The sequence below is a fragment of the Aliirhizobium sp. YIM B11859 genome (assembly GCF_057163345.1).
Genome location: NZ_JBXHAY010000017.1, coordinates 1 through 53,259 on the forward strand (window position 1 = coordinate 1; position 53,259 = coordinate 53,259).

Consider the following 53,259-nt stretch of genomic DNA (forward strand, 5'->3'; position numbering starts at 1 on the left):
TGAAGACGGCGCAGGAATTGAAGTCTCAGGGCAAGGCATTCCGGGTTTTTGCCGATAACGATGCCTCGGATGCGGAGCGCCAGGCGTTCTTTGATCTTGGGGCGGTGGAGTAGCGAAATTCGCGCACCACGGTTGACGGACGCTGGTTAAGCCCGCTCCTGTGAAACCGATAATAGAAATGTCTGCTCGTTTCGCATCGACGATATTATGTCCTCGATATCTTCGTCGTCGGATAAGGTTACGGCTGTTGTTCCCGAAGTCAGATCTCGACGACGCCATGACAACCCGGGAACAAAGCTCCCTTTCCAGCGTTTCGGCCCGAAGATGGAGAGTTCTCTTGGCCAGCAAGCATGCCCACCGACAGATCAACCAAATCGTTGCTGGATTGAAGGAGGGCGTCATTCTTCTGGATCTGAACGGTAAGTTCCTCGGCGCAAATACTGCGGCCTTGGAAATGCACGGCGTCAAGCGGGAGTCTCAACTCGGCATGACGCTCGCAGAATACCGCGAGCGATACGTCCTCAAATATCGTAACAACCATCTCGTCGCCGAAGGCGAACATCCGGTCGAAAGGGTGATCGCCACCGGTCAAATGGTCGAGACGACTCTAGAGGCACGCCCGACTGGCGACGACAACAATTCCAGGATGCTCGCTTCGCGTTGTTTCATCGTGACCGACGCTGAAGATCAACCGGACTATGTCGCTTGGGTCATCCAGGACGAGACCCGGCGCTACGAGGCCGAGGACCGGTTCGAGGCAGCCTTCAACGCCAATCCCGCTCCAGCGATCATTTGTCGCTTGGCTGACTTTCGTTATGTCCGAGTTAACCCGGGCTTTCTTGAGATGACCGGTTATAGCCGTAGCGAGCTGATGGGAAGGACTGCCTACGAAATCGACGTCATGGCCTTTGCGGAAAAGCGCGAGGACGCGCAAGAACAACTTAAGGCTGGCCGAACGATCCCGCAAATGGAAGCGATCATTCCGTTGCCGGACAAGGGCGCGAAGCCGGTGATCGTCGCGGGTGAACCGATAGAGGTGGCCGGTGGGCCCTGCATGCTTTTCACATTCGCAGATCTCGAGCCGTTAAAGAAAGCGCAGCAGGTCCTGAAACAGAGCGAGGAGCGCTTCTCCAAAGCCTTTGGCCTCTCACCGCTTCCGACCGTCATCGTCAGAATTTCGAACTTTGAGGTGATCGAGGCCAATACTGCTTTCTTCCGCCTGACAGGGTCAGCGGAAGAGCAAGTGATTGGACGTAATCAGAACGAACTCGATCTTTGGCTGGACAAGGACGTTCAGCGGGTCGTCGAAGCCGCGATGCAGAAAGACGGCCGACTCCGCAACATAGATTTCCGACTGAAATCCAAGGATGGCGCATTGGTGGATTGCCTGCTGTCATCGGAAGAAATCAAGATCGACGACGTCGCCTGCATCATGATGGTAATACAGGATATCACCGACAGGAAACGTTCCGAAGAGGAATTGATGTCGGCGATCGAAGCTGTGATGACCGACACGTCGTGGTTCAGCCGCAGCGTCGTCGAGAAGCTGGCTGCGTTGCGACAGACCTCCAACCTCTCAGGCGTGATCGCGTCTGCAGGTGTTTCCGACCTGACCGAGCGCGAGCAGGATATTCTGTCTCTGATCTGTCAGGGGCAAAACGACGCGCAAATGAGCGAGCGGCTGAAACTCTCACGTCATACGATTCGCAACCACGTGTCGGCGCTCTATCGAAAAATCGGCGTCAACCGACGCGGAGCGGCCATTCTGTGGGCCCGGGAACGCGGTATCGGGCCGAAACTGTCTAAACTGACGCGATAACGGGCATAATATAAGTACAGAAATACTAAATAGGCTGGTATTTTGCGCTCTTGTGAGCGCGTGTTTCCAACAGTAAATCCTTGGTACTTTCGCCTTCGCCGCTACGGCGCGACCTCCTCGCGTTACCACGGCTCATCGCAAACGGCTTGTACTAGGGGACACTATGTCAGATCTTTCGACTGAGAAAGCCCGGACCGGTGTCGAAGGCTTGGATGACATCCTTTCGGGTGGTCTATCGCGTCGACACGTATTTTTGCTTGAGGGGTCACCTGGAGCGGGCAAGACAACGATTGCCATGCAGTTCCTAATCGAAGGCGCCCGGCTGGGCGAGCGCTGCCTTCACATCAGTCTTTCAGAAACCGAGGAGGAACTGCGGGATAGCGCGCGCTCGCACGGCCTGGAATTCGGCGAAAACGTCGAGATTTTCGAGCTGGTACCGCCGGAAAGCCTTCTTGATGCGGACCAGCAGCAGAGCTTGCTTTACTCATCCGATCTTGAGCTTGGCGAAACCACCAAGCTGATCTTTGAGGCTTTCGAACGCTTGAAGCCGCAGAGGGTCGTCATTGACAGTCTGTCGGAGATCAGGCTGCTAGCGCAAAGCTCGCTTCGATATCGCCGACAGATCCTTGCCCTAAAACATTTCTTCGCGCGGTCGGGTGCGACCGTTCTCCTCCTGGACGACATGACATCCGACATTCTAGACAAGACTGTTCACAGCGTTGTGCATGGCGTGATCCATCTTGAGCAACTTGCACCAAACTACGGTTCAGAACGTCGTAGGCTGAGGGTCGTCAAATACCGGGGCCAGGCTTTCCGTGGTGGTTTCCATGACTTTGTCATCAGGACTGGTGGAGTAGCGGTGTTTCCACGGCTGCGCGCCGGAGAGCACCGGATCGACTTCGAGCGCTCGACGCTCAAAAGCGGCATCAACGAGTTTGACAGACTCTTGGGTGGCGGCATTCAGCGTGGATCTAGTACGCTCCTCATCGGCCCGGCAGGTACGGGCAAGAGTTTATTCGCGCTCCAATTTGTTGATGCGGCTGTCAAACGTGGTGAGAAAGCTGCGATCTTCGTCTTCGACGAAGAACTGGGCTTGTTGTTCTCGCGAACGAAGGCGATGGGACTTGATCTTGAGACAATGCAGGAAGAAGGTCTGATCCACATCGAGCAACTCGACGCTGCAGAGCTATCACCTGGGGAGTTTGCTCAGCGTGTCCGGGATCGGGTGGCAAGCTATGACGCAAAGACCGTCGTGATCGATAGCATTAACGGCTATCAGGCGGCAATGCCGGACGAAAACGCCCTCATTCTTCACATGCACGAATTGCTGCAGTACCTGAACCGGCAGGGTGCCAACACCTTCCTGACCGTTGCGCAACATGGTCTGGTCGGCGATATGAAATCGCCCGTCGACGTCACTTATCTTGCTGATACAGTCGTTCTGCTTCGATACTTCGAGGCCCTTGGCAAAGTTCGCCGTGCGGTCTCGGTTATCAAGAAGCGTACCGGGCGTCACGAAGACACCATTCGGGAGTACAGGATAAGCGAAGATGGTCTCACATTGGGTGAACCCTTGACCGGTTTCCAGGGAGTCCTTCGTGGGGTGCCGACCCTGGTTGGTGAAAGGCATTCGCTGCTTTCAGAGCTGGACGAGGGTGATAGCCATATCTGACAAGGATTCCACCGGCCTGATCCTGGCCCCCGTCGGTCGGGATGCCCAGATTGCTGCATCCTTGCTGAAGGAAGCTGGCATAGCGTCAATGGCCGCGCCCGATCTGGCCTCCTTCGTTTCTGACCTAGGAGATAACATTACCTGTGCTGTGATCGCGGAGGAGGCGCTGCGTTCTGCCGATCTGCGGGCGCTCTCCGCCTGGGTCGAGGAGCAACCCAGCTGGTCCGACCTTCCGTTTATCATCATGACCAACCGGGGTGGCGGTCCCGAACGCAATCCCGCAGCGGCAAGATTATCAGAAGTCCTTGGTAATGTCAGTTTCATTGAGCGCCCGTTTCATGCGACGACCTTCATCAGCGTTGTGCGCTCGGCGTTGCGAGGCAGACGCCGACAATATGACGCGCGTCTGCGGATCGAGGCATTGGACGAAGGGGAGAGACGCCTGCAAACGGCGCTCCAGGCGGGCCGTCTTGGTTCCTGGGAGCTCGATCTCGCAACGCTCGCGCTGACGACATCAGCCACATGCAAGGCGATTTTCGGACGGTGCTCTAGCGACAATTTTTCTTATGAAGACTTGGTCGCTTCAATCCACCCTGAAGACCGCGAGAGGATGCAGGCTGCCGTGCAGGCCACCGTCGAAAACGGTGCGGACTACGCGATCGAGTATCGGACTGTCTGGCCCGACGGATCTTCCCATTGGGCAGAGATCCGCGCGCAACTCTACAAAGATCGTGCCGGGAAAGGGACCAAGCTCGTAGGCGTTTCAGCGGACATTACCGAACGTGTGAATAACGAGATCCGTCAGAGACATCTCAATGAAGAGTTGGAAGGGCGCGTGATTGAGCGGACACTCGAGCTGGAACAGGCGCATGCAATCGTGATGGCCGAAGTTGGCCAGCGCGAAAAGGCAGAGGAGCAATTGCGCCAAGCCCAAAAGATGGAGGCGATAGGCCAGCTGACCGGCGGTGTAGCCCATGACTTCAACAATTTGCTGATGGCTGTGCTCGGCAATCTCGAACTTCTTCGCAAGCATGTCGGAAGCGACAGCAAAGCGAGCCGTCTCATAGACGGCGCCTTGCAAGGTGCCAAACGCGGTGCATCTTTGACGCAGCGTCTGCTTGCGTTTTCTCGTCGCCAGGATTTGCGTGTCGAGCCCGTCGACATGCGCCAACTCGTGGTCGGCATGGAAGATCTGCTGAGGCGCTCTGTGGGCTCCACCATCGTCGTCGAGACGGAAATTCCTGACCATCTACCACCAGTCTCGGCCGACGCCAATCAAGTCGAACTGGCATTGCTCAACCTCGCTGTCAATGCCCGTGATGCGATGGCGGGCGGTGGTCGACTTCACATCGCCCTCAAGGAAGCGAAGCAGGATTTATCCACCGAGACGCTGGCCGCCGGACGTTATGTTGTCCTCTCCGTGATCGATCAGGGCCACGGCATGGATGAGGCCACGCTTCAGAAAGCGATCGAGCCGTTCTTCTCGACAAAGGAGCTCGGTAAAGGAACCGGTCTTGGACTGTCGATGATCCATGGCTTGGCATCGCAGCTCAGGGGCGAATTGCGGTTGTCGAGCACGATCGGCGTCGGTACAACGGCCGAGCTTTGGATACCCGTCTCGATATCTGCGGCTCTCGATGTGGAGCCCCTCGCACCTGAATCTGACTTGCCGGAGACCCGAATAACGCCGATGCGTATCCTCCTGGTCGATGACGACGTCCTGATTGCCATGAGCTCTGCCGACATGCTGGCTGATCTCGGGCACGAAGTCGTCGAAGCGCATTCGGGTCAAGAAGCGCTCGGGTTGCTAAACGAGAGTACCCGGTTCGACCTGATGATCACCGACTACTCGATGCCAGGGATGACGGGAGGCGAACTCGCAAGGGCTGCCAGGGACTTGATACCTGATTTTCCAATCCTGATCGCGTCCGGTTATGCCGAATTGCCGCCGGGCGTCGACCTCGACGTGGCGCGGCTGGGAAAACCTTACAGTCAGGACCAACTCGCCGCTGAAATCGGCCGGCTCAGGATGGCGCGGTAACAAGCATCTAGTCAGCCGACCGCGACCCTAGGATCAAGCGCTCCGAACAGGGTTTCGGCAAGGTCATGACCGATTTGGCGCCATCCTTTCCAAATTCAGCTGCGAGCGTGCTGCTACGCCAATAATCTCTGATTTTTACCGAGGGCGTCCGACATTCGGGTGCCTACCTGAATGGCGATCGGCGTGAGTGACGACGGGCGATGCAAACTTACCAGCCATTCGCATTTTATTAAATATGTTGGGAAATACTTGTGCCTAAGGGGCGATCGAAATCAGGATGGACGGGTTCATCTCGCGAGCATCAACTGGAGTCGGCCATGTATCAGCGTACCGTCCTTACCGTCGAAGACGAGCTTCTCATCCGAATGGTTCTCGCTGACACGCTAGCCTTTGAGGGCTACGATGTCATAGAAGCCGGGACGGTGCTCGAGGCGGTCGCCGCTCTCGGTCACCGCAAAATAGATGCAGTCATTACCGACATCGACATGCCCGGCGGCCTCAGTGGCCTGGATCTTGCGCGAATGATTTCTTCGACGCACATGCACTTACCTGTGATCATCGCATCTGGCAGGCATCGTTTGAGCCGAGAAGATTTGCCTTCGGACGCTGTATTCGTTGCGAAGCCTTATCTGTTGGAATCCATCGTCGCGATGGTGGAGCATATGACCGTAGACGAAAGCCAGCGGCTCGCAAGCTAGCGCTGCCTTACCTGCCAGCAAGAACTGGTCATCAAACGTGCGCGCTAGCGAATCCGGCGCCATTGGCCAGGTGCGCTTTGCTTGCCAAGATTGATCGCATCAGCGTTATGATCGCGCTCGTTTTCGAGACGTCTGGTCTCACAATATCCTCAAAGCCTAGCCCGGCGCACAAACGCAAGACGTCGTCCTCGTGTTCGACCCTGACCATTTTCCATTCTGCAAACACCCGCTCGTCGGCGGCGGCAAGCTCAATGAGGCGGACATGCTTGTGTCGGAGGTCAGTGCAAATCTTTTCGAACGTTGCCTCCAACGCGGCCAAAGGGCCTTCCAGAGCTTGGATGAACACGCCATCGGCAGCGATCAACGCGCCTGAAAGGTCATTCTTCGCGTTGGCTCGATCGGCAGCCGTAACGATCGACTGGATCTGCTGATTCAGCGGCTGCGTGTCCGGAAGTGAAATCTCACTGCGATACAAAAGGCGATAGAGAGGCATAATGATTTTCCTTAAGCCACGGCTTTTGATGTTGTCGTCAACAGCGCGCGTATGGCCGCTTGCTCGACGGGCCGGCTGATAAGATAGCCCTGGATTTGATCGCAGCCCTCGGCCACCGTGAATGCTCTCTGTTCAGGGGTCTCAACGCCTTCGACCGTGACTGTCATCCGCAACTTCGCCGCAAGCGATGTGATGGCCTGCATGATCGCGACCGCGTCCTGGTTATGAGGCACCTGGCGCACGAATGACTGATCGATCTTGATCTTGGTGAACGGGAAACGCTGCAGATAGCTGAGGGATGAATACCCAGTTCCGAAATCGTCCATCGAAATACGGATACCCATTGCCCTCAGGGCATGAAGAATGCGGTAGGTCGTCTCCTCATCTTGCAGCAACGCGCTTTCGGTGATCTCCAGCTCGAGGCGTGACGGAGAAAGCCCCGTTTCGCGCAACACGTTCGCCACCAGGTTGGCAAGATTGCCATCTCGCAATTGGACCGGAGAGAGGTTGACCGCAACGGAGATGTGTTTGGGCCAGTGGAAAGCCTCCTGACAGGCCGCTCGCAGCACCCACTCACCGAGCGCTACGATCAGTCCGAGTTCTTCGCAAAGCGGGATGAAGTCGGCAGGCGAGACCATGCCCCGCGTCGGGTGACGCCACCGCACAAGGGCTTCCGCTCCCTGGTACAAGCCGGATTTCGGATCGATTTGAGGTTGATAGTAAACTTCGAACTCCTCGCGGGCGAGGGCGCGACGCAGATCAAGCTCCAGTGATCTGCGAGCCTGGGCGCGGTCGCTCATCTGCGTATCGAAGTATCTGTATGCCCCGCCTCCGTCCTGCTTTGCAGCGTACAGGGCCAAATCGGCGTGGCGCGAGAGCGCGGCTCGATCTTTTCCGTCTGCCGGTGCGATAGCGATACCGAGGCTTCCCGCAACATCGATGACGGAGCCGTCTATCAGAAACGGCCGGCCCAGGAGATCGACAATCGTTTCCGAGACCGAGCCAGCCCGCTTAGGGTCGGCAACGATGATTGCGAACTCGTCACCACCCAACCGGGCGACAATATCCTCCTCATCTACGCACGCGCAGATGCGCGAGGCCACACGCTTGAGAAGCTCGTCGCCAGCCATGTGTCCCAAGGTGTCGTTGACCGACTTGAAACGATCGAGATCGAGCAGCAACAACGCGAACGAACGCTCTTCTTCTCCTCCTCTGGTACAGCCCGTATCTAGTAGCTGGTTAAACTGCAACCTGTTCGACAGACCCGTCAAAGCATCCGTGTAGGCCAATGCATGAAGCTTCCGTTCTGTGGCCAGGCGTTCGCTCTGATCGCGGATGGCGATGACCGTCTGCTGTTGCGCACCTACGGCAATGGTCTTACGGAGAACCCGTACGGGAACGAGGCGGCCATCTGCATGGCGCATCTCGGCATCCCGCTCCTCTTGCTCGGCTAGCTCGCAGATCACAAGGCCGGGAAGAACGCGCGATATCGGCATGCCAATCGCTTCTGCTCCCGACAGCCCCGAAAAGAAAGCAAAACTGCTGTTAGTCGCCTGTATTACCTCGTTTTCGCAGATCAACAGCCCCTCTACCGCCATGTCAGCGAGTTGTCGCAGCCGAAGCTGGTCCCGCTGAAGCTGTGCCCGCGCAGAAAGGGCAAAGCGAAGTCCAATGAATGCCAAAAGGACGAGGGCGGCGCTCACCGATGCCACGATCGGCGCGACAAGATCCGGCGAGAGCGCCGAGCTTGGCAACTCGATGCGGGGATCGAAGTCCAACTCTAGCGCCGCCATCCCTATGAAGTGTAAAACTGCGATGGCAGCAATCAGAAGCGGCGCTGCGAAATGCCTGAAAATCCGCTTTTTCTCGCCCGCAACGATCATCGCAAATCCGAACAAGGGCAGAGATAAGACGACAGACAGAGCGATCAGGCCATCGTTCCAACCAATCCTTCCTGTCACGAGATAGGCTGACTGGCCCATGTAATGCAGGAGCGTAATACTAAATCCAAGGATAACACCGCATGTGAACCGGCGTAAACGGTCCCGGGCGCCAATGGCGGAACCAACAGCAATGCCGACGCCAGCGATCGTCAGAATCAGCGAGCCTGCTGTTAGAATAGGATCGAAGCCGCTCTCCATCCCCGGGCGGAACGCGAGAAGACCGATCATGTGCGTGGCCCATGCCGTGCATCCGGCGGCGATGATGGCAATCGTCGACCACATGCGTCTCGCGCGGTCTTCAACCCGTCCCGCATGTCGTGCGATGGAAAACGATGCGTAGATGCCTATGATGCAGACGACCGCCGCAATCGACAAGAGAAACTGGTCGTGCGTTTCTCCAAGACAGGTATAGATCGCACGCATGGCTTTTCTCCTTGTACAAGGAGGCGTAACAGCGAAGTCTTAACGAGCTGCGGCAGGGCTCGTCCGATATGTCCAGTATGGTGAATCGCTGATGAAGTGAGCTCGCCGATCAGGGGAGCTCTTACCGACTTGAAACGAGCACGATCAAGCCAACGTATCACCATACCGGGACGGACTGAGCAACTTGCCGACAAGCAGGCGAGATGGCCATAGACAGAGGCCGGGTAACGCGACAGCGGCGAATAGCGAAGCAGCTCCATGCCAGATGAACGGGTGAACATTACGGCATTCCGGAGGAAGTGAGAGCGACAATGGCGACAAGGCGCTGAAGGCCGCTTATTTCGGGTCGCTCATTTTAGCGTAGGCTTTCGGGAATGAGATAATCTCAGCTTGGGTAGAGACGCTCTCCGTCTTCATAAGGTCATTCCACGAGATCACGCGGTTGCGGCCCTGATTTTTGGCGAGATAAAGCGCGGCATCCGCCGCTGAGAGAAGATCCCTTCCGTCTGCCTTGGCAACGCTGGAGACAACGCCGGCGCTGATCGTGACGGCCGGCAGGTTTGCCGTCGGGTGCAGGTGCAATGCTGCGATCGAGCCACGCACGTTTTCCGCAAGACTGACAGCATCCGCGATGCCAAGGTTATACGCGATGATGCCAAACTCCTCACCACCGAGGCGGTAGGGCATGCTTCGAAACCGGCACGCGGATGTCATCGCTTTGCTGGCTGCCACAATGACCTCGTCACCCGTCACATGCCCGTAGGTGTCGTTCACACGCTTGAAGTGGTCTATATCCAGAATGATCAGAGAGAAAGGCTCATTGCGCTCAAGGGCGCGATTGTAGTCGCTCTCGAAAGCACGCTTGTTTGCGAGCCCACTCAACGCGTCTGTAAAGGCGTTCTCCTTCCAGCGTTGCTCTGTTCTGATGTGTCGCATCTCGCGTTCGATCAGTCGGCCGAGGATGATCGCCGAGAGGAGGCTGACGGCAAGTGCCGCTGGGTAGGTGTTAAGAAATATCGTCAGACCCTGGCCCGAAGACACCTTCAGAAGCAAGAGCGACACAAGAGATATGCTGAAGCCAAGCACCAGTAGGCTGACGTAGCTTTTGCCCATGCGCTTGTAGACGAAGTGTCGCCAGGCCAATCCTATGGCTGCCGCAGCCGCGGTAGATTCCATAATTTTGGTGAATGGCACTGCACCAGCGAACTCATGGACGATGGACGTCAAGCCAGTCGCCGCCACGAATGAAATTGGGCCGCCGAATGCCGCCGAGAAAGCGAGGAAAAGGGATCGGCCGTTTACGGATGTGCCGTCCGAAAAAACAACCGGAAACATCATGCAGATGCAGGCTGCTACACCGAACGCGAAGCCGATTGCTGTCTTGCGGACCATGGCGGGCATGCCGCTTCTCTCGATCGCGCCGAAGATCGCAGCGACCAGCGCCATCAGGCCGAAGATACGGGACGCAAGATCGAGAAGTTCCACACGAGATCCCCGGCAGCACGTACGCTGCAAAAATGTGTCGGCCACCGCCGACGTATGATGCGGCTATACGGAAATCGCGACAGGCGAGTTTCAGCATTTTTTCTCAACTCGGCCGCATGGTGAACAAGCTATCACTAAAACGTCAAAGCTTTGTAAGCGCTGGAACAATCGACCAGCTACGTTATCGTCGACCAGCCGATATCAAAGGATCAGAAAACTGCGGGCACTCAATCTCGTTACCCTACTTCTGATCGTTTTAGGTGGCAGGAGATACGCGCGCCTTTCCTTCTGGCAAGCATGACGATGGGACCTGACTTCGTTTTTTCAGAGATTTTGGTCAGCGGTCTGATATGGCCGCTCACTGACGCGAGGATGCCGATTGATCGTCAATTGAGTTTGCATGTGCTCCATGGCAAGAAGGCCGCCTTGGTTTTTGATGGAATATCCCTTGATCGATATGCGTGAAGTCTCTCCGTTTCGGCGTTGTATCAGCCTCGTTATACTAACCGCCCTATGTGCGGAACTCGGTGCTTGCGCTGGAAGACCTGACGCGGCAGTACTCGACCCCGTACCGGTGAGCGGATCGAGCGACCGTCAGCTTACTGTCCTGACTGCCACAAACCGTTCGCCTGATGAACGCGGCTATTCTCCGAAACGCAATGCCACGTTGTCATTTGAAGAATTCTCCGTTGCGATACCGCCTTCGCACCGTCCATCCAACATCGAATGGCCGGTCGGGAAACCCGACGCTGACAAAAACATGGTCGTTGTAAAAAGACATGCGCTCGACGAGAAGCAGTTTGTCGCCATGGCGCAAGCCCCTAATAAGGAAGACGCGGTTGGCATTTTTGTGCATGGATATAATTATACGTTTCAGGAGTCGTTATATCGGCTTGCGCAAGTCGCCGCTGACTCAAAAACGGATGGCACGCCGATATTGTTTTCCTGGCCGTCACAGGGTGCTCTCGCAGGTTATCTTGCCGATCGTGACGCCGCGCTGGCTTCTAGGGATCGTCTCGTCTGGTTGGTGAAGACCGCAGCTGCCAAAACCGACGTCAAGCGCGTGATTTTGTTTGGCCACAGCGTCGGCGGCTTTTTGATCATGGAAACGTTGCGCCAGTTGAGGCTCGAAGGCAAAGACGATGTGCTTGGCAAAATAGTCGTGGTCCTTGCGGCACCCGACATTGACGACGATCTTTTCAAATCCCAGCTTGAAGCCGTTGGCCGTATGCGTACTCCGATAACATTATTCGTGTCGAAGGATGACAAGGCACTCGCTGTCTCCAGCTTCCTGAGTGGGGAGAGGCCGCGTGCCGGCTCGCTTAACGTGGACAGTCCCTCTGTTCGCGACGCTGCCTTGCGATATGGCCTTCGAATTGTTGACATCTCGTCTGTTAAGGCCGCTGACGGCGTCGGTCATGATCGATATGCAAATCTCGCACAACTAGGGCCACAACTCGCGAAGCTGAATGGAGGGGCAGCCTCGGCACCAGAGGCCGGTTCGTTTGTTTTCGACGTGGCTGCTTCAGTTGTATCGAGCCCATTCAGATTGGCAGGAGCCGTAGTCGGACAGCGGTGAGAGGCGTGTGTCTCGAACTTTTGCGAGATCGATACGCCCATCAGTTGTCTCAGCCCTTCTCGCGACCTGTCGAGCACGTGGGAAGACGTGGCGCGAATCTGCTCTATTTTCCCAGTTTGCTCTCGAGCCACGTAATCGCCTTAAGGGTCGGACGCTGTAGCCATCTGCTGTCCTGCGCAAGAATGATCAGACCGAGCGGGACCATCAAAAAGCCAAGGATCGGCAAAAACCCGACGAAGCCGCAAATGACGAACATGATGCCGGCAATCAGGCGGAGCCATCGCAGCTCCGGTCTTCTCATCCACCTAATAAAGCGTCCGAGGGGTCTTGGTATCTTGTCGGCATATTTCTCGACAATCGCATCGAGCTGCTGGGCATCTGTCTTGCCGGTTTCTTCACTATCATTCTTTGACGCGTCGAATGTTTCCGGGGCATGTCGATCGCCCGGCTTGTCGCCATTCGGTTGGTGGTCGGATCCGCTTGCCCGCCGACCTTTGTTTACAGCGTCCGCTATCGCAATGAGGAGAGGCAGCTTCGAAAGTTCTTCAACCGTTACCGAAAGTTTCGGTTGCCAGTTCGGGTAGCTGTCGCTCGTACCGGGGACGTTGGTCGGTTGCTTTTCATCGGTCAGATCCGCCAAACGGACAGCGACCAGCATGCTCGGCGTCCCGGCCACAAAACGATGTGCCCGGATTGTCATGTCGTGGAGCATGGGTGCTGCAGGGGTTCCGGTCGGACCGCCAGCCCCTGGATTACCGATCGCCCGGAGCAGTTGCTGCCGTTCCTTCTCGCGGGCCGCCTCGTGCTGTCGCGTCAGGTCCGGCGAGACGATGCCGTGCTCGGCCCGAAGGGCGATATCCGCACCGCGCCACCATCCGGCCAGTGTCTGATGGTCATGCGTCGATATGCAGGCCAGCGCGAGATCAGGATAATCGGTTGCGGCTTTGAAACCGTCGTCAACACGCTCGTAGGAGAAAATACGATAGGAGAGAATCCTTGCTGCCGTCAGATCGTCTTGAAGTCCATCGGGAAGCAATCCGAGATCCTCGCCAATGACGAGGCAGCGGTGTCGCGCGGACGATCCTGCTAGAATCCTGATCAGGTCCTCCTGGGGATAGCTGACATAGGCGCCATCGGATGGTATACCGTCGATCGGGACAAGGAACAGCCGGCGCAGCGCCGCCGCGTGGTCGATCCGGATGGCCCCGGCATACTGCATGGCGGTTGTGACCATCCGCTCGAATGGCGGGTTTTCACCGGACGCAATCCGCGAAGGCTGAAATCCTGCGAGGTGCCAGTCTTGCCCATCCGGCGCGAACGGATCGGGCGGGCTGCCAATGGTTGCGTCCGTGAGGTAAATCGCACGTTCGCTCCATGTCGCCGAACCGTCGATCGCCTCTCCGACAGCAAGGTCGAGGTAAAGGCCGATCCGCAATCCTGATGCCATGGCGTGGCTGGCGGCTATCTGAAGCTGTCGATGGGTGACCCACTGGAGCCAGAGATGAAACCGAACGTCGTCATCCCGCTCCGTGGCAAACGAAAGAACAGCTGCTGAGCTGGGATCCCTAAACTCCTCCGGCCATGCGTGCCAACCGGCCGAGAATCCTCTTTCCACCATATGTGCCGACAGCGCCTCGAAAATGGCGTGAAGCCGAAGCGGCTCGCTGCCTGCGAGCACGAAGGTTTCATATTCGGAAACATCGTCATTACCTTGGTACGCCGAGCGGCCCCATATCAAACGCAGGGCTGCAAGCTTAGGGGCTGCGACGCCGCGATAGGCGACTAGATCGGTATCACGCAGAGCAGCAATCATCTGCTGCTGATCGGGATCTGACGCGAAGCCCGGCACTCTGTCGACAGCGATGTAAAGCGGGTTGAGGAACAGCCGGCTGGACGGCTCATAGGGACTGCAACGGCCAGCATCGGCAAGGAATGGAGCGTGGAGCGGGTTTAACCCGATAAAATCGCCCCCAAGCGATGCCACCAGATCAATTATGATCCTAAGATCTTCGAAATCGCCGATTCCCCAATTACGTTCCGAACGCAGTTCATAAAGCTGAAGACTGATGCCCCACACCCGCTCTGTAAACAGGAAATCCGGGACAAAGCACGCAGTTGGGGTCGATAAGGGTAGCGTATCCGGTTCGGGTCTTGGCTTCACACTGCCGGAAATGTCCACATCCAAGGCACGCAGGAGTTTAGTCTTTGTCTCGTGAGACACCTCAATGGTTGTCCCGTCTGCCGTTGGACGCTTCGGGTCAATACCATATATGTCGGCCAGTCGATCGACACCATTCTCATCCCGACCGGTCGAGGACGGTTCATGTGTGCTGTTTGTCCGCATCATGGCGATTGTCCAATGAGTTCGGCATCCTAACGGTCGTGCAGGACTTTCGTTTCCGAGCAGCGGTTTCGGCGAACTATGCCGGCACCCTGCCCATCGAGTGGCATCGGCGCTTCAGAGGGCGGCGTTCTGGACCCAGACACTGACGCTGCCGCCGTTTGTCGGGAACGTCGCCTTGCCGTCGTCACAGACCACGATCTGAGCCTGGTGATGCCCGAGCACATCGACGTAAGTCTTGCCGGCGTGATCCGTTCCGAGCTCTGCGAGCTTCTCCCCGCCTTCGCCATTTGACATGACGACGACGCAGCCGGGTGCGTCTCCAGTTCCATGGCGGATAAAGCCGATACAATGCGGGTCATCGAACAGGTCCGTCTGCGGACCGTTGGCGAACCGTTTTCTGGCGTCGATGAGCGCCGAAAGGCATCCGATGGCCGGCATCTCGACCGCGCGATGTTCGCCGTCCTTATCGTCCGTGTAGCTTGCGCCATAAAGGTCCGGATAGAAGACACATGGCACGCCCTGTTCGCGCAACAGGATCAGCCCGTAGGCCAGCGGCTTGAACCAAGGATCGACGGCCGCCTCGAGTGATTGAAGCGGCTGGGTGTCGTGATTGTCGACGATGGTCACCGCATGATCGGGATGCACGGAGACGAGCGATCCGTCGAAGATCGTCCGCATATCGAAATCGCCGCCAGCCTTCGAAGCCTCATGGAAACGGTGGTGCAGCGCCACGTCGAACACGGTCAACTGGTGATCGACGAGATCGAGATAGCTCTTCAGCGTTCCCATGTCCGGGTGCCAGTATTCGGCGACGACGAACAAGTCCTCTTTGACAGTCTGACGCATATGGCCGACCCAGTCGCGGAAGAACCAAGCAGGAATATGCTTTGCGGCGTCAAGGCGGAAACCATCGACGCGCACCTGCTCGGACAGCCAGCTGCCCCAATATTTCAATTCTTCGTAGACAGCCTTGTTGCGAAACTCGACATCGGCGCCCATCAGATAGTCGAAATTGCCCAGCTCGTCGTCGACCTCGTCATTCCACTCGCCTTCGCCATATTCGTTGACCAGTCGGAACACTCCGCTTTCGTCCGGCTTCTCGATGACATCGACACCGCTGAAGCATTTCTGATCCCAGACGAATTGCGAATGCGCGCCGTCGCGGCCGGGGAAGGTGAAGCGGGTATAGGCCAGCGCCTCAAAAGCTTCTTCCTCGATCTTGGTGCGATCCTCGGGATTGACCCTGCGAACGTGGACACTTTCCTTATCGTCGGCGCCCATCTTGTGATTGAACACGACGTCGTGGATCGCACCGATGCCGTTTTCGTTGAGAACCCGGCAAGCATGTTCGAGCGCAGCCTTGTCGCCGTATTTCGTCGCGACCGTACCCTTTTGATCGAATTCGCCGAGATCAAAGAGATCGTAAGTGTCGTAGCCGACCGAAAACCCGCCAGCAGAACCTTTGTAAGCCGGGGGCATCCAGACATCCGTGATGCCGATGGCCGCCAAGCTTTCCGCCTTCTCCGCTACTTCCTTCCAGAGCCCGCCTCCATCTTGCGTATACCAATGGAAGAACTGCAGGAGCGTGCGTTGCGTCATGGCGAACCTCGTTGATGTGGCGGCAATTAACGGACTGAAGGGTGATTGGTTTCGCGGAGCCACAGGCCAAAAGATTTTATTTTTTTGTGCCCTCTGTCCGTTTTCCGGTTTTGTGCGTTTGAAGGCAGCTATTCACGCAAATGGAGCTTGGAATGCGCCTGTATCAATGCGACGTCAGCGGAATTCCCCTCTATTTCGACAATCATTTCAGCGTTGGTGCCAACAATGCGCCAGTCGGGTTCGTTGCCGACACGATGACGATGCACACGCTGTCCGACGGCGGCGATGGCCTTTGGAGCATTGAATCTTGACCTGCAGAAACGTGGCGCTTTTGCGCCAACGCCGTCATCGACGGCAGCAACTGGCTCGTTCGATCAGATGATCCAAACATCTTGGCTATACCGGCTCGATACAACCGCCTCATTCCGAACACCCAGACGCCGCAGAGTCTGGAGCGGTTTCACAAGATCGGCTCGGCTCAACGGCAACTATTTTACTCGATCCTCCGATTCGGCCTACCCTGACCGGGAAGGGATGCCGACCCACAGGCTGGGCTGGTATTTGACTTCCTGGAGGACGAAGTGGATCATTTAGGAAACTTAATCCCAGCAATGACTGGTCACGAAGACGGCCTGATCAGCTTGCGCGCAGCGGAGGCCGACGACGTCGTGCGCGAGACCGTTCGCGTTTCGATGGGGGAACCCTACCGTACACTGCTGGGCCATTTCCGTCACGAAATCGGCCATTTTTACTTTCAGCAGCTCGTAGAAGGTAGCGACATGATCGACGAAGCGCGATCGTTGTTTGGTGATGAGCGCGAGGACTATGAAGCGGCGCTGCAGCGAAACTACTCGAATGGACCGCCCGCGGACTGGCAGAACAACTTCATTTCTACCTATGCCAGCTGCCACCCATCGGAAGATTTTGCAGAATGCTGGGCGCATTTTTTCCACATGGTCGACACGCTGGAATCGACGAGATCTTTTGGCTTGTCCATCGAGCCATTCCGCCACCACGAGCTTGATGCGGAGGTTAACTTCGACCCCTATCGCGCGAAAAGCGCCCAGCAACTCGTCAATGCGTGGGTGCCAATCAGCCTGGCACTGAACACGTTTCAGCGCTCGATGGGACAATCGGACATTTATCCGTTCGTTATGTCGCCACCCGTTGTTGCCAAGCTCGATTTTATTAACCGGCTCATCAGCCAATCTAGAAGTGAGTTTGGCGAGCCGCTACGCACGGAGGCGATCAAGACGCAAATCAGAAAAGACATCTGATGCCGATAAGCTTGCACCCGCATGTAGCGATTGCGAAACGACCGACAACAGCGCTTCAGCTGCGGTTTTTACCGACCTCTGGATTTTTTTTTAGCAAAACGAGACAACGTATCAACACATCCGATCCACTCTCCTCCCACAGACAGTGAAACGGTACTTGAAACAAGTTGGGGGCCATCTAGTTATGCCCGCGCAAAAAGACCAAATCTCCTTGGTGAGGAACCAAGAGTATGTGTTTTAACGTGAAGCGAGAATGCCCATGTTCGAACAAACAGCTGGCAAGGGTCGGCGCAAGAACCACAGCGAGGCTCGGCTTGCGGCCATCGTCGATAGCTCGTTCGATGCGATCATCAGCAAGGACCTTTCCGGTACAATCGTTAGTTGGAATAGCGCCGCCGAAAAGCTGTTCGGTTATACGGCTGCTCAGGCGATTGGCCGGTCGATCTATATCCTCATTCCTGAAGATCGGCATGATGAGGAGGTTGAGATCCTCCGACGCCTGAAGCTTGGGGAGAAGATCGAAACCTTCGAGACGCTGAGGCAAACGCAAGGCGGTGAGCTGGTGCCCGTCTCGATCACCATTTCTCCGATTCGCGACAAGCGAGGCCGTATCATCGGAGCCTCAAAGATCGCGCGCGATATCTCCGAAAGTCGGGAGAAGGAACGGCGCCTGAAGTTGTTGATGCGCGAGATCAATCACCGGGTCAAAAACCAATATGCGGTCATTCTGTCCGTCATCGGCCAGACCGCGGCGCGCGAACACGATGTCAGAAGTTTTGAGAAGCGCATTCGCGAAAGGATCATGGCGCTCGCGCACACGCAGGACTTACTGTCGTCGGTCGATTGGGCCGGCGTCGACCTCAAGACGCTGATCTCGTATCATGTCAAGCCGATCGAGGCAAAGACACTTCATTCTGCAATGGGGCCTGACATCCTGCTCGGCGCAAACGCCGTCCTTAATCTCGGAATGGCCTTGCATGAGCTGGTGACAAACTGCGTCCAATACGCAAAGCGAGAGTCCTTCGATGTCACCCTGGCTTGGCGGATCGACCGATCCTCGGAAAGGGACGAATTCCATCTTCGGTGGTGTGAAGGAGGTGGTAGCGAGCCCGATCTCATCACCCGCGGAAACGGTTTCGGTTCACTGGTTCTGAAGCGTATCGTGGCCACAGCGTTAGGCGGCTCGTGCACCTGGACGGCAGACGATGGAATGATAATTTGGACTCTCACCGCACCACTGGGGAATGTGCAGGTCTGAGATAGCCGAGTGAGGCTTCACCCTTGAATGGGCGCAGTAACGATCGTACGGAGACCAGGTAGATTGTCTTCCTCATCGATGTGACCAGCAAGGCGTTCGACGATCGCCGTCAGCATTTTCGACCCAAATCCGTATCCGGACGCTTTCTCCGGCGTTTTGCCGTTGCCCCGGTCCGACACCACAAGTCGCAAAGACGCCCTGTGCTGCTCGAGATCGATGGAAAGCGGCCCGGGCCGCCCGCCATATGCATACTTGTTGGCATTGATAATCAACTCGGTGAGGATCAGGCCGATATTGACGGCGCGGTCTGTCGCGACAAGGATTGGTGCAAGATTGAGTTCGATCTGTTCAGACCAGCCCTCGTCCATAGTCGATTTCATTTCAATGCACAGATCTTCAAGGTAGCGCGAGAGGTCAATCACTTCGACGCTTTCATCCTGGTAAAGCCTGCGGTGGACGAGGGCGACGGCTGTGAGCCGTTTCTGAGCTTCGTCCAGGTGTGTCTTAGACTGGGCGTCGTTTGCACTTCTGGCCTGGAGGCGCAAAAATGCCGAGACGAGCTGCAGGCTGTTCTGGACGCGGTGATTGACCTCTTTCAGCAGGTAATCTTTTTGACGCATCAGCGTCTCGTTCTCTCTGAGCGTCGTGGCAAGCTCACGGTTCAGTTCACGCATACGGTGGTTGTTGCGATGATCGAGCATCAGGCGAACGATGCGTGTCGACGCCTCGATCTCGGCAAGCGTCCAAGGCTTCGACTGGCCCTTGACCTGCTCGGTCCATTCCGCAAATGAGGTGCGAGGGGAAAGTGGCAGACCGTTGTCAGGCATGTCCTTATGCGGATTTCCGGCCCACTTTACGACTTCAATATGCTCGGCCCGGAACCACAGCAGTATCGTCGGAACCTCCGTCGACATCGTCACCGCCAGCAAGCCGCTAGCCAGATCGGTATAGACGGCAGCCTCCGGATAATTCGTCTGCAGGGAATGGGTTGCCAACGGCTGCAAAGCTGCTGGTACACGGACGTGATCGGCAATTGCTCTGATATCGATCTTATCCGGTACTTTGCCAAACACATAAAGATCCGATCCCTGCGCCGCTGCAAAACCGTCAGCGCTCACCAATCTTGCAAGCTCCCGCCCGCTTCGCTCGAAGAACGCGTTCAGCGACTTGTCCGAGCCAAGATGGCTCATGACCGCATCTTCCTGGGATCGCAGACGCAAACGCTCCCGGTAAAGTTCAGCGTCTTTCTTTCCCTTGATCTGGCGCGATAGAGACGAAGCAAGCGCCTGGGCTGCCACTTGGACGCTGCGCGGAATATGCTTCGGCGTTGGGTTGTGGCAAGCGATCAGCCCCCAAAGCATCCCATCGCGCACTATCGAGATCGACGCCGAAGCTCCGACCCCCATATTCTTCAAATACTGGATGTGGATCGGAGAAACACTGCGCAATGTCGAATCGCTGAGATCTAGGGTCGCCAGTTCTTCGGTCGCTGGCCTAATGAAAGCGGGCTCATAACCGACATCGGCAATCACACGAACACGGTTGCGGACATAGAGCGCTCTGGCCTGCCTTGGAATATCAGATGCAGGGAAATGGTGGTTCATCAGACTATCGGTATGTCCGTCAATGCTCTCCGCGATCACAACGCCGGAATCGTCATCGAGGAATTTGTACACCATGACCCGCGAGTAACCGGTCATGGCCCGAAACCTGTGCGCCGCCGCGAAGCACAGGTCAGCGAGTGTCGAGGAACGCTCGAACTCGGTCGCGGCGATATCGAGGTCATAAACATACGAGAAGTCGATATCGTCCTGGCGCGTCCGCGGCTCCAGCTCGATGATAACGTAATCACCACTGCGGTAAGCGACCGCGTTGAGCTCCCCGGATCGACCATGAACGCGACCCAGAGAGGTCAGCTTTCCGGCGGTGATATGTGGCCATATCTCAGCAAAGCCTGTTCCGAGCAACTTACCCGCGTCCGCGCCTTGCCAGTCATGTCCGAAATGGTCTTCGATCGAACCCGCGCCTGCGACGACTGTCATGGTATCGTTGGCTGCGATCAGCATCACGCCATAGGGCTGTATGGAACCGGGGATATGGATAGGCTCTCTATCGCAGGCGGCGGTCGACAAATCATCTGTCGCAAGAGACTGATCAAGCAATTCGGATTCTTTCCTTGGGGGACGCCCCTACTAATTCTTCGGAACAATAGAGGAACGCGAGCGATATCTCAACACACGAATGCCGACACGATTAACGCATCGCATTCGCCTTTGCGTTACATTCGGATTACGCGCTCAGGTGTTCAGTGATCCCATGTTGCCGCGAAAGCCGGGGAGGCAGTGAAGCTGTTGGGTTGCTGAACGGTCGGAGGCGGATCGCACACACCCTCCTGCAAGTACTTCATCGCGGCGAGGAAGCCGTTCTGCGAAAGTGGTTTCGGGATAACGCCGTGCGCGCCACCAAAATCCGCTGGAATGATTTTGGGGTTTGCAGTGACAAAAACGATGATTGTCTCCGGCCATCGCTTCTGGATAAGCTTCGAGACGTCCAGTCCATTTGTCTTGCGGGCGAGCTGGATATCGACGAAGGCGATATCAGGGTCGAGGCTGTCGTCCCAGTCCTCAGCGTCGTAAAGAGAAGCTGCCTCGGCGATGACTTTGTGACCGGCATCCTCGACCATCATTTCCATATCCATGGCGATTAGAGGTTCGTCCTCGACAATCAGGATGTTAAGCGGTGGCTTTGGTCGGGTCATGGAGCACTCACAGGAATTTGCAGGGTGGCGGTCAGGCCGGTCAACGAGTGTTGCCAGTCGACCTTAGCGTCGAGTTGCGCACACAGCCTGGAGATCAGCTTCATGCTCAGCGGAGGGATTGCGTCTTGAGGGGTCTTTTCCAGAAGCTCATTGCTCAGCACGAGAGTGATGTCATTTTCGTCCACGGAACTGCGCAGGCTCACCGACTTGATGGGCGTGTAGGGATCAAACAGGTGAAGCAGGATTTCGTTCAACAGGAGGCCAAACGATGTGGCTTGCCCCGACGGAAGATGGGCGGTCTGCGTTTCCGAGTGCAGAAACACGTCCTTGTACCGGCTGGCGCTGATCGCATCTTGAACGATGTTCGAGGCATGAGACGATACGTCAAAGTAACGTACGTCGTCCGATTGATAGAGGCGCCGATGAACGGCGGCCATTGCGTCGACACGCTCCATAGTCGACCGCAATGCCTTCCGCACATTCGGGTCGTCAGAGTCTCTGATCTGCATTCTTAAAAGCGAGCCGATCACGGAGAGATTGTTTTTAACGCGGTGATCGACCTCATGCAGCAGCATGGCTTGTGCCTCGACCGATGCTTCGAGATCGGCGGTTCGCACACGGACCTCGTGCTCGACCTCTTCCTTTTGGTCAATGACACGCTGTTGTGCATCAACGCGCCGACTGACATCGAGCTGTGAGGCGAAGAAAAACTGGATATCACCGTTACCGCCTCTCACCGGGCTGAGATAAAGCGCGTTCCAAAACGACGTTCCGTCCTTGCGATAGTTTAAAATGTCGACGGCAACATCTTCTCCCCGCTCCACTGCATAGCGGATTTTGGAAACTGTTCTGGGGTCAGTGTCGGTCCCTTGCAAAAATCGGCAGTTCCGTCCGATACATTCTTCTCGGCTGTAGCCAGTCAAATCCTGGAAAGCCTCGTTGACGAAAACGATGGGGTTATCTGTCTGACCGGGATCGGTGACGACCATAGGCATGCGCGTCGCGCGCACTGCGGCAGCGAATGGGTCGCCCCGACCATGTTCGTTATGTAGCAAATCCGTGAGCTGCCAGTCGTTCTTCTGTTCCATGCCAACCCAATATTAGACCGCGCTCAGACGGCTAATAACGAGAACCAGGTAGAAATGTTCCTGATCGAGGGTGGTCTTAGTCGATCTCATTTTGGTTGAGCCAACGCTGAGTGTCATTCAGGTTGAATAGCGAGGAACACTCAGCGGACATCTTCCCTACGTCGCCTGAGAAGTCGACGTCACGCCTTTTTCGCTCTCGTCATAGCTGTCGAAAATTCGTAAACGAAATATTGAAAAACTGAAAGAAACGTGGAGTTGGTTTGCGGAGTTATTTGAAAATCTGGAGATATAACCTTCGATGACCCAGCCGCGTTGACTATGAGCCTGTCAGTTTGGCTGGTCTTATAGACTTTCAATCGCTGGGCTATTTAACACCAACGCTTTCAGAAGCGGGGATCGACGTCCATCGCGCTCACGTGATTTTAGCTCGTGGGCGAGGTCCTGCGGCTCTCTCCGAGCAAGTTGAACAAACTGCTGGCTGCTGGAATTCGCTGCAACGTGGTCTGCGGTATTGAAGACTTGCCAGACGCCATGTTCATCCCTTGTTACCTGGTGTCGCTCTCGCAGTGCGGGATCTGGCGTTTAGATGACATGAGATACGACAAGCCCCGCAAATGCGAGGATAACCGTTCCCGCGACCAAGATCGCGAGGATCGCCTTCGCTCGCTGATTAAGATCGAATGGATCGCCGTGAGGTGGTGCGAGCTCTACGGGGTCCATTTTGAAATTCCGAAGCATCTTGTATCCTCCCTGATCCCCTAACCTCCAAGCTACTGCTTCGTTCCTCAGTCAGTGTCTCACGGCACGCTCCTTGACAGCGCCCACCAGAACGTTTAGTGAACATCTCATGAAGAAGTCGCTGAAGGAACGTCTGGCCATCCTCTCGGACGCGGCCAAATACGATGCATCTTGTGCGTCGAGCGGGACCGTAAAGCGCAGTTCAGCAGCCACCGGCGGCCTGGGTTCGACAGAGGGGTCCGGCATCTGCCATTCTTATGCTCCGGATGGTCGCTGCATCTCTCTTCTCAAGATCCTGATGACCAATTTTTGCATCTATGATTGCGCGTATTGTATCAACCGCTCTTCGATCAATGTCGAGCGTGCCAGGTTCTCCGTCGAAGAAGTCGTCTGGCTGACTTTAGAGTTTTATCGCCGCAATTATATCGAGGGTCTGTTCCTCTCATCAGGCATCATCCGCTCTTCAGACCATACCATGGACGAGATGGTGCGCATTGCCCGGGAGCTGCGGACCACCCATAACTTCCGGGGTTATATTCACCTCAAATCCATTCCGGAGGCATCGGCGCATCTGATTGAGGAAGCTGGGCTCTATGCCGATCGCCTCTCCATCAACATCGAATTGCCGACGGATGCCGGCATCAGCAAGTTTGCGCCGGAAAAGCGCCCGGACGACATTCGCCAGTCGATGGGCAATCTGCGCCTTAAAATGGAGGAGATGGCTGAGCCAACGCTGCAGACCAAACGGCGCAGGAAATTTGCTCCAGCCGGACAAAGCACCCAGATGATCGTCGGGGCCGATGCGGCCGACGATGCGACGATCCTGGGAACCAGTGCGCGGCTCTACGGCAGCTATGGCCTCAAACGTGTCTATTATTCGGCCTTCAGCCCCATCCCAGACTCGTCAAAAAACCTTCCGCTGATAAAGCCGCCGCTGATGCGTGAGCATCGTCTCTATCAGGCAGATTGGCTTTACCGCTTCTATGGGTTCGACATCTCGGAGATCACCTCGTCACGACCAGACGGCATGCTCGATCTCGACCTTGATCCGAAACTGGCCTGGGCATTGGGGCACCGCGACCGCTTTCCGGTCGACATCAACCGCGCCGATAGGGAGACCCTTTTGCGCGTCCCCGGGTTTGGCACCAAGACTGTCAAGTCGATCCTGTCGACACGGCGTTTGAAGCGCCTGCGACTTGAAGATCTTGGGCGGCTCGGTGTGTCGCTGAAGAAGGTTCAAACGTTCATCGTCGCTGAAGGTTGGACGCCGCATCGGCTGGTCGATCGCACCGACCTGCGATCGATGTTCATGCCGAAGCCGGAACAACTGTCACTGCTATGACCGAAACCTGCTTTCTTGAAGGACGAGGCGACCTAGCGGAGTGGCGCGATGCGGCTCGGCAGTTCCTACAAGCCGGCATCGAACCGAGAGCGGTTGATTGGCGGCTCAAGAACGAAGATCGAGGGCTGTTCGGTGCTGGAACAAGCGGCACGACGGATCTGAGCACGCTTCCAGCGATGTCTGCAAATGCATCTCCTCAGATATCGGTACAGCCTGCCTTCCTTCGACTTGCGGATTCGATCATCTGCCACTCCGATCCTAGCCGCTTTGCTTTGCTCTATCGACTTGTCTTTCGATTGCGCGAGGAAAGGCGACTGCTCGAGGTCAAGACGGATGTCGACGTTGCGCTGGCTCACCGCATGCAGAAGTCTATCGGCCGCGATTACCATAAGATGACGGCCTTCGTGCGTTTCAAGGAAATGCCTTTGCCGACGGGTGTTGTCGGCAGAAGACGGTTTCTTGCTTGGTTCGAGCCTGACCATTTTATTGTTGCTCGAGTAGCACCGTTCTTTCAACGCCGCTTCAACGACATGGACTGGATCATCGCAACGCCGCGCGGCTCGGCATCCTGGGATGGACAAACCTTGCTCACGTCCACCGAGCCTGCTCAAAAGCCTGAAATTTCTGACGAAACCGATGAGCTTTGGCGCACCTATTACGCTTCCATCTTCAATCCCGCTCGGTTGAAGGTGAAAATGATGATGACGGAGATGCCGAAGAAGTATTGGAAGAACCTGCCGGAGGCAGAGCTCATCCCAGGCCTTATCGCAGGTGCGGCAGCCAAGCTCATCGAGATGGGGCAGCGGCAAGCAACCGAACCTCTTCCCTTTCATCATCGGCTTCAAGAGGCTGCTGCCCGCGTGCCCGACGCACCAGCGACTGAGGCCGGCACGATTGAGGCGCTTCGACAGGAGGCGAGGCGCTGTATGCGTTGTGATCTCTACTGTCGGGCAACGCAGACGGTGTTTGGGGAAGGGCCGGTTCACGCAAAGGTCATGATTGTCGGCGAGCAGCCGGGCGATCAGGAGGACCTCGCCGGCCGACCTTTCGTCGGACCTGCCGGCCGCGTGTTCGACGAGGCTCTGTCGCTTGCCAGCCTTGACAGGAAAGGCCTCTATGTCACCAACGCCGTCAAACACTTCAAGTACGAGCCACGAGGCAAGCGTCGCATTCACCAACGCCCGAACGCGGGGGAAGTGGAGCAGTGCAGGTGGTGGCTGACGCAGGAGATCGATCTGGTAAAACCGTCGCTCGTCGTGGCGATGGGAGCGACAGCGCTGTTCGCGCTCACGGATCGAAAGGATCGCCTTGAAGACGTTCGCAGCCGACCAATCGTCATGGACGAGACGCGGACATTGTTCGTGACCGTTCATCCCTCCTACCTTTTGCGAATTCCCGATCAGGTCAGGCGGGACGAGGAGCTGGCGCGGTTCCGCGAGGACATTCTTCAGATCGGAAAGCTTTCCGCATAACAGCGATACCCGACAACCTGCCGTATGTCGCCAAGCCACACCTCAATTCGTAGCAGGAAATAGCTGCGCGACGATCCTTGGACCCGGAACAGCCATGCCGTCCGCGAGTTATGGCGGTATGAACCAGATCATCACCAAGATCGACACGATTGCCGCGGAAGCAAAGCTCGCCTCAGGGCTTGTCTATGTCCCTGGCCTTGAAACGGGGATCACGCGTAAGGTTGGCGCGAAAGGCTTTGCTTATTATCGTCCGGATGGGCGACGGATAAAGGAAGCCGAAGAGATCAAGCGGCTGAATGCCTTAGCTATCCCTCCGGCCTACACAGATGTTGTGATCTCGACGAACCCTTTTTCGCATCTGCAGGCAATCGGCAAAGATGCGCGAGGACGTCGCCAGTATCGTTACCACGCAGACTGGCATGCCGAACGCGGTATAGCGAAATTTGAACGGCTGGTCGATTTCGCCAACCGTTTGCCGGACTTGCGCGAACGCGTAGAGCAAGACCTAAGCTCCCGCGGTCTGGGAATGGACAAAGCTCTGGCCACGGTCGTCTGGATGCTCGACAACCTCTACATCCGCGTTGGTAACACGGCCTATGCAGAGGCTAACAAGTCTTACGGACTAACGACTTTGCGAAGCCGCCATGTCAAGGTGGAGGGAAGCAGCCTGAGGTTTCGGTTTAGGGGCAAGTCCGGCAAGGAGTGGAACCTGGCACACAGCGACCGTCGCATCGCAAATGTGGTCCGCAAACTTCAAGAGCTGCCAGGTCAGCATCTTTTTCAATACGTCTGCGACGAAGGCGGACGCCGCGCGATCTCCTCGCATGACGTCAATGACTATATTCGTGAGGTCACCGGCGATAGCTTCAGCTCGAAGCAGTTCCGAACCTGGGGTGCCACGTGCATGGCCGTCGAGGCTTTGGCGGCTCTAGAGGCGGCCGCTACAAAGCGCGAACTGAACCGCCAGCTAAACGAAGCGATTGATTCCGTTGCCGCAAAGCTCGTGAACACACGCTCCGTTTGCCGCTCATCCTACATCCATCCGGCGGTGTTTGAGGATTTCCAGTCGGGGATGCTGGGGGACGTATTAAAGCTTAAGAGCAGGAGCGAACGGCTAATGCAGTGGTTGGATGATGAGGAAATTCGGGTGCTGCGATGGCTAAAATCCAGACCAGCGGTCTCGACGGTTTGATCGTTGAGTAACTCGAAAAATGAGGACTGCTCTCGGTAGCGGGAGTCCGTCGCAACAGCGAATCAACTCAATGCTTGGCGCAGCGGATGCCGCGCTTTAGGGCCTTGCGCTCAGTGACCATAACGTAGATGTTCCCCGGCGCATCTAGTTCGTCCCGATCTCTAGCAGAGTAGAACCGGTTTCTTGGGAACAACGTCGTTCTGCTGCGGTTCAGATACCGCGATGCAACGGAGGTGAAATATGCCACGATACTTTTTCAACTACCGCGCTAACGGTGTGCTGGAGAAAGATCCCGAGGGAAGCGAACTGCCGACCGACGAGGCGGCTATCCGCGAAGCCGAACTCGGCGCTCGTGAGGTTGCAAGCCAGAAAGTCCGATCCGGCGAGCCGATACGCTCGGAATGTTTTGAACTAACCAGCGCTGACGGCGGTGTGATCAAGACCATTCCGCTACGCTCGGTTGTCATCATGGACGCTGAAGATGCCTAGAGGCCGACCGACTTCATGCTCTCGTTTCAACCGAGCCGCATGTCTCACGACATACGGTCGGTAAGTGAGCGATAGACAGGCAGGGAATATGGCTGAGGCACCGAATGCCTGTGACATAGTGGCTCGCAGCGTTTCGAGTTCCGAAGGAGCATTTAGCGGGAACAAAGTACACGCTCCTCGATTGTTGCAACCCATAACAAAGGAGAGCCGTTTTGCCGCCAGAAACATCACCATCCCCAGCCGCTGATTCCTACCTGCGAGAACAACGTGCCATTGTCTCGGGGAGCCGGAACCTCGATGAAGGTCTCGAAGACACTTTCCTAGCATCGGATCCAGTATCGGCTACGCACACGACAAGATTGGGAGCGAACCCTGCTTACGCCAACGGCGATGTCAAAACGACGTTCGAAAGCAAAATCCGTGATCGTCCGTTTGCGGCAGTCGCTATTGCGGCAGGCCTCGGATTCATTTTCGGCTTGACGCGCTAACGAAAAGGGCGGCCCGTCGGCCGCCCCTGTCTGTTCACATTGCCCGATGCTCGGGCGCGAAATGCCCGCACCAGTCATTGGTGGCAACCACCGGCCACAAGCCGCGCTCGTTAGCGTCGGGCTGGGTGACCGGCGGGTTGAAGCGACAGAGTCCACCTTCATCGGTGTGCTGCCGCTCGGTTCCATGGTCTTCAAAGAATGCGCATTCGTTGCAGGCTGCCTTATCGTGGTCCATTGCCTTCTCTCCTTACGCTGTGAAACATTCGGCAGAAGGAGAACGCGTGAACTGGCGAAAGGATCTGTTGAAGTGATGACGAGCTCTCAAATTGTCTCGAACATCGTCTGACCGTCCGCCTTGCCAGGCAGCTCATGCGCAACGTCCTTCTGAAACGTGTCGTCGCAGAGTTCAGCTGCCTGATCGGCGTTCATGATGCCGTATGGAAGAGTGGTTCCATCGGCCTGCGGCACGGATACTTCTACCAGCGTTTTTTGTGTCATGGTCCGTTCCTCATGGTGAATAAAAGAGGGTCGAGGCATTGCCCCGACCCATCGTGGTTACCACTGCATTTCAGTTCATTCGTGATCAGGCGAAAGCGAAGCGGGTTGGCCAACGGCTCTTTCAGAGGACAGGCATTTCCGCCAGGCGCAGTGCCCTAAGGAGCGCATTCTTCTCAGCGCGCTCTGTGGACATTTTGTCGAGGATGGATTTCGCGGTCAGCGTGGTAAGAGCCGATACACGTCCTGGCTTGAAAAATGTTTCGGCAGAAATGGACATCACTCGTCTCCTGAAGAGACACGGAAATGGGTGGAGGCGAATAAAGTTCCCGGCGAAATTGATTTAAAAGCGAACGGCCATGATTTGCCGGTCGTAACGCGACTGATCAGAGATGGAAGCGCACGCGGGTTTAGACGATATAAATGATGGGCCCCACTCGCGGAACAAGATTTAAAGGTGTGGGTTTAATCTTCAAGCGGATCGTGAAACGGATGACTAATGGACCTTCCCGGCGATGACCGGATGGCGACTTGGGAAAATCGTGCGTAGCCGCTTATAAATCAGGAGATCCGACTATGGGTTCCACCTCTGATAAAGTATCCGGCAAGGCTAACGAACTGGCCGGCAAGGCGAAACAGGCCGTGGGCGACGCCACCAACAATCGCAACATGCAGGCGAAGGGCGCGGCCCAAGAAGCTAAGGGCGATGCCCAGCAGGCAAAGGGCGAAGCCAAGGACGCCGTGAAGAAGGTTGTCGACAAAACCTGACGCGCCTTAGTTTGCTCGAAGTCAATGTAGATAGGCCCGCCAATGGCGGGCCTTTTTTTCGCGAAGCTCGTCAGTCCAGCAGATTGGCCGGGACCTTGCCGCCGTTCTCCGACAGCTTCTTCAAAAGAGCCTTATGAAGGAAGGTGTTCATTGTGGCGCTGTCGTGAAGATCGCCAGTGTAATCGAGCTCACCCGCGAGTTCCTTTCGCTCCTCAAGGCTGGCGTCCATGCCAAGCGCCTTCATCAGATCGACGATGGAATGGCGCCAATTCAATCGCTGGCCCGATTTTGCCACTGCCTCATCAAGGATGGCCTCGATGTCATTGCTGCCAGTTGATTGGCTGGCAGATGGCGTCGGTTCCGCTGCCATAGAACCCGGCTGCGTGGTGGCGCCCACAGGACCTGGGGTGACCGGAGTCGACTGAGCCGGACCGCCAGCTGTAGCTGGCTGACCAAAAGACGAAATGCCCGAGGAAGGCGTTGCGCTCTGCGGCCGCGTTGTTGCCTCTGCCGCATTCGCTTCGCCGAACAAAGCGTGTTTGATACGGTCAAAAATACCCATCTGTTGTTTCCTCTCTGTTTGTTATCGTGTGTTATAGAGCTCGGTATCGCGGACTTCGCGAGCTGTTCCGACTGAACCGCCGACCCATGCGGCGATTGCGCCGACGGCAAGGGCGGTAAAGGCGAGAATTGCGCCAGCGGAGAACGCCGTTGCAGCGACCTGTGCTGCTTCAGTTGCCTGCTGTTTGGCCTGAGCCAATGCATCTTTGTACTGCTGCTCGTACTGCGCAACCTGCTGTTTTGCCTGGTCGATGGAAATGTTCTGGGCTTTGGCGAGCGCGTCGGCTGCACGGTTGCGTGCTTCTTCGGCCTTCGCAGGGTCGCCTGTCAAAGCTGCGCGCACAGACGCAGTCGCGGCATCACGCAAAGCTGCCGGATCGTTGCCACCGCTCGCGTCGCGGATTTGCTGCTCGATCCCTGACAAAGGGTTGGCATTCGTGGCAAGCGCCGGCGCAGCCGTTGTCGCTGCAGTGCCGATGGTCGAGCCGGCAGCTGAGACCATGCTACCAAGGCCTGAGAATACGCCACCCATCAGCGCACCTACAGACGTCGTGAGGAGATAGACCACGACGAGGGTCGTCACGGCCCAAGACGTCAAACCATGCAGGGCACCCGTCGACTTGACCGGACGGCCAGAAAGACGGCTTGCGACGTAGCCCCCAACGAAGGAAGCGATCAAGCCGCTCACGAAGAACCAGACGGCAGTGCTGACGGAAAGCGTCGTTGCGCTCGGATTATCATAAGACGCGGGATCAATGACGGCAGCACCAATCCCAGCACCTAGTAGGTTGAGCAGAAGCTGGGTAACCAGCGCGACCGCTACGCCGGCAAAAATCGCGCCCCACGATACCTTGTTGTATGCCGAATTTAGGTAGGGATCAGATACCACGCCTCTGGCGTGCGTTACGGATACGGGTTCAGTCATTGGGGCGCCCTCGCACAAAGCTCACGATGTTGTGAGTGATGTGGGAACGCCCCGTGAGATTTTCCGTTCCAGAGCCAGTTTTAATCGATGTCGATAACCGCTCGTCAGTTAGTTACTTAAAGCAGACGGAATAGATCTTCTCACAGCGGCGCACTCCGCGCCCTGATGAAGACGGAGGGCAACAGCATCCAGCCTTTGGTCATCTCGTTTTCAGAAAGCTCACTCAGACGGAGCGTACCCATATGATTTCATTTCACCAGAGCAAAAATAGTGGGCCGACTGTGGCGTCCCAGTTGCCGAATTATTGAGCCGACCTCCTTAGAGCTGTCCCAAGACCGTAGCTGCCGTCAAGCCACCTTAATAGATGGTTCACCCTGCTTTTAGGACCGACGCAACTACTTTCATCATGCTCCGTTTTGAGACACAAATCGATGAGGGCGTAGATGACTTTCCTGGATATCGCGAAACTTGAGCAAGACCGTACCGACCTAATTGAGATCATCAACAGCTATCGCAAACTCACAGGGAATAATCCGGTCCATCACCGCTATCTCGCATGTCACCTCGTACGCTTGAATCAGATCAGTGCCCACATCGCCGAGCGGCGCGAGTTAGATTTGACCTGCTAACGAATTCGCGGACTTTTCTGGGCAGCCTTAAAAGGTATGTACGGCTTTCGGCTTATAGCCGGCCAATTCAAACAGATTCGCCGTCTGACATATTTCCGTTCCGTTTATGTTTTATTAGCTGATCATAGCAGCCGCTTGTCCCACACGGAATATACGATGATAGACCAGCCAACCTTGGAGTTCTTGTCCGAGGCGTCTAGAAATCAAAGCGCCGAGTGGATAGGCGACAACAAAACTCGTCTCGATCTTGCCCGCAGGAACCTGACCGAATTCACATTGGAACTCGTCGCGAGCGCTGGATTGGTGGATCCCCGTGTCGCACAAGCGAACAGCGACCCACGAAAATGCCTAGCGAGATCAACTGTTTTGAACGGTATCGGGTCGATCACTGTCCTAGTCTCGTTATCGAGAAACGCGGCTGCTACCTACTTTATGCAGATTTCCCCCGGCTCCTCTTACAGCGGAGGGGGAGCAATACTTCCGCCTCCTCGGCTCGCTCGCATTTTGCGGCAAACAATTGCGAGCCACACCGGCAAATGGCGAGGTATCGTGGAAGGTCCGTTGTTTCAGAAATATTTCCCGAACGGTTTGACCGGCGGGCATGAAATATGTGGCAGGGGGTATCTAAAAAATCACGATGCGCTCGATTTCTTCAATCTCAAGCACTTCGGCGCGTGTCGCAGCGTTTCAAACCAGTTGTTAACGTCTACCGACTTGGTCGAGGAAACAGTCAAATCCTTCGCCGCTGCTCGCGCCTTGGTTGACTACATTAATCGCGCGACGACGAAGCTCTCTGCGACTGGATGACTATAGGCACCTCTGCGTGCTCGTTGACGCGAAGCTCCATGTACGTGGAAGCGGCTTTGCGCGAGCACAGGCGTGACTGGCAGTACTCGTTCGTTTTAGCGACCGTGTCTTGGGGCACTTATTCTGTAGGGGCCGATTCGCTCTTTCATAGCAACCGATTTCCATGTCAGAACGATCTCTCCTCGCTCGATAAGGGCATCGACTGCGTCGTGAACAACCGGCATGTATATGCGCCAGTCGAGCGGAGTGTCGTTATCCTTTGCGAGGCTTCGTGCGACTTCGCTCGGACAGGTCGTGCCTGACTGTCGACTTGCGACGAAGCTCAAAATCGTTGACACTGCTTGCTCGCGCATAGTTCTGATACAATCTCCGGGAACGGCCAACCGTTATTAGATGGGTGCTAAAGCTATCGGTCATCATGCGTGGGGCGATGAAGGTGTCCGGCATCGAACCTGCGCCGGAAATATATAGGCTAAGCTAGCCTGAGATATTTGCAGACGAATTCGAACGGCCGTTCCTCCAGAGCTTTTGTCAACCGGATCGAGTATCCATAGTGCTTTGCTTGTGCGCTGACGTCGATCGCCTTTTCCACCTCGAAGACGTTGTCCTTATGGGGCAACGTCCAATGCCGGACTTGCGACAATGCCTTCTTAGTGGCAGCTCGCGCGTCGGAAGCGATGAGAAGGACGTTCTTGTGGATCTCCCCAAACGCGTTGGCGTCATATCCTCCGAGATTGAGGAAGAACAACTTTTCTTCAGTGTCTGTGGGTGAGGTGGTCATCAGATCAATGTCGAATCCATCCGCCTGGGTGATCTCGCCCCAGCAATCGAGGTGAAGACTTTTTGGATCGCCCCACCATTGCTGCCGCAAGTCGTCATAGCAGGCTTCTGCGTTCTCTCCGATCGAAAACCGGATGTCATGCAACTCGATGTTCGATCCACCGCAATCGCCGCCAATGTAGAACATGAAAAGCTTCATACGCTTGCCTTCTATTTCTGTTCAAGGCGTAAATGGCTTTTTCGCGACTGTCGTCAATGAAAGACCAGCCAAGGCTGGAACAGGCGATCGATGTAATCGTTTGATAGCTGCGCAGTGCGTCCCGCGCTGCTGGAGTCCCAAATGCGCAAACGCGTCGCCATCGTCGGGTCCGGCCCGACGGCTCTTTATGCCCTGCAAGATCTAATAAAGTCTAAGTCACCATTGGCAATCGTCATCCTGGAAGCGTCGGACGTCGCCGGCAAGGGGACGCCCTACCAGCGTGGGATCAACGATCCTGCGATGCTGTCGAACATCCCAGGCATCGAAATTCCGGATCTTCCCGACACCCTTGTTGCCTGGTTCGCCGCACAATCCGACGAATATCTGTCTGAATTCGAGATCGAACGCATCGACATATCTGATCGTGCGTTCTACCCACGTGTCGTCATCGGCGACTATTTCCGGGCGCAGTTCGAGACGATCGTCGCATTGGGTGAGAAAGCGAACCATACGATCTTCATCCGCGAGGGCTGTGAGGTCGCAGACATCGCGCTTAGTGGTAGTCATTTCGCTGTAAGGTACGGAAACGATGCGAGCCTCGAGCTCTTCGACTATGTGATCGTAGCGACGGGGCACAGTTTCCCGTCTGCGCCCGAAACGTCGCCGGGTTACTTTGCCGCCCCATGGCCCGCAACCGCGCTGCAGTCGATCCCGAGCGGCAAAATCGGTGTGCTTGGCACATCGCTCAGTGCCATTGATGCGGTAATGACGGTTGCGACATCGTTTGGCCACTTCAATCGAAACGCCGAGGGATACCTAGACTACCAGATCAAGGATGGTCACGACGGGTTTGAGGTGTCGATGATGTCGCGTAAAGGGCTACTCCCTGAGGCGGACTTCTTCTTTCCGATACCTTACGAAGACCCGCTGATCTGCACGGCGCAAGCGGTGGGTGCCCGTATGGCGCTTGGCAGCAGCGGTCTGCTCGACGATGTGTTCGACCTTTTCCGGGAGGAAATTTTGGTCGCCGACCCGGAATATGCTCAGCTTATCGGGCTTGATGAGCTGACGGTAGACACGTTTGCAACAGCCTATTACGGCGTCAGGGACAAATTTGATCCTTTTGAATGGGCGGCATCTAACCTCGATGAAGCCAAACAAAACTATGCAGCGAAACACACCGTTGCATGGCGGTATGCGATCCTGTTCACGCACGAGATCATTGAAGCTGCAGTCAGCTATTTTACGGCCGAAGATCTTGACCGATTTAACCGGTCGTTCAAGAGCATTTTTGCCGACGATTATGCCACTGTACCTCATCTATCGATCGAGCGCCTGATTGCGCTCCGTAATGCCAATAGGCTGAATATTGTAAAGCTTGGCGACCGATCAGAGATCGTAACCGACAATGTTGAACGCGGTGCTACCGTCACTTTCGAGGACGGCACGCTGCAGTTCGATACCTTTATCGACGCGACGGGACAAAAAGCCCTATCGGCGGGTGATTTGCCGTTCCCGTCGCTGCGCGACGCCGGACTGATATCGCAAGCGCGAACCGTCACGCCGCGTGGAAATTTGAGGCGTACTGGCGGTATAGATGTCGACGAGCAATGTCGACCGCTCATTGCCGGAATCAAGCCGGTTCGGCGTCTATATGTCCCCGCGGTTTCTTACCTTCTGCACAAGCGGCCCTTTATTCAAGGCATCACCAGTGCCGCCGAGCTCGGACAGATCGTGGCTCGATCTCTTATCTCGGAAGTGATGCGGCCAGCTCGTAGCCGTCGTTCCGCGAAAGCTGCCAAGTCAATGATGGCAGACGCTATCGAACTCGTGTGAATGCCGCTCGTGAAGGTCCAACCCGAGCAATCGACGTTGCCGGGCGATCCCCGCCAGTGCTCGCCTTTTAGCGAAACTCTTGGTGGACCTAGCCTATAACGCTGAAGGACAAACGCCTGGCATCCAGCTGAGGTTTATTCTTACTTTAGGACCTGATAAAATGGTTGGTCAGCGTTCATCCTGACCAACCCTCTTTTTCTTGGAGTGAACGACTTATTCGTCGTCGTACTCGGTTGCGGCTGCGTTCACTGAATCTTCGGCGAGTTCCGTAAGGCTCGCATCTGCAGACTTCTCCTGGGCGAGGATGTCTTCGATGTGCTGCTTAGCTTCGTCCATCCCCAGAGCATCGGCAAACGCACGCATTGATCCGTAGCGTGTGATCTCGTAGTGCTCGATGGCTTGGCAGCTGAAGATGATCGCAGCGTCTGCCGCAACGCTCGAGCCGAAATCTTCCAGCAGGCTTTCGCTTTCCTCCAGGATGCCGTCGATGGCGTCGCACTTCTCAGCTTTGGCGCGCTTGCCAAGAAGCTCGAAGATCGCCTCGAGTTTCTCGATCTGGCCAGCCGTTTCCTCGCGATGCGAGGTCAAAGCTTCGACTAGCTCAGGATGATCCGCGGCTTTGATCATCTTCGGCAGAGACTTGTAAATCTTCTTCTCGGCGTAATAAATGTCACCGAGCGCGTGCTCGAACAGGTCCGAGAGGCTTTTATCATCCTTCGCAGAGGCCCATGTCTCTTTTCGAGCGGCGGACTTGGTCGCGACCGCTTGCGCACGCTTCTTGCGCGTGTCGGTGTTAGCGGCGGTGCTCTTCGTGCCAGACGCGCGCGCGGTTTTCTTGGCGGCAGTTTTCGACGCCTTGTTATCCTTGGTCGACTTTTCGGCAGTAGCCATCGTGATTCTCTCCCGTGTGATGCCGTTGACGTAGCGGGACAAAACGAGCGCCTTCAAACAAGGTTCCAACGATCATAGGATGGATCGCGCAGCGCAAGGTACAGCCAATTTCGGGAGAAGAATGTCCAGCATAGCCAACTCAATGCCGGGACTGCCGGTTCGAGCCCTTTCACATCAGGATTTTCTCAATTGTTCATTCGATGGAGTCGTCGGAGAGATCTCGGTGCGAGAAGGTGAAGCTGTACATGGCGGTCAGGTCGTCCTGACGCTCGATGCCACAGAGACGCATGCCAATCTTGCAATAATAATACGGAAGATTGATGATCTGACGGCTCGAATGGCAAGGCTGGAGGTCGAGCGCGACGATCTTCAGGCCGTCGGCTTTCCAGAGTATCTATTAGACAAAAAAGGAGAGCCCGGACGTTGCATCAGCCTTGCTTAGCGAAACGCGACTTTTCGAGTTTCGCCGGCAATCGAGGACAGGGCACAAGGCGCAGCTATGCGAGCGCATCAGCCAGTAAGAGCACAAAATCAGAGGACTGAAAGCGCAGGGGGGTGCCTTCAGGCAGGGTATCGAAGTATTCCGACAGGGAAATTGTCGCGCTATCATCGCTTCGCCAACAGCGCATAGTCTCGGACCAGCGACTGGACGGCCTGAAAACACAGGTTGCGACTTTCGGCGGGGAGCGCGGCGAAAAAACCGCATTTCAGGCGCAGGCATTGGAGCGTATTAACGACACAAACTTCTGCGGATCGATCAGGACTTCGGAACAGAAGTCGGCCGGGAGCTGCTAGAAGTTCAGGCGCAACTCGGGAAGTTCATTGAGCGTAGGATTGCTGCTGAAGACGAGCTCAGGCTATCGTTGCACCGCAGTCCGGCACCGTACACGAGCTTACCGTACACACGGTTGGCGTTGTCGTGACTCCCGCCGACCCGATCATGCTGATCGTACCGGAGGACGATGACTTGGCACTTGAGGTCCAGGTTATGCCGAAAGATATTGACCAGATTCATCTCGGCCAGTCCGCAGTCCTACGAATGTCTGCGTTCAGCCTGCGCACAACCCCAGAGCTGAATGCTTATAACAAACGGGTGGCCGCAGATTTGATAACAGATCAGCGCTCAGGGATGAGTTATTATCTGATCCGGCGTTGAGTGAGTCCCGATGAGGTTGAAAAACTTGGCCACCTCAAACTCCTCCCCGGGATGCCTGCAGAGGCGCTTATCCAGACCGGCGAACGCAGTGCCGCGCCAACGGTTCGAGTCCCATCAAGACCAGTATGAGATTAGGCGCAGTCGCGACCAGACGTGATCATGCTCTGGATCCGTTTGCTACAAGTCTGGGAAATCAGTTGTTGACATCCAACTTCAAACTTCGCTGGTCGGTCCCCGGTAGCTTCAGTGAAACCGGCTAGTCAGTTCTCGATATCCATAGGTATTGCTCGTGGGCGAACTACAAACCTGTCAGATTCTCAAGGATCGCAGAGGACAATGCCTCCTCAGCTCTCCGCCGTCCGGACTCCACATCTGACGACAGCAGGCCGTTGTGACACATTCGATCGTCGTCCCATCCAGGATGATTGACGATCGGATAAAGACAAAGGCCCTCCAATGGCACGCCAGCGCGCATGGCGTCGCGGGCTTGAGAAGCAACATAACAGTACCATGCCGCCCGCCGGTCATCCTCGATTCCCGTCTCGGCGATCAGCAGAGGTTTGCCATATCGGGCAAAAGTTTCGATCAGGATCCTGCCTAACGGCTTATAAAGCGGATGACCGATGTCGATCGGCGGACCGCCGTGAACCCACTGGTTGTTGAAGTAGTAATTGACGCCGATAATATCGAGATAGCGCTCTTGGCCGCCGATCTGTGGCCAGATGCGGCCTGAAATCAGGTCCCAACCCTGAAACTGGGATTGCCGATGGCCCTCTGCGACGCCATGTTCCCACGGTCGGGATGGGTCGGTGATGACATTGATCACTGGTTCGCAGTGGACGAAACGCGCCCGCCCGTCGACGGCGAGGATCGCTTCCATGGCGGCGATCGCGGCGCGCGCTAGCTGCGCTTTAAGTTCGAACCCTCGGCCATTTGCGAACGGATTCAGATAACCGGCATCGCCACCACCCCACGAGAAGAACGAAATCTCGTTGACGGGGCAATAAAACGGCACCGCGTCGCTTTCCTCCCGAACGATCTTGGCGCATTCGCCTGCAAATCGTGCAAAACGGTCGGCAAAGCCGGGCGACCAGATATCCAAATCGTCTGGCCAGCCGTAATGAAGCAGATCCCAGATTACCTGCGTACCGGTCGTATTCGCCGCCTGCAGCATCGGCCTTATGCTCGACCAGTCGTAGCGACCGGCCCGGTCGATCAGGTGCCAGCGAAAGCCGTCGCGAACGGTGCGGATGCCGAATTCCGCCAGCTGACGATAATCCTGCGCAGCGTGCAGGTCGTGGCTGATGGCCGCGATCATGTCGAGGCGGCGGCCAGTGTCCTCGCTCTCGCGGCGGCGAAGCCGGTGGGTCGAGCATTCAAAGCCGCCCTGCAGGAAGGATTGAAACAAGCCGGTCGGTCCGGACGCCTGCCTTTCTGCAAACACATCGGAAAACAGCCTCTCCCACTGCGGAATCACGGCTTCTGTGGCATAGCGTTTCTCTACGGTTCGCCGCAGCGTATCTCCCAGCGCGCGTCGAAGCGCCGGTGCATCGATCAGTCTGCAGATGCTTTTCGCCACGGCTTCCGGGTCGCCGTAGGGAACGAAAACACCGGAGATCCCGTCTTCGATCTGCTGCAGAGCGCCGTTGTCGGGCGTCGCGATGACCGGGAGTGATGCGGCGCCGGCCTCGGCGATTACATGCGGCATGCCTTCACCACGCGACAGCCAGACGAAGACGTCGAAGGCCGACAAAAGGGTAGGAACATCTTTTCGATCTCCTAGAAACTGCAGTTTCCCCGCCAGTCCGCGCTGCCGTGCCAGCGCCTTCAGGCGGTCGGCATAGTTCGGCATGAAGGCGTCCGGGCCGCCCACGATCACGAAACGGGTTCGACTTTCGCGAAGGGCGACGAGGGCCGCTGCCTCGATGAAGTCCTCGACATTCTTCTTGGGGTCGAGCCGGCCGACCCAGCCAACCAGCGTCTGGTCGCGCGCGATACCGAGCTCTCGCCTGACCGCCTCGCGCAACAATGGATTGAAGGTCGCCAGGTCGACCATGGACGGAATCTCGACTGCGTGATGTTCGCGCCCCGGCATCCGGGATGCCGCCGCGTCCCGGATTGAACGGCAGACACCGACATACCGACTCGTCAAATGCTTCGGTCCGGCGAGCGCCTCCGAAACGAGGCCGCCATGTTCGATCAGCGGGGCGCGCAGGTGCAGACGCTCCATCGCCGGATAAATGTCGGCGACGTTCTGGCAGGACACCACGACGTCGTAACCGGGGATCTTGTTGGCCAAGTAGCCGACCGTATCCTCGAATGACAGCTCATAGGGCGTCGTATCGACATCGACGCCGAGCGCTGCGAGTTGTTCGTGCGTCTGCTCCGGCATGCCAGGCTTTCGAAAGCAGGCGACAACATCGATGCGGTAGCGCTGCGGGTCGAGGTTTCCCGCCAGCAGCCGCACTTCCGTTTCCTCGCCGCCGACCACCAGCCAGGCGAATACGAACAGGATGCGGATCGGTGGCGTTTCCTCTGTCATTCGCCCACCTTGAAAACGACCTGCAGGAAGTCTGGCCGGTTTTCGATGAGATCGGTCAGGAAGGTCGGCGCATCATCTATCGGGATGACATGGGTGATCATGTGCTCGCGGATCGTATCGCCCTCTTTCCTGAGAAGATCGACGGTAGCAAGCGCCAGCCGTCTGCGGTTCCACAGCGTGGCCAACCCGCGTGGCACGCGATTGATCTGGGCGCAACGGATATTGAGCCCGTTATGGTGGAATTCCTCGCCCAGCCGCAAGGCGTCGGCACCGCCCTGGTAGAAGGCGAGGTCGATGACTGTTCCCTGCGGTCTTAAGGCCTTCAGTGCGGTATGCAGGCTCGCTGACTGCGCCCGGGTCTGGAACACCAGGTCGGCGCCGCGGCCCATCGCACCGTCATGCCAGCGCGCCTTGGCATGTTGCCAGGCCTGATCCTCCGTCATCGCCGTGAACCCCATCGCCTCCGCCTTGGCGCGCCGGAACTCGGATGGATCGCTCACGACCACGTCGGAGGCACCGAGCGCCCGCGCGAACAGCGCCGTCATCAGCCCCACCGTGCCACCGCCGATGACGATGACAGGACGGTCCTTTACGCCCGCGCCGAGGAAAGGCACCTGCGCGCCGAAAGCCTCTGCATCGGCATGCAGGATGCCGTTGGCGCAGATCGGGCCCATCTGCGCGATAAGCACACCTAGCAGCGGATCCACATCCGTCGGCATCGGCACCAGCAGGTCATGGAACGGGCTGGCGGTGTGCCCGGACTTGTGGGCATAGGTCGTGGCGACCACATTCCCTTCGGAAAAGCCGTGCGCACGCGATTCCGAAACGCGCGCGACTTCCATATAGCCGAGAAACGGCACGGGATAATGCAGGTCCGGCTCGTTGTCGATGAAGGCGCCGCGCTCGCCGTCGAAACGCGATCGGAAATAGGGATTGGTGTTTTTGAGAAAGGTCAGTTCGGTACCGGCTGAAAGGCCGGTATAGAGCGTGTCGAGACGGACTTGCCCGTCGCCGGGCGGCCCTTCCTCGTATTCGAAGAAATACGGGCGGCCCGGCGCCTCAACGCCGAGCGAGCGGATCTTGCGATGACCGGGCGCTAGTCCGGGCGGCGGCACTTCCGGCCGGGGCTGGACTTGCAGCGGAGCCGGTTCCGGCCGGCGCGTGTGCGGCGGATCGAGCCTGATGGCCTGGCCCGATTTCGCGGAGGACATGACGGCAAGCGCAAGCCGATGCGTCGCCAGAGCCTCGGCATAGGGGCAGCGGATGCGGTTTTCGCCGCCGCGTACCGCGTCGATGAAATCGCGGTCCTCGCGCCAGACCGGGTCGCCATCTTCGACGCGGACTGGACGTCCGCGCCCGACATCGACCATTATCTCCCGGTCGGTCAGCTCGATCGCCAGCCGGTCGGCAAAGATATGAAGGCCGACGCGATGGTTCCAGCCGAGCAGGCAGGTCGACGCGATGTTGGCGACGACGCCGGTTTCGAACGTGAGGTTGGCGGTCGTCACCGTCGGCACATCGAGGCCGGGAAAGTCCGGCCGGTCGCGATGACCGGCGCGACCGTAGACTTCGGTCACTTCGCCCACGAGGAAACGCACGAGATCGAGAAGATGGGTTGCCTGCTCGACCATCTGGCCGCCCGACTTGTCTTCCTTCCACCACCATTGCGGCGGCGGGGTCGAATCCAGCCAATAACCGGACAGAAGCTGGGCGGGATTGTCGGCCAATATCGCCCGCGCTTCATCGACAATGTCGAGATATCGCCAGTGATAGCCGACACCCGTGATCAAGCCGCGGGCGGTGACGGCTGCTGAGATTTCTTCTGCGGTCGCAAGATCGAGCGCCACCGGCTTTTCGACGAAGAACGGAATGCCACGCGCGACGAGATCGCGTTCGGGCTCGCCATGGGCGAACGGCGGCACGCAGACATACACGGCGTCCGGGCGGACCGCATCCAGCATCTCCGGATGATGCCCGAAGGCCTTTGCTCCAAACCGCATCGCCGCCGCATCCGCCCGCCCAAGATCAGGATCCGCGAAGCCGACCAGTTCAACGTCGTCGAAGCCGGCAATGATGTCGAGGTGCCGTTGCGCGATGCCGCCGACGCCGATAAAGGCCAGACGAGTCTTTTGCATGGAGAGATCCTTTTGCATTGGGCCTGATTTTTCTGAATAGCGGCTGTAGATCGCCCCGGTTTCCGCCGCCATCCGATCCGCAGAAAAGTGCTGTCGGAAGCGCTCGCCTGCGGCTGCGCCGACGGCAGCCAGCCGGTCCGGATCGGCAAGCGCCAGCAGAATAGTGTCGGCAAGCGAATTAGCGTCGCCGGGCACCGCGAAGTAGGGATGATCTTCGCCGAGCGCCTCGAGTGTACCGCCGATGCGCGTCGCGACCACAGGCGTGCCGAGCGACATCGCCTCCAGAACGGCCAGCGGCAGTCCCTCGAACAGCGACGGCAGCACGAATAGATCGCTCACTTCGAAAAGCTCGGCGATATCTGTGCGCTGGCCAAGAAAACGGACATGTGCGGCCAGACCCAGATCTTCGGCGAGTGCCGTCAGGGTCTCCCGTTCCTCGCCCGATCCTGCCAGCAGCAGGAGGGTGGTTGGATGTCGCGTCAAAATATGCGGCAGGGCACGTATCAGGGTCGCATGATCCTTTTGCGCGGTCAGGCGAGCGACGGTCAGCAGGACAGTCGCGTTGTCGAGTGCCAGATCTTGTCTGAGGCTCGTCGATGCCGCGGTCGGCTGACGCGCAAAGATGCCATTGCGGATCACCGACAGCCGATCCGCTGCGATGTGGGAGCTGTAACTGTGCCTTGAAGCATCCGAAACGACGATATGGTGGGAAACGTCGCATGCATGGAGACGGTAGCTCTCCCTTTGCCGGCTATCGGTCAGGAGATAGGGCAGGTGTTCGGTGCGGATGACCGGAATGCCTTGCGCGGCGCCGATAGCGGTGAGCTCGAGCCCCTCCCAGCCTATTCCCGCATGGACATGCAAAAGATCGGTGTCGGCCTGGGAAAGCCAGTCGGCGAAATCCTCATGGTTGTGAGCAAGCCGAATCTTTATGCCGAAACGCGCGGCACGGGGCAGAAGACCGTTGCGGTCTTCCCCGAGCAGGGCAATCGTCACATCCCATTCTGAAGCGCAGCCACGCGCCAGTGCGAGCATGTGCTCGCCCATCCCGGACGGATCGAGACTGTCTGTCGCCAGAACGATTTGCGCTTTCCTAGTCAAGCTGAGCATCGACCCCAACGCCAGTTCCCAGCCGTGTCCGCAGTCGCCGGTGGGTCGCTAGGGCCTGTCCAACAACCTGATCCATGTTGTAATACTTGTAAGTACCGAGCCTGCCCACGAATGTGACGTCGCGCTCCTCCCGGGCGAGGGCTTCATACTGTCGGTAGAGCGCCTGGTTTTCGGGCCTGGGGATCGGATAGTAGGGGTCGCCCTTGGCGCAAGCGAACTCGTAGCTGATGCTCGTCTTCGGATGCACTTGACCGGTCAGGTGCTTGTATTCGGTGATGCGGGTGTATGGCTTGTCCTCGGAAGGATAGTTGATAACGCCGACGGGCAAGAGCCGTCGCACGTCATGCGTTTCATGCCGAAATTCGAGGCTGCGATAGGGCAGGCGCCCGAAACAGAACTCATAATATTCGTCGATCGGGCCTGTGAAGATCGTATGGCCCGTCAGGCCGTCGCGGCGCAGGTTGGCGTATTCGGTTTCGAGCAGGACTGTGATGTTCTCATGATCAAGCATTCGCTCGAACATTCGCGTATAGCCCTCTCGCGGCATCGCTTGAAACGTGTCCAGGAAATAGCGGTCGTCGTCGCTGGTGCGCGTCGGAACCCTCGCAGTGACGGAGCGGTCGAGTTCTGACGGGTCGAGACCCCATTGCTTGCGCGTGTAGCCTTGGAAGAAGGTGCGGTAGAGTTCGCCGCCTACCTGCGACACCACTACGTCACGCGAGGTGCGAACTGGGTCGCAGGGCTCTGCGCGGCTCGCCAGAAATTGTGCGGCCTCTGTCTCGTTTGCAAGATCGAGACCAAAAAGCCCGTTGAGCGTGGTGCGGTTGATCGGAATTGGAAGCCTTAAATCTCCGACTTGCGCCAGAACCCGATGTTCATAGTCTCGCCAAGCCGTGAAACGAGAAAGGTATGCGAACACATCCTTGCTATTGGTGTGAAAGATATGTGGACCGTATTTGTGCACGAGGATGCCGGCCTCGTCGCGATGGTCGTAAGCATTTCCGGCGATATGCGGCCGTCGATCGCAGACGAGGACCGAATGGCCGTCCGAAGCGAGGCGTTCCGCCATCACCGATCCGGCAAATCCGGCCCCCACGATCAGGTAGTCGTAAGATCGGCGAAGCCCGCGGCGTTGGAACGAAAAGGACGCTTCCCTCGAGACAACGGAAATGCCGGATCGCGCCGCCGCTTGTTCCACAAGATTTGACATGGAGCTGAAGGTGGCATCCCAGGAGGAGCGAGACAGGATCTCGTCCACCTTCGAAATCCATATGACGCCTGTAGGTGAAAGCGCTATCGCGGCGTCGCAGGCTTGCGCGAACTGTTCAGAACCATCGGCCAGGAACACACCGGCAACGTCACCATAGGTACGCACCACGTCTGTAATTCTGGTGCTAACCACCGGCCGGCCTGCGGCCAAATATTCAGGTGTCTTGGTTGGACTGATGAATCGGGTTGCCTCGTTCAGCGCAAACGGCATGATCGCTGCCTGCCAGCCCGACAGGTAGGCGGGAAGGTCCGCATATCGCTTCTGCCCGAGATAGTGAATGTTCGCCGCCTGTGGCAGATCCGCAGGCGAAATCTTGACCACCGGGCCAAGGAACACGAACGAAAAATCCGGGCGCGCTGCTGCCGTCTCACGGATCAGGTCAAGATCGAGTCGTTCGTCGATAACCCCGTAGTAGCCGAGACGCGGATGCGGGATGGCGGCCTGATCCGGCGGGTCGGCCTGAACGTCACGGGCTTTCCGGAAATGATGTGCGTCGACGCTCGACGGAAAGGCATGGATGTTATCATGCCGATGCTTCTTCGCCTCGTAGAGACTGAAACCACCGGTGAATATGGCGTCGGCGCGCGCGATCAGCGCATCTTCCGTTTCCCTCAGACGGGGCGGCGCAAACCTGAAATTGGCCAATTCGTCCATACAGTCATAGATCACGGCTGCCGCATCTACATGGCGCGCGAAGGTGAACATCATCGGCGTGTAGAACCATAAAACTGGGCGATGTTCGCCGTTTAGCTTTATCAGGTCGTCGAGCAGCCTGCCGAGCGCCCTTTCGCGTTCGGCCTCGCTCCACCAGTGCGGTACACGCGGCCGGATGGCTTTAACGCTTGTCCCCTCGAAAGGGTGGATTTCCAGGTAGGCGAGGTGGTGGTCGGTCGGGATGAATTCCTCGAAGAAGAAGACCTGCCGGTGGTGGGAAAACCGTTGCATCAGATGCTGCGGTCTCTGTAGCACGAAATCCCATCGTAAATGGGAAAAACAGATAAGGGGAGCTTGCTGGGGAGAGCAGGGTTCAGTCGACTGCAATAAGGAATTCAACACGTCCATCAAACACCTCGCGACAAGACCCAACCCGAACGGAATTTTGCTGCGAAAGTTCCTGCGGCTGCGGCAGAAATCAGTTTTTGGTGTTGTCGATGAGGTGCTTGAGTTGGCGAATGCTATGGGGCCAGGTCCAGTTCGCCAGCACAGCGTTGCGAGGCCGCAGAGTTTCCGCTCGTTCGAGCAGATCGAGGATGCCTTTATGAAAGTCTGCGGCGGATGCCGTGCAGCCGGTTTCGGCTTTGATATATTGCAACCCGCAACTGAGCTCGCTATTGGCGAGAACCGGAATGCCCGCCAACATGTATTCCGTCAGGATTGCCGGTGCCCCGTCGTCCACGCCGCAGACGACGCCAATCCTTGCCTGGTTCATCAGCCGATTGACCTCGTCGAACGGAACGCTTGGCGGCCCGACGAATTCGACATCGATGCCCAGCCGCTCGGCTTGATTACGCAGTTCGGGAACCAGTTCGCCGTAGCCAGATACGCACAGCGTCCGCAGCGACTTTGGCAACCTGGCAAGCGCGTCGAACAGGATATCGTGACGTTTATAGGCCTGCGCGGCCGCCACATAGATCACGTCATGCGTCTTGGGGATGTCCAACGGATAAAATGTCACCTCGGAGGCAAATTCTGGACCGATCGGCATGACTTCGGTTCGCATATTCGGATGACGTGCTTTCACCGCGTCCGATTGCCATTCGGCGCCGGTTAGAACGAGATCGAAATGACGGCTGACCTCGGTCGGCACCCGTAGCGCCGGGGCATCGATGGAATTGTAGATCTTGAAACTGTCGCGGCAGGTTAGAAGAATATCTTCGCAGACGCCGAGGCCCCAAACGCATAAAATGTCGGGTGCCCCAAAGGTGGCGATATGTCCCAGCATGTCGTTCGATGCGAACGGGACTTCCGGTCCGTTCATGCGGAACGCGCGGCGCGTGAGAAACGGGCTGCCTGCCGTCCAGTCAGATGGTGGCGCCTCACCACGCCAGAACGTCCAGATTTCGGCGCAGTCGACAAGCCGGTCCTTGAGCGCAGCCAAGGGTAGTCGTTCTAGATACCCGCCATCGACTTTGACGATCCCGGGCTCCGAAACCGCTGTCGGAGATCGGCCACGTGTCCCGCTAAGCCATTGGTGTCGGTAGGCCTCGACAGAGGGAATAGCCTCCTCGCTCCATGCGCCGTCCTGGAAGTCGCTTATGATGACGATACGGCGAGGCTCCATGCAGGCTCCTGAGTGGTATCTATAAAGATGGTCGCTCAACTTTCGGGGGGAAGGTTAGTTCCAGTACGTTGGGGCGGGAGGGGCAGTGTTCTAGTCTACTAGAGCACTATAATGCTTCGCATCTGATCGCGTGAACTGGTGCCTTTTCACGGAGTGATTGCTTCTCTTGCAGGAGGGCCGGAGGGACAGGTATGGCGGGGCCGGCCCCGTTCGTCTAAAGGGGGCCGCAGCGTTTTTATCGAAACCGGCCACACGAGGAGCGGGATAGATGGGTGTTCCATCGCATCCGGCTAAAAAGGGCCGCCTCGCACGCGGCGACTATTGCCGCTTTAGCAAAGGATCGGAGCGTCGATATCTCGAAGCTTTGATAAATATACTTTCTTCGTAAGCTATATTAGGCCTCGCGGAGGCCGGCACTTCATCGCCCGGTTTTCACCGTATTAAGGCGACGGTTGCATGGATCTTTGGACGGACGTCACTCTGACTGAACAGCGGACGCGAGGTATCGTTCAATGAGAGAGACACAGACAGGACTACTAGGGAGAGCCTTCTCGCGGCTATCATCGATAGCGCGATTGATTACGCGATCATTTCTATGGATCGCCAGGGCTTGGTCATGACCTGGAACCATGGCGCGCGGCGCATCCTCGGCTGGGACGAGGAACAGATGAGGGGAAAGCCGGCCGATGTTTTCTTCACACAAGAAGACAGGGATGAGGATGTTCCGGAGAAGGAAATGGCGGCCGCGCTGACGAAAGGGCGCGGTAACGACGAGCGCTGGGATGTCCGCAAGGACAGTTCGCGGTTCTGGCGTCTGGCGAAATGATGGCACTGCGCGACGGCGGCGACAAATTCATGGCTTTATCAAGGTCCTGCGTGACCGGACGCAGCAGCGGTTGGACCACGAACGCCGACGCGTCGATGCGGAGTTCATGCAGAAGGTGCTCACCGCGTCAGACGACTGCATCAAGGTCCCGAACCTTGATGGAAACCTCGCTTTCATTTCGGAGGGCGGTATGCGCGTTATGGAAGTAGACGAATTCAGGAAGATCGCCGGTTGCCCATGGCCGAGTTTCTGGAAGCTTGAGGGCAACGATAAGGCTAAGAGGCGATCGCGTCGGCAAGACGCGGCGAGAGCGCCCGCTTCACGGGTTTTGCCGAAACGCTCAACGGTAATGAGAAGTCGTGGGACGTGCAGGTTTCCCCCATGTCTGGAGCCGGTGGCGGAGGCGGTCACGCGCTCTGGCATTGGCTTGAGAACCAGGATCAGGCGGCCGGTCCCGCGGCCTTCACCGTCCGCTAGGTTCTCCTGCTTCTGGTTGCTCTCCACTCGCTTCAGCGCTTGCTTGATAGCGGAATCGGTCAGGCTCGGCACGGCGTTTCCCCTTCCCGGCAACTGGGATCGATAGAGGAAATAGGGATCGGCGCTCGGGGTCTTGAGGCCGTCGACTACCGCTTAAGTAGCCCCCAGTTTGCCAAAACCGCACCCAGTACGCAAGTCAGAAGAACTATGATGTTTCAATGTGCCTGAGCGTGATCCAGCGTGACTTTTATGGGGTAAGTGGGATGGTTGTGCATCACGCTCAGGCACTTTGGATCACTCAGGATCACACAAAGGCGCGTACGCGCACGTCTGGTTTCGCACGCCAGAAAAAAATTGGGGGAGGGGATTGGTATATAGGGAAGGTTAGATGCTCCGCCCCAGCCTTGCCGGCGTTAGACAGCGCGCCGCTCTACCCAAAACCTGGCTTCTAGGGTGGAGCGCTCTTCGTTCAAGCCCATCGCCATTTTGTCCACAGGGGCAATCTGCCTCTCTGTTTCACGTATGTGCTGCGGGCTTAGCGGTGACATTTGGATGATTGTGGATACGGCCGAACTGCGGCTTTATGATCCACAATAACTGATTTTCCATGCCATTCGCGTCTTAAGTTGGGTGATGAATTTATTACGGGGCTTCGTTATCTGACATTCTATTCTGCTTGAATTGTAGTGCAGGAACGACTTGGGCCGCGCGGGCACCATTCCGACAATCGACTTACTCGGCAGGCGGGGACGCCCCCTGGCAAGCTGGAACAAAGGTCCCCTGCGCTTGTTGGTGGCTATCGGCAACCGCTGATTTACTCCCTGATGGAGAGAGAGAGATGACAAACGAATTTGGAAGAACCCCGGACGGGACGCCGCCCTCGTTGGGACTGCAACCTACGTCACCCGCATCACAGAGCTCTGGAACCTCATCGACGCAGTTCGAGGATCTGAAAGCTAAGGTTGGGGAAGATCTCACTTCTGCGCGCGATGCTGTCAAGGAAGGCGGGGAGGCGGCAGTCGAGAAGGTCAAGGATATTGTGACCGACCAGAAGACATTTGCTGCTCATCAAGTGCGCGGTATCGCGACTGCCCTTGAGAAAGTTGGAGCCGAGCTGGAGGGGGCCGATCAGCAGCATGTCGGCCGAATTGCCAAACAGATCGGCAGCAGCGTCCAGAACTTCGCAAAGGAAATCGAAGGCAAAGATCTCGGTGAGATTGCGAGCATGGCGGAGGAGTTCGGTCGTAAACAGCCGGTCGCGTTTCTTGGCATGGCCGCGCTTGCTGGCCTTGCGGCCAGTCGGTTCCTGACTGCGTCATCGGTACGCACCGATTATTCGACAAAGCCGCGCTCAACGGACAGCCTAAGGCCGTCTCAGTCGAGCGAGTCGCTGCGTGCGGGAGGTATCGATAATGGCTAAGTCTTCAGACAACACGCCCTTGTCAGAACTCTTGTCAGGGCTCGTATCCGATGTGACCGGCTTGTTTCGCAAGGAGATCGACCTCGCGAAGACAGAGGTCTCAGAAAAGGCGTCCAAAGCACTCCTCGGCATCGAAGCGCTGCTCGTCGGGCTAGTCCTCGTTATCGGCGCGGTAGGTGTACTTCTGAGTGCTTTGGTCAGTGGCTTGGCAGCACTGTTTATCAAGTGGGGAATGATGGAGACGAGTGCCAGCTCGCTCGCGGCCGTAATCGTTGGCGTGATTATCGCGGCGATTGCCTGGATGATGATGTCAAAGGGTCTGAGCACGTTGCGTGCAGGTAACTTGAAACTTGACCGGACGACGACGTCGCTTCGTCGTGACGTCGACGTAGTTAAGGAGAAAATTTGATGGAAAACTCGACAGAAAAGACCTCCGCCGATATCCAGCGCGAAATCGATGCCGATCGCCAACGCATCGGAAGCCGCATTGACGCAATCCAGGACCGAATGTCTCCGGGCCAACTGATTGATGAGGTCATGGCCTACGCCAAGGGAAGCGGCGGCGGCGAATACGTGAGCAATCTAGGTCAGGCGGTAAAAATCAACCCCATTCCCGTTGCTCTCATGGGTGTAGGCTTGGCCTGGCTGATGGCCAAACAGGGAACAACCGCTGATCCGGCCCCCGCACCCACCACCCATGCCCGAGACTATCCGCTTTATCCCGTCGACGGCCCTGTGCGTCGCCTCGGGCCGCCCGAAACGGTCGGCGGATCTCGCTACAGCCATTTTGGCGACAACTCCGGTAAGCGCCTTAAGGCGCTCACAGACGAGACCGGCAACCGCGCGGGCGATTTTATCGATGAAGCTGGGAAGACCTATCGCGGATTTGCCGACGCGAGCGGCAAGCAGATCGAGCGCATTGCCGATGAGACTGGCGAGGCGCTGGATAATGCCTCAGGATGGGCTTCGGGGACCTGGTCCCAGATCAAGGAGTCCGCGACGAGCATAGGTAACAAAGTGTCCAATACTGCCGCATCCCTGTCCCGCAGTTCGTCGTCTGCAGGTAATTCAGCGCAGGAACAGGTTGGCAGGTTAAATGATGCCATCCTGAAGCAGTTTCGCGACCAACCACTCGTCGGGGGTGCTCTTGCGTTTGCTATGGGTGCGGCAATCGGAGCTGCTTTGCCTCACACCGAACAGGAAGACGCTATTCTGGGTGATGCTGCCGAAGCAACCAAGGAAGCAGTGTCAGTTCAAGCCGCCGCGCTGGCCGACCAGGGCAAAGAGATCGCCTCCGACGCCTATGACAAAGTTGTCGAGGTTGCTTCCGATATTCACGACGCCGCAAAGGACCGTGTCGCCGAGGAGGCAGAAAAGTTCAACAGCAAGGCATAGAGACGTGCTCTGTTGCCACTGATTGTCGCTCCCAACTCGGAGCGACAATCAAGTATCCGCGTTGACATAGCGTTGAAGTATCACTGTGATCCCGTCAGGACACCGTTCCAAAACTCACAAGCATGGCGATCGCGAAAGTACGCTCCGGCTCTATCTCATCCTGCCAGGAGTGGAAGAAGACCCGAGGCTGCAGTGGTCGAAAGCGGCCGTTGCCTTCGGGTTGACCGCCGCGCGCAAAACGTCCTCACGCATCCATAATCCGAGTATATACAAGTATATATAATACACCTCGCCTAGGGAACTCGAACGTCAGCCGTTAACGGCCTCTTTCAGCGCTTTGGCGAGTTGAAAAACAAGCTTCCTGGACGCCGCGATCTTGATCGTCTCGCCAGTCGATGGGTTGCGGCCATCGCGTGCGGGCTTATCCTGAACCTTGAACTTGCCGAATCCGTGCAGCGAGACCTCTTCTACTTTGGCGGCAGCTTGCGAAATGCCTTGTAGCACATCTTCGACAATGGCCTTGGCCTGCGCTTTAGTGAGGTGATGTGTCTCGGCAAGACCGTCTGCGAGATCGTTTGTACTGATAGCCATGAATAATCCTCCTCGTGATTCGAGACAGTATTTTATCGCATACGGGCAAAGCCGCCGCCGCTCAATCATTCGAGCGAGTTGAGAAAACTGCGCACCATTTCGTTGAAAATATGATGCTGCTGCCAATGAGGACCGTGCCCGGCTTCAGCAAGACGCAAAGGACGCTCGGTCCACAGGTTCCGGTATTTTAGCGTATCGATGTAATCAAGGTTTACCACCGGGTCGTCGGCACCATTCACAATCGCCAGCGGGACGGTGGAAATGGCCACAAGTTCCCGTTGATCGATCTGCGTTCCTGCGATTACTGCATCTACCATGAACTTACGCGCGCGCCCATCGGCGCGGCGCACTGCCGATGTATAAAACAGATCTCGTTCAGCACTCGGACCGAGCGCCATGGTAACCACACCTTTGATCTGCTCCTCCGTAAGGGTCGGATTCCCGGTATATGCCATCTCCGGATTAGGGAGGAAGCCAAGTCGCGCACCTTCAGGTCCCGGCGGGATAGGCGGCGTTCCGAAGATCATCACCCCTGAAACCTGGGGTAGCGTCGCCATGAGATCCAGCGCAATGTGCCCGCCTAGCGAATGGCCAAGAATACCAACCTTGTCGATGCCGAGTTTCGTGAGCACTTCCGTGATCGCGTCGGCATAACCGCCAAAGCAATAGCTGCGTTGAGGATCAGCAGCGTCCGATGACTCGCCATGTCCGGGCAGGTCTAGTGAAACGAGCCTTCGCGTTCCGCCAAGCGCCTGCTGTTGAAAGAGGAACATTTCCTTGCATCCCGAATTGCAATGCAGCATCAAAAGCGGTGTGCCAGTTCCCTCGATGTCGCTTACCGAAATATGTCCGTGTGATGTTTCGATAATTGTCTGTTCGCTCATATCCGTATGTCCGGTTTCAGCCTATAATCGCATTGGGCTTGAGACAGGATTTTCACGAGATTGTGGCGAGGTTAACCTCCCCATTTCGAAGGGCCAATCGGCATCGGCGGAAAGAACCGAAATTGGAACCCAGCCTTTTCGTTCGACCGCAGGAGTATCAGCACCACTCAGCGTCGCGCGAGGCCTGGGGTCGCCGACGTCAGTGCTCGTCCCTGTCCCGGCATCAAGGGTGACTTGGGCGTTGGAGGTGAAGGCGAGAATGAAGTCTAGATCAGTATCCACGCGATCAGCTACTATGTAACATTTTGCGCGTTCCGGCGTTAGTTTGCAGCCCGGCACGTCAGCGGTTGCGGCTGAGGGAACGCCAATGGATATCTATATCGTCACGCTGACCATCCTTGGCTTCGTCATTCTCCTGACCGCGTGGCTGCCAATGGTTCTACGGCGACTGCCGTTGTCGCTGCCGATCATCTGTCTTGCGATCGGCGCTATCTTGGCCTGGTCGCCTTTCCCGCTCCTGCCGCGCTTCAATCCCCTCGACAACAGAGAGTTCACCGAACGGCTCACCGAGATCGTCGTCATCGTCGCGCTGATGGGCGCTGGCCTGAAGATCGATCGGCGTATTGGCTGGCGTCGCTGGATGACAACATGGAGACTTCTCGGCATCGCCATGCCATTGACGATCACAGCGATTGCATTGCTTGGCTCATATATCCTGGACCTTGGTATCGCATCTGCGCTCCTTTTGGGAGCCTCGCTCGCCCCGACGGACCCGGTTCTGGCCAGCGATATCCAAGTCGGCCCGCCGAAAAGCGGCGAGGAAGACGAGGTTCGTTTTGCCCTGACTTCCGAAGCCGGCCTGAATGATGGCGCGAGTTTTCCCTTCGTTCATCTGGCGATCGCACTAACACTGGCGGCCAGTAAGGGGTCGACCATCTTCGAACATTGGATGACGATCGACATTTTTTGGCGGTCGGTCGCTGGCGTCGCAATGGGATGGGTCGCCGGAAAGGGTTTTGGCTTCTTGTCATTCCGACTGCGCGGTCGAAGCCTTGCCAAGACACAGGACGGCTTTGTGGCGCT

Annotated in this window: 42 protein-coding genes and 4 pseudogenes; 23 read left to right on the plus strand and 23 right to left on the minus strand. The window is 57.0% G+C overall.

The window, feature by feature from the left end; genetic code table 11:
• Positions 1 to 337 precede the first annotated feature (337 nt).
• From AC2GXZ_RS30465 to AC2GXZ_RS30480, 4 genes are all read left to right on the plus strand, one after another.
• Positions 338 to 1,819 (plus strand): PAS domain S-box protein, encoded by a 1,482-nt coding sequence (locus AC2GXZ_RS30465; RefSeq protein WP_483763008.1) that lies wholly within the window; start codon positions 338 to 340, stop codon positions 1,817 to 1,819.
• A 163-nt stretch (positions 1,820 to 1,982) separates the two neighbouring features.
• Entirely contained in the window at positions 1,983 to 3,491 is a 1,509-nt protein-coding gene (locus AC2GXZ_RS30470; protein ID WP_483763009.1) for an ATPase domain-containing protein, read from the plus strand.
• Entirely contained in the window at positions 3,475 to 5,532 is a 2,058-nt protein-coding gene (locus tag AC2GXZ_RS30475; protein WP_483763046.1) for an ATP-binding protein, read from the plus strand. The genes AC2GXZ_RS30470 and AC2GXZ_RS30475 overlap by 17 nt, the downstream gene beginning before the upstream one ends.
• Positions 5,533 to 5,849: 317 nt before the next feature.
• Positions 5,850 to 6,230, plus strand: a complete 381-nt coding sequence (locus AC2GXZ_RS30480) for a response regulator (RefSeq protein ID WP_483763010.1) — start codon at positions 5,850 to 5,852, stop codon at positions 6,228 to 6,230.
• Between the two features lie 31 nt (positions 6,231 to 6,261).
• On the opposite strand, the gene AC2GXZ_RS30485 is transcribed toward AC2GXZ_RS30480, so the two are convergent.
• The 3 genes from AC2GXZ_RS30485 to AC2GXZ_RS30495 all read right to left on the minus strand — a co-directional run bounded on the left by AC2GXZ_RS30485 (position 6,262) and on the right by AC2GXZ_RS30495 (position 10,574).
• Positions 6,262 to 6,723: a BLUF domain-containing protein gene (locus AC2GXZ_RS30485; RefSeq protein WP_483763011.1), complete on the minus strand. Its 462-nt coding sequence runs from the start codon at positions 6,721 to 6,723 to the stop codon at positions 6,262 to 6,264.
• Positions 6,724 to 6,734: 11 nt separating this feature from the next.
• Positions 6,735 to 9,089, minus strand: a complete 2,355-nt coding sequence (locus AC2GXZ_RS30490; protein WP_483763012.1) for a bifunctional diguanylate cyclase/phosphodiesterase — start codon at positions 9,087 to 9,089, stop codon at positions 6,735 to 6,737.
• Between the two features lie 336 nt (positions 9,090 to 9,425).
• On the minus strand, positions 9,426 to 10,574 hold the full coding sequence (locus AC2GXZ_RS30495; RefSeq protein WP_483763013.1) for a GGDEF domain-containing protein: 1,149 nt from the start codon (positions 10,572 to 10,574) through the stop codon (positions 9,426 to 9,428).
• A 457-nt stretch (positions 10,575 to 11,031) separates the two neighbouring features.
• Here AC2GXZ_RS30495 and AC2GXZ_RS30500 point away from each other — a divergent pair, with 457 nt between their 5' ends.
• A complete protein-coding gene (locus tag AC2GXZ_RS30500; protein WP_483763047.1) occupies positions 11,032 to 12,153 on the plus strand; it encodes an alpha/beta hydrolase in 1,122 nt (373 codons plus the stop codon).
• Positions 12,154 to 12,640: 487 nt separating this feature from the next.
• Here the strand turns inward: AC2GXZ_RS30500 and malQ are convergent.
• Both malQ and amyA read right to left on the minus strand, forming a co-directional pair.
• Positions 12,641 to 14,497, minus strand: a pseudogene (gene malQ, locus AC2GXZ_RS30505) (4-alpha-glucanotransferase); the annotation flags it as partial.
• A 114-nt stretch (positions 14,498 to 14,611) separates the two neighbouring features.
• Positions 14,612 to 16,096: an alpha-amylase gene (gene amyA / locus AC2GXZ_RS30510; RefSeq protein ID WP_483763014.1), complete on the minus strand. Its 1,485-nt coding sequence runs from the start codon at positions 16,094 to 16,096 to the stop codon at positions 14,612 to 14,614.
• Between the two features lie 152 nt (positions 16,097 to 16,248).
• On the opposite strand from amyA, the pseudogene AC2GXZ_RS30515 reads away from it, so the two are divergent.
• Together AC2GXZ_RS30515 and AC2GXZ_RS30520 are read left to right on the plus strand one after the other, a co-directional pair.
• Positions 16,249 to 17,373 (plus strand): annotated as a pseudogene (locus tag AC2GXZ_RS30515) (zinc-binding metallopeptidase family protein).
• A 259-nt stretch (positions 17,374 to 17,632) separates the two neighbouring features.
• Positions 17,633 to 18,631: a sensor histidine kinase gene (locus tag AC2GXZ_RS30520; protein ID WP_483763015.1), complete on the plus strand. Its 999-nt coding sequence runs from the start codon at positions 17,633 to 17,635 to the stop codon at positions 18,629 to 18,631.
• Between the two features lie 17 nt (positions 18,632 to 18,648).
• Here the strand turns inward: AC2GXZ_RS30520 and AC2GXZ_RS30525 are convergent, their stop codons facing one another.
• The 3 genes from AC2GXZ_RS30525 to AC2GXZ_RS30535 form a co-directional block, all read right to left on the minus strand.
• Positions 18,649 to 20,793: a histidine kinase dimerization/phosphoacceptor domain -containing protein gene (locus AC2GXZ_RS30525; RefSeq protein WP_483763016.1), complete on the minus strand. Its 2,145-nt coding sequence runs from the start codon at positions 20,791 to 20,793 to the stop codon at positions 18,649 to 18,651.
• A 143-nt stretch (positions 20,794 to 20,936) separates the two neighbouring features.
• Positions 20,937 to 21,389 carry a response regulator gene (locus AC2GXZ_RS30530; RefSeq protein WP_483763017.1) on the minus strand — a complete coding sequence of 151 codons (453 nt, stop codon included), beginning with the start codon at positions 21,387 to 21,389 and terminating at the stop codon, positions 20,937 to 20,939.
• The gene (locus AC2GXZ_RS30535; RefSeq protein WP_483763018.1) at positions 21,386 to 22,477 is read right to left on the minus strand and encodes a histidine kinase dimerization/phosphoacceptor domain -containing protein; all 1,092 of its coding nucleotides are present in this window, start codon (positions 22,475 to 22,477) and stop codon (positions 21,386 to 21,388) included. Before AC2GXZ_RS30535 ends, AC2GXZ_RS30530 begins: the two co-directional genes overlap by 4 nt.
• Before the next feature lie 462 nt (positions 22,478 to 22,939).
• On the opposite strand from AC2GXZ_RS30535, the gene AC2GXZ_RS30540 reads away from it, so the two are divergent.
• The 5 genes from AC2GXZ_RS30540 (at position 22,940) to AC2GXZ_RS30560 (ending at position 27,710) form a co-directional block, all read left to right on the plus strand.
• On the plus strand, positions 22,940 to 23,239 hold the full coding sequence (locus tag AC2GXZ_RS30540) for a hypothetical protein (protein ID WP_483763019.1): 300 nt from the start codon (positions 22,940 to 22,942) through the stop codon (positions 23,237 to 23,239).
• Between the two features lie 85 nt (positions 23,240 to 23,324).
• A complete protein-coding gene (locus AC2GXZ_RS30545) occupies positions 23,325 to 24,557 on the plus strand; it encodes a putative DNA modification/repair radical SAM protein (protein WP_483763020.1) in 1,233 nt (410 codons plus the stop codon).
• Positions 24,554 to 26,029, plus strand: coding sequence for a UdgX family uracil-DNA binding protein (locus AC2GXZ_RS30550; protein WP_483763048.1), 1,476 nt, complete (start codon positions 24,554 to 24,556; stop codon positions 26,027 to 26,029). Before AC2GXZ_RS30545 ends, AC2GXZ_RS30550 begins: the two co-directional genes overlap by 4 nt.
• A 118-nt stretch (positions 26,030 to 26,147) precedes the next feature.
• The gene (locus tag AC2GXZ_RS30555) at positions 26,148 to 27,221 is read left to right on the plus strand and encodes a DNA topoisomerase IB (RefSeq protein WP_483763021.1); all 1,074 of its coding nucleotides are present in this window, start codon (positions 26,148 to 26,150) and stop codon (positions 27,219 to 27,221) included.
• A 240-nt stretch (positions 27,222 to 27,461) separates the two neighbouring features.
• Entirely contained in the window at positions 27,462 to 27,710 is a 249-nt protein-coding gene (locus AC2GXZ_RS30560; protein WP_483763022.1) for a DUF6894 family protein, read from the plus strand.
• A 522-nt stretch (positions 27,711 to 28,232) separates the two neighbouring features.
• Here AC2GXZ_RS30560 and AC2GXZ_RS30565 read toward each other — a convergent pair.
• From AC2GXZ_RS30565 to AC2GXZ_RS30575, 3 genes are all read right to left on the minus strand, one after another.
• The gene (locus AC2GXZ_RS30565) at positions 28,233 to 28,433 is read right to left on the minus strand and encodes a hypothetical protein (RefSeq protein WP_483763023.1); all 201 of its coding nucleotides are present in this window, start codon (positions 28,431 to 28,433) and stop codon (positions 28,233 to 28,235) included.
• An 86-nt stretch (positions 28,434 to 28,519) separates the two neighbouring features.
• Positions 28,520 to 28,696 carry a hypothetical protein gene (locus AC2GXZ_RS30570; protein ID WP_483763024.1) on the minus strand — a complete coding sequence of 59 codons (177 nt, stop codon included), beginning with the start codon at positions 28,694 to 28,696 and terminating at the stop codon, positions 28,520 to 28,522.
• Between the two features lie 121 nt (positions 28,697 to 28,817).
• Entirely contained in the window at positions 28,818 to 28,973 is a 156-nt protein-coding gene (locus AC2GXZ_RS30575) for a hypothetical protein (protein WP_483763025.1), read from the minus strand.
• Between the two features lie 296 nt (positions 28,974 to 29,269).
• Between AC2GXZ_RS30575 and AC2GXZ_RS30580 the strand changes: the two genes are divergently transcribed.
• The gene (locus AC2GXZ_RS30580; RefSeq protein WP_483763026.1) at positions 29,270 to 29,461 is read left to right on the plus strand and encodes a CsbD family protein; all 192 of its coding nucleotides are present in this window, start codon (positions 29,270 to 29,272) and stop codon (positions 29,459 to 29,461) included.
• A gap of 70 nt (positions 29,462 to 29,531) precedes the next feature.
• Here AC2GXZ_RS30580 and AC2GXZ_RS30585 read toward each other — a convergent pair whose 3' ends face one another.
• Both AC2GXZ_RS30585 and AC2GXZ_RS30590 read right to left on the minus strand, forming a co-directional pair.
• Complete coding sequence (locus AC2GXZ_RS30585) at positions 29,532 to 30,023, minus strand: DUF3597 domain-containing protein (RefSeq protein WP_483763027.1); 492 nt, start codon at positions 30,021 to 30,023, stop codon at positions 29,532 to 29,534.
• Positions 30,024 to 30,044: 21 nt separating this feature from the next.
• Positions 30,045 to 30,947 (minus strand): PhnA-like protein, encoded by a 903-nt coding sequence (locus tag AC2GXZ_RS30590; protein WP_483763028.1) that lies wholly within the window; start codon positions 30,945 to 30,947, stop codon positions 30,045 to 30,047.
• A 443-nt stretch (positions 30,948 to 31,390) separates the two neighbouring features.
• On the opposite strand from AC2GXZ_RS30590, the gene AC2GXZ_RS30595 reads away from it, so the two are divergent.
• Together AC2GXZ_RS30595 and AC2GXZ_RS30600 are read left to right on the plus strand one after the other, a co-directional pair.
• A complete protein-coding gene (locus AC2GXZ_RS30595; RefSeq protein WP_483763029.1) occupies positions 31,391 to 31,576 on the plus strand; it encodes a hypothetical protein in 186 nt (61 codons plus the stop codon).
• A 156-nt stretch (positions 31,577 to 31,732) separates the two neighbouring features.
• Positions 31,733 to 32,383: a DUF2461 family protein gene (locus AC2GXZ_RS30600; protein ID WP_483763030.1), complete on the plus strand. Its 651-nt coding sequence runs from the start codon at positions 31,733 to 31,735 to the stop codon at positions 32,381 to 32,383.
• Positions 32,384 to 32,478: 95 nt separating this feature from the next.
• Here the strand turns inward: AC2GXZ_RS30600 and AC2GXZ_RS30605 are convergent, their stop codons facing one another.
• Together AC2GXZ_RS30605 and AC2GXZ_RS30610 are read right to left on the minus strand one after the other, a co-directional pair.
• A complete protein-coding gene (locus AC2GXZ_RS30605; RefSeq protein ID WP_483763031.1) occupies positions 32,479 to 32,736 on the minus strand; it encodes a DUF3253 domain-containing protein in 258 nt (85 codons plus the stop codon).
• 119 nt (positions 32,737 to 32,855) lie between these two features.
• A complete protein-coding gene (locus AC2GXZ_RS30610) occupies positions 32,856 to 33,362 on the minus strand; it encodes a DUF1543 domain-containing protein (RefSeq protein WP_483763032.1) in 507 nt (168 codons plus the stop codon).
• Positions 33,363 to 33,503: 141 nt separating this feature from the next.
• On the opposite strand from AC2GXZ_RS30610, the gene AC2GXZ_RS30615 reads away from it, so the two are divergent.
• On the plus strand, positions 33,504 to 35,198 hold the full coding sequence (locus AC2GXZ_RS30615; RefSeq protein WP_483763033.1) for an FAD/NAD(P)-binding protein: 1,695 nt from the start codon (positions 33,504 to 33,506) through the stop codon (positions 35,196 to 35,198).
• A 213-nt stretch (positions 35,199 to 35,411) separates the two neighbouring features.
• Here the strand turns inward: AC2GXZ_RS30615 and AC2GXZ_RS30620 are convergent, their stop codons facing one another.
• A complete protein-coding gene (locus tag AC2GXZ_RS30620) occupies positions 35,412 to 36,089 on the minus strand; it encodes a YciE/YciF ferroxidase family protein (RefSeq protein WP_483763034.1) in 678 nt (225 codons plus the stop codon).
• Positions 36,090 to 36,210: 121 nt separating this feature from the next.
• Between AC2GXZ_RS30620 and AC2GXZ_RS30625 the strand changes: the two genes are divergently transcribed.
• Together AC2GXZ_RS30625 and AC2GXZ_RS30630 are read left to right on the plus strand one after the other, a co-directional pair.
• Complete coding sequence (locus tag AC2GXZ_RS30625) at positions 36,211 to 36,531, plus strand: hypothetical protein (protein ID WP_483763035.1); 321 nt, start codon at positions 36,211 to 36,213, stop codon at positions 36,529 to 36,531.
• Positions 36,532 to 37,029: 498 nt separating this feature from the next.
• Positions 37,030 to 37,245: a beta-barrel domain-containing protein gene (locus AC2GXZ_RS30630; protein WP_483763036.1), complete on the plus strand. Its 216-nt coding sequence runs from the start codon at positions 37,030 to 37,032 to the stop codon at positions 37,243 to 37,245.
• A gap of 298 nt (positions 37,246 to 37,543) precedes the next feature.
• On the opposite strand, the gene AC2GXZ_RS30635 is transcribed toward AC2GXZ_RS30630, so the two are convergent.
• From AC2GXZ_RS30635 to AC2GXZ_RS30650, 4 genes are all read right to left on the minus strand, one after another.
• Positions 37,544 to 39,787, minus strand: a complete 2,244-nt coding sequence (locus AC2GXZ_RS30635) for a glycosyltransferase family 4 protein (protein WP_483763037.1) — start codon at positions 39,785 to 39,787, stop codon at positions 37,544 to 37,546.
• Entirely contained in the window at positions 39,784 to 43,023 is a 3,240-nt protein-coding gene (locus AC2GXZ_RS30640; protein ID WP_483763049.1) for a glycosyltransferase, read from the minus strand. Before AC2GXZ_RS30640 ends, AC2GXZ_RS30635 begins: the two co-directional genes overlap by 4 nt.
• The gene (gene glf / locus AC2GXZ_RS30645; protein WP_483763038.1) at positions 43,016 to 45,247 is read right to left on the minus strand and encodes a UDP-galactopyranose mutase; all 2,232 of its coding nucleotides are present in this window, start codon (positions 45,245 to 45,247) and stop codon (positions 43,016 to 43,018) included. The genes AC2GXZ_RS30640 and glf overlap by 8 nt, the downstream gene beginning before the upstream one ends.
• A 187-nt stretch (positions 45,248 to 45,434) precedes the next feature.
• On the minus strand, positions 45,435 to 46,583 hold the full coding sequence (locus AC2GXZ_RS30650) for a glycosyltransferase family 4 protein (RefSeq protein ID WP_483763039.1): 1,149 nt from the start codon (positions 46,581 to 46,583) through the stop codon (positions 45,435 to 45,437).
• 484 nt (positions 46,584 to 47,067) lie between these two features.
• Here AC2GXZ_RS30650 and AC2GXZ_RS30655 point away from each other — a divergent pair.
• Positions 47,068 to 47,503 (plus strand): annotated as a pseudogene (locus AC2GXZ_RS30655) (PAS domain S-box protein); the annotation flags it as partial.
• A 308-nt stretch (positions 47,504 to 47,811) separates the two neighbouring features.
• On the opposite strand, the pseudogene AC2GXZ_RS30660 reads toward AC2GXZ_RS30655, so the two are convergent.
• Positions 47,812 to 47,958: pseudogene (locus tag AC2GXZ_RS30660) on the minus strand (site-specific integrase); the annotation flags it as partial.
• Between the two features lie 766 nt (positions 47,959 to 48,724).
• On the opposite strand from AC2GXZ_RS30660, the gene AC2GXZ_RS30665 reads away from it, so the two are divergent.
• The 3 genes from AC2GXZ_RS30665 to AC2GXZ_RS30675 are packed head-to-tail and all read left to right on the plus strand — an operon-like array spanning position 48,725 to position 50,701.
• The gene (locus AC2GXZ_RS30665) at positions 48,725 to 49,306 is read left to right on the plus strand and encodes a nutrient deprivation-induced protein (RefSeq protein ID WP_483763040.1); all 582 of its coding nucleotides are present in this window, start codon (positions 48,725 to 48,727) and stop codon (positions 49,304 to 49,306) included.
• A complete protein-coding gene (locus tag AC2GXZ_RS30670) occupies positions 49,299 to 49,715 on the plus strand; it encodes a phage holin family protein (RefSeq protein WP_483763041.1) in 417 nt (138 codons plus the stop codon). Before AC2GXZ_RS30665 ends, AC2GXZ_RS30670 begins: the two co-directional genes overlap by 8 nt.
• Positions 49,715 to 50,701: a DUF3618 domain-containing protein gene (locus AC2GXZ_RS30675; protein ID WP_483763042.1), complete on the plus strand. Its 987-nt coding sequence runs from the start codon at positions 49,715 to 49,717 to the stop codon at positions 50,699 to 50,701. The genes AC2GXZ_RS30670 and AC2GXZ_RS30675 overlap by 1 nt, the downstream gene beginning before the upstream one ends.
• 309 nt (positions 50,702 to 51,010) lie before the next feature.
• On the opposite strand, the gene AC2GXZ_RS30680 is transcribed toward AC2GXZ_RS30675, so the two are convergent.
• Both AC2GXZ_RS30680 and AC2GXZ_RS30685 read right to left on the minus strand, forming a co-directional pair.
• Complete coding sequence (locus AC2GXZ_RS30680; protein WP_483763043.1) at positions 51,011 to 51,292, minus strand: HU family DNA-binding protein; 282 nt, start codon at positions 51,290 to 51,292, stop codon at positions 51,011 to 51,013.
• A gap of 65 nt (positions 51,293 to 51,357) precedes the next feature.
• The gene (locus AC2GXZ_RS30685; protein WP_483763044.1) at positions 51,358 to 52,176 is read right to left on the minus strand and encodes an alpha/beta fold hydrolase; all 819 of its coding nucleotides are present in this window, start codon (positions 52,174 to 52,176) and stop codon (positions 51,358 to 51,360) included.
• Between the two features lie 367 nt (positions 52,177 to 52,543).
• On the opposite strand from AC2GXZ_RS30685, the gene AC2GXZ_RS30690 reads away from it, so the two are divergent.
• Positions 52,544 to 53,259: cation:proton antiporter domain-containing protein (locus tag AC2GXZ_RS30690; protein ID WP_483763045.1), on the plus strand; the 716-nt coding region annotated here is incomplete at its 3' end.

Coding starts and splice junctions, on each gene's coding strand:
- AC2GXZ_RS30470 (WP_483763009.1), top strand. CDS start 1,983: ATGTCAGATCTTTCGACTGAGAAAGCCCGGACCGGTGTCGAAGGCTTG.
- AC2GXZ_RS30480 (WP_483763010.1), top strand. CDS start 5,850: ATGTATCAGCGTACCGTCCTTACCGTCGAAGACGAGCTTCTCATCCGA.
- AC2GXZ_RS30485 (WP_483763011.1), bottom strand. CDS start 6,723: ATGCCTCTCTATCGCCTTTTGTATCGCAGTGAGATTTCACTTCCGGAC.
- AC2GXZ_RS30490 (WP_483763012.1), bottom strand. CDS start 9,089: ATGCGTGCGATCTATACCTGTCTTGGAGAAACGCACGACCAGTTTCTC.
- AC2GXZ_RS30500 (WP_483763047.1), top strand. CDS start 11,032: ATGCGTGAAGTCTCTCCGTTTCGGCGTTGTATCAGCCTCGTTATACTA.
- amyA (WP_483763014.1), bottom strand. CDS start 16,096: ATGACGCAACGCACGCTCCTGCAGTTCTTCCATTGGTATACGCAAGAT.
- AC2GXZ_RS30520 (WP_483763015.1), top strand. CDS start 17,633: ATGTTCGAACAAACAGCTGGCAAGGGTCGGCGCAAGAACCACAGCGAG.
- AC2GXZ_RS30530 (WP_483763017.1), bottom strand. CDS start 21,389: ATGACCCGACCAAAGCCACCGCTTAACATCCTGATTGTCGAGGACGAA.
- AC2GXZ_RS30535 (WP_483763018.1), bottom strand. CDS start 22,477: ATGGAACAGAAGAACGACTGGCAGCTCACGGATTTGCTACATAACGAA.
- AC2GXZ_RS30545 (WP_483763020.1), top strand. CDS start 23,325: ATGAAGAAGTCGCTGAAGGAACGTCTGGCCATCCTCTCGGACGCGGCC.
- AC2GXZ_RS30550 (WP_483763048.1), top strand. CDS start 24,554: ATGACCGAAACCTGCTTTCTTGAAGGACGAGGCGACCTAGCGGAGTGG.
- AC2GXZ_RS30555 (WP_483763021.1), top strand. CDS start 26,148: ATGAACCAGATCATCACCAAGATCGACACGATTGCCGCGGAAGCAAAG.
- AC2GXZ_RS30560 (WP_483763022.1), top strand. CDS start 27,462: ATGCCACGATACTTTTTCAACTACCGCGCTAACGGTGTGCTGGAGAAA.
- AC2GXZ_RS30565 (WP_483763023.1), bottom strand. CDS start 28,433: ATGGACCACGATAAGGCAGCCTGCAACGAATGCGCATTCTTTGAAGAC.
- AC2GXZ_RS30570 (WP_483763024.1), bottom strand. CDS start 28,696: ATGACACAAAAAACGCTGGTAGAAGTATCCGTGCCGCAGGCCGATGGA.
- AC2GXZ_RS30575 (WP_483763025.1), bottom strand. CDS start 28,973: ATGTCCATTTCTGCCGAAACATTTTTCAAGCCAGGACGTGTATCGGCT.
- AC2GXZ_RS30580 (WP_483763026.1), top strand. CDS start 29,270: ATGGGTTCCACCTCTGATAAAGTATCCGGCAAGGCTAACGAACTGGCC.
- AC2GXZ_RS30585 (WP_483763027.1), bottom strand. CDS start 30,023: ATGGGTATTTTTGACCGTATCAAACACGCTTTGTTCGGCGAAGCGAAT.
- AC2GXZ_RS30590 (WP_483763028.1), bottom strand. CDS start 30,947: ATGACTGAACCCGTATCCGTAACGCACGCCAGAGGCGTGGTATCTGAT.
- AC2GXZ_RS30595 (WP_483763029.1), top strand. CDS start 31,391: ATGACTTTCCTGGATATCGCGAAACTTGAGCAAGACCGTACCGACCTA.
- AC2GXZ_RS30600 (WP_483763030.1), top strand. CDS start 31,733: ATGATAGACCAGCCAACCTTGGAGTTCTTGTCCGAGGCGTCTAGAAAT.
- AC2GXZ_RS30605 (WP_483763031.1), bottom strand. CDS start 32,736: ATGCGCGAGCAAGCAGTGTCAACGATTTTGAGCTTCGTCGCAAGTCGA.
- AC2GXZ_RS30610 (WP_483763032.1), bottom strand. CDS start 33,362: ATGAAGCTTTTCATGTTCTACATTGGCGGCGATTGCGGTGGATCGAAC.
- AC2GXZ_RS30615 (WP_483763033.1), top strand. CDS start 33,504: ATGCGCAAACGCGTCGCCATCGTCGGGTCCGGCCCGACGGCTCTTTAT.
- AC2GXZ_RS30620 (WP_483763034.1), bottom strand. CDS start 36,089: ATGGCTACTGCCGAAAAGTCGACCAAGGATAACAAGGCGTCGAAAACT.
- AC2GXZ_RS30625 (WP_483763035.1), top strand. CDS start 36,211: ATGTCCAGCATAGCCAACTCAATGCCGGGACTGCCGGTTCGAGCCCTT.
- AC2GXZ_RS30630 (WP_483763036.1), top strand. CDS start 37,030: ATGCTGATCGTACCGGAGGACGATGACTTGGCACTTGAGGTCCAGGTT.
- AC2GXZ_RS30635 (WP_483763037.1), bottom strand. CDS start 39,787: ATGACAGAGGAAACGCCACCGATCCGCATCCTGTTCGTATTCGCCTGG.
- glf (WP_483763038.1), bottom strand. CDS start 45,247: ATGCAACGGTTTTCCCACCACCGGCAGGTCTTCTTCTTCGAGGAATTC.
- AC2GXZ_RS30650 (WP_483763039.1), bottom strand. CDS start 46,583: ATGGAGCCTCGCCGTATCGTCATCATAAGCGACTTCCAGGACGGCGCA.
- AC2GXZ_RS30665 (WP_483763040.1), top strand. CDS start 48,725: ATGACAAACGAATTTGGAAGAACCCCGGACGGGACGCCGCCCTCGTTG.
- AC2GXZ_RS30670 (WP_483763041.1), top strand. CDS start 49,299: ATGGCTAAGTCTTCAGACAACACGCCCTTGTCAGAACTCTTGTCAGGG.
- AC2GXZ_RS30675 (WP_483763042.1), top strand. CDS start 49,715: ATGGAAAACTCGACAGAAAAGACCTCCGCCGATATCCAGCGCGAAATC.
- AC2GXZ_RS30680 (WP_483763043.1), bottom strand. CDS start 51,292: ATGGCTATCAGTACAAACGATCTCGCAGACGGTCTTGCCGAGACACAT.
- AC2GXZ_RS30685 (WP_483763044.1), bottom strand. CDS start 52,176: ATGAGCGAACAGACAATTATCGAAACATCACACGGACATATTTCGGTA.